Source organism: Roseivirga echinicomitans (genome assembly GCF_001592935.1).
Taxonomy (GTDB): Bacteria; Bacteroidota; Bacteroidia; order Cytophagales; family Cyclobacteriaceae; genus Roseivirga; species Roseivirga echinicomitans.
In genome coordinates this window covers 1-57,671 of sequence record NZ_LRDB01000053.1, presented here as the reverse complement: position 1 = coordinate 57,671, position 57,671 = coordinate 1, and the positions used below count along the sequence as shown (strand labels likewise).

51 protein-coding genes and 1 pseudogene (1 of these 52 running past the window's edge) are annotated in these 57,671 nt (G+C 40.8%); 37 read left to right on the top strand and 15 right to left on the bottom strand.

The window, feature by feature from the left end; genetic code table 11:
- The 5 genes in view from AWN68_RS18680 to AWN68_RS18660 are tightly spaced (at most 57 nt apart) and all read right to left on the bottom strand, a layout consistent with a single transcriptional unit that may run on beyond the window.
- Window positions 1-254 carry the start of a biotin carboxylase gene (locus AWN68_RS18680; protein WP_068419314.1) on the bottom strand. 1,222 nt of this gene lie to the left of the window's left edge, so 254 of the gene's 1,476 nt are visible here — the first part of the coding sequence; its start codon is at window positions 252-254; its stop codon lies off the left edge, out of view.
- A 5-nt stretch (window positions 255-259) separates the two neighbouring features.
- Entirely contained in the window at window positions 260-3,019 is a 2,760-nt protein-coding gene (locus AWN68_RS18675) for an aminotransferase class I/II-fold pyridoxal phosphate-dependent enzyme (RefSeq protein ID WP_068419311.1), read from the bottom strand.
- 2 nt (window positions 3,020-3,021) lie between these two features.
- Window positions 3,022-3,414, bottom strand: a complete 393-nt coding sequence (locus AWN68_RS18670) for a VOC family protein (RefSeq protein ID WP_221405752.1) — start codon at window positions 3,412-3,414, stop codon at window positions 3,022-3,024.
- Between the two features lie 57 nt (window positions 3,415-3,471).
- Window positions 3,472-4,386: a carbon-nitrogen hydrolase family protein gene (locus AWN68_RS18665; protein WP_068419306.1), complete on the bottom strand. Its 915-nt coding sequence runs from the start codon at window positions 4,384-4,386 to the stop codon at window positions 3,472-3,474.
- 6 nt (window positions 4,387-4,392) lie between these two features.
- A complete protein-coding gene (locus tag AWN68_RS18660) occupies window positions 4,393-5,706 on the bottom strand; it encodes an aspartate aminotransferase family protein (RefSeq protein ID WP_068419303.1) in 1,314 nt (437 codons plus the stop codon).
- Between the two features lie 218 nt (window positions 5,707-5,924).
- Between AWN68_RS18660 and AWN68_RS18655 the strand changes: the two genes are divergently transcribed.
- Window positions 5,925-7,301: an MATE family efflux transporter gene (locus tag AWN68_RS18655; RefSeq protein ID WP_068419300.1), complete on the top strand. Its 1,377-nt coding sequence runs from the start codon at window positions 5,925-5,927 to the stop codon at window positions 7,299-7,301.
- Between the two features lie 37 nt (window positions 7,302-7,338).
- Here AWN68_RS18655 and AWN68_RS18885 read toward each other — a convergent pair whose 3' ends face one another.
- A complete protein-coding gene (locus AWN68_RS18885; protein WP_084362940.1) occupies window positions 7,339-7,917 on the bottom strand; it encodes an RNA recognition motif domain-containing protein in 579 nt (192 codons plus the stop codon).
- Between the two features lie 138 nt (window positions 7,918-8,055).
- Between AWN68_RS18885 and AWN68_RS18645 the strand changes: the two genes are divergently transcribed.
- The 7 genes and pseudogenes from AWN68_RS18645 (at window position 8,056) to AWN68_RS18615 (ending at window position 14,735) form a co-directional block, all read left to right on the top strand.
- The gene (locus tag AWN68_RS18645; protein ID WP_068419298.1) at window positions 8,056-8,790 is read left to right on the top strand and encodes a 3-keto-disaccharide hydrolase; all 735 of its coding nucleotides are present in this window, start codon (window positions 8,056-8,058) and stop codon (window positions 8,788-8,790) included.
- Window positions 8,791-8,839: 49 nt separating this feature from the next.
- Window positions 8,840-9,307: pseudogene (gene tnpA, locus AWN68_RS19300) on the top strand (IS200/IS605 family transposase).
- A gap of 424 nt (window positions 9,308-9,731) precedes the next feature.
- Complete coding sequence (locus tag AWN68_RS18635; protein WP_068419296.1) at window positions 9,732-10,517, top strand: tRNA pseudouridine synthase A; 786 nt, start codon at window positions 9,732-9,734, stop codon at window positions 10,515-10,517.
- 128 nt (window positions 10,518-10,645) lie between these two features.
- Entirely contained in the window at window positions 10,646-11,179 is a 534-nt protein-coding gene (locus tag AWN68_RS18630) for a hypothetical protein (protein ID WP_068419293.1), read from the top strand.
- Between the two features lie 94 nt (window positions 11,180-11,273).
- Window positions 11,274-13,679 (top strand): TonB-dependent receptor, encoded by a 2,406-nt coding sequence (locus AWN68_RS18625; protein WP_068419328.1) that lies wholly within the window; start codon window positions 11,274-11,276, stop codon window positions 13,677-13,679.
- 81 nt (window positions 13,680-13,760) lie between these two features.
- Entirely contained in the window at window positions 13,761-14,324 is a 564-nt protein-coding gene (locus tag AWN68_RS18620; protein WP_068419290.1) for a Crp/Fnr family transcriptional regulator, read from the top strand.
- A 78-nt stretch (window positions 14,325-14,402) separates the two neighbouring features.
- Complete coding sequence (locus AWN68_RS18615; protein ID WP_068419287.1) at window positions 14,403-14,735, top strand: DMT family transporter; 333 nt, start codon at window positions 14,403-14,405, stop codon at window positions 14,733-14,735.
- Window positions 14,736-14,868: 133 nt separating this feature from the next.
- Here the strand turns inward: AWN68_RS18615 and AWN68_RS18610 are convergent, their stop codons facing one another.
- A complete protein-coding gene (locus AWN68_RS18610) occupies window positions 14,869-15,738 on the bottom strand; it encodes an SDR family oxidoreductase (protein ID WP_068419283.1) in 870 nt (289 codons plus the stop codon).
- A 131-nt stretch (window positions 15,739-15,869) separates the two neighbouring features.
- Between AWN68_RS18610 and AWN68_RS18605 the strand changes: the two genes are divergently transcribed.
- Together AWN68_RS18605 and AWN68_RS18600 are read left to right on the top strand one after the other, a co-directional pair.
- Entirely contained in the window at window positions 15,870-16,820 is a 951-nt protein-coding gene (locus tag AWN68_RS18605; RefSeq protein WP_068419281.1) for an OmpA/MotB family protein, read from the top strand.
- 31 nt (window positions 16,821-16,851) lie between these two features.
- Window positions 16,852-17,109 (top strand): hypothetical protein, encoded by a 258-nt coding sequence (locus AWN68_RS18600; RefSeq protein WP_068419279.1) that lies wholly within the window; start codon window positions 16,852-16,854, stop codon window positions 17,107-17,109.
- Window positions 17,110-17,149: 40 nt separating this feature from the next.
- Here AWN68_RS18600 and AWN68_RS18595 read toward each other — a convergent pair whose 3' ends face one another.
- Both AWN68_RS18595 and AWN68_RS18590 read right to left on the bottom strand, forming a co-directional pair.
- Window positions 17,150-18,403: a DUF819 family protein gene (locus AWN68_RS18595; RefSeq protein ID WP_068419276.1), complete on the bottom strand. Its 1,254-nt coding sequence runs from the start codon at window positions 18,401-18,403 to the stop codon at window positions 17,150-17,152.
- A gap of 35 nt (window positions 18,404-18,438) precedes the next feature.
- Complete coding sequence (locus AWN68_RS18590) at window positions 18,439-19,002, bottom strand: peroxidase-related enzyme (RefSeq protein ID WP_068419273.1); 564 nt, start codon at window positions 19,000-19,002, stop codon at window positions 18,439-18,441.
- Window positions 19,003-19,132: 130 nt separating this feature from the next.
- On the opposite strand from AWN68_RS18590, the gene AWN68_RS18585 reads away from it, so the two are divergent.
- The 6 genes from AWN68_RS18585 to AWN68_RS18560 all read left to right on the top strand — a co-directional run bounded on the left by AWN68_RS18585 (window position 19,133) and on the right by AWN68_RS18560 (window position 24,689).
- Window positions 19,133-20,524, top strand: a complete 1,392-nt coding sequence (locus AWN68_RS18585) for a sodium-dependent transporter (protein WP_068419272.1) — start codon at window positions 19,133-19,135, stop codon at window positions 20,522-20,524.
- 59 nt (window positions 20,525-20,583) lie between these two features.
- Window positions 20,584-21,675: a carbohydrate-binding family 9-like protein gene (locus AWN68_RS18580; protein ID WP_084362939.1), complete on the top strand. Its 1,092-nt coding sequence runs from the start codon at window positions 20,584-20,586 to the stop codon at window positions 21,673-21,675.
- Window positions 21,672-22,763 (top strand): glycoside hydrolase family 10 protein, encoded by a 1,092-nt coding sequence (locus tag AWN68_RS18575; protein ID WP_068419269.1) that lies wholly within the window; start codon window positions 21,672-21,674, stop codon window positions 22,761-22,763. The genes AWN68_RS18580 and AWN68_RS18575 overlap by 4 nt, the downstream gene beginning before the upstream one ends.
- A 186-nt stretch (window positions 22,764-22,949) precedes the next feature.
- Complete coding sequence (locus AWN68_RS18570) at window positions 22,950-23,285, top strand: n-acetylglutamate synthase (protein WP_068419268.1); 336 nt, start codon at window positions 22,950-22,952, stop codon at window positions 23,283-23,285.
- A complete protein-coding gene (locus AWN68_RS18565; protein ID WP_172796088.1) occupies window positions 23,234-24,301 on the top strand; it encodes a hypothetical protein in 1,068 nt (355 codons plus the stop codon). The genes AWN68_RS18570 and AWN68_RS18565 overlap by 52 nt, the downstream gene beginning before the upstream one ends.
- A gap of 25 nt (window positions 24,302-24,326) precedes the next feature.
- On the top strand, window positions 24,327-24,689 hold the full coding sequence (locus AWN68_RS18560; protein WP_068419264.1) for a glyoxalase/bleomycin resistance/extradiol dioxygenase family protein: 363 nt from the start codon (window positions 24,327-24,329) through the stop codon (window positions 24,687-24,689).
- On the opposite strand, the gene AWN68_RS18555 is transcribed toward AWN68_RS18560, so the two are convergent.
- Complete coding sequence (locus AWN68_RS18555; RefSeq protein ID WP_068419263.1) at window positions 24,686-25,342, bottom strand: porin family protein; 657 nt, start codon at window positions 25,340-25,342, stop codon at window positions 24,686-24,688. The genes AWN68_RS18560 and AWN68_RS18555 overlap by 4 nt on opposite strands.
- Before the next feature lie 61 nt (window positions 25,343-25,403).
- On the opposite strand from AWN68_RS18555, the gene AWN68_RS18550 reads away from it, so the two are divergent.
- The 4 genes from AWN68_RS18550 (at window position 25,404) to AWN68_RS18535 (ending at window position 30,763) form a co-directional block, all read left to right on the top strand.
- Window positions 25,404-25,667, top strand: a complete 264-nt coding sequence (locus tag AWN68_RS18550; protein ID WP_068419262.1) for an acyl-CoA-binding protein — start codon at window positions 25,404-25,406, stop codon at window positions 25,665-25,667.
- 107 nt (window positions 25,668-25,774) lie between these two features.
- Complete coding sequence (locus AWN68_RS18545; protein ID WP_068419261.1) at window positions 25,775-26,239, top strand: hypothetical protein; 465 nt, start codon at window positions 25,775-25,777, stop codon at window positions 26,237-26,239.
- A gap of 352 nt (window positions 26,240-26,591) precedes the next feature.
- Window positions 26,592-29,495 (top strand): PEP/pyruvate-binding domain-containing protein, encoded by a 2,904-nt coding sequence (locus tag AWN68_RS18540; RefSeq protein WP_068419260.1) that lies wholly within the window; start codon window positions 26,592-26,594, stop codon window positions 29,493-29,495.
- Complete coding sequence (locus AWN68_RS18535; protein ID WP_068419258.1) at window positions 29,492-30,763, top strand: serine hydrolase; 1,272 nt, start codon at window positions 29,492-29,494, stop codon at window positions 30,761-30,763. Before AWN68_RS18540 ends, AWN68_RS18535 begins: the two co-directional genes overlap by 4 nt.
- 14 nt (window positions 30,764-30,777) lie before the next feature.
- Here AWN68_RS18535 and AWN68_RS18530 read toward each other — a convergent pair whose 3' ends face one another.
- Together AWN68_RS18530 and AWN68_RS18525 are read right to left on the bottom strand one after the other, a co-directional pair.
- A complete protein-coding gene (locus AWN68_RS18530) occupies window positions 30,778-33,561 on the bottom strand; it encodes an Npt1/Npt2 family nucleotide transporter (protein ID WP_157716346.1) in 2,784 nt (927 codons plus the stop codon).
- A 38-nt stretch (window positions 33,562-33,599) separates the two neighbouring features.
- Window positions 33,600-34,619 carry a serine hydrolase gene (locus AWN68_RS18525; protein WP_221405751.1) on the bottom strand — a complete coding sequence of 340 codons (1,020 nt, stop codon included), beginning with the start codon at window positions 34,617-34,619 and terminating at the stop codon, window positions 33,600-33,602.
- A gap of 483 nt (window positions 34,620-35,102) precedes the next feature.
- Between AWN68_RS18525 and purL the strand changes: the two genes are divergently transcribed.
- The 5 genes from purL to AWN68_RS18500 all read left to right on the top strand — a co-directional run bounded on the left by purL (window position 35,103) and on the right by AWN68_RS18500 (window position 42,249).
- On the top strand, window positions 35,103-38,798 hold the full coding sequence (gene purL / locus AWN68_RS18520; protein ID WP_068419254.1) for a phosphoribosylformylglycinamidine synthase: 3,696 nt from the start codon (window positions 35,103-35,105) through the stop codon (window positions 38,796-38,798).
- Window positions 38,799-38,969: 171 nt separating this feature from the next.
- On the top strand, window positions 38,970-39,464 hold the full coding sequence (locus AWN68_RS18515; protein WP_068419252.1) for a hypothetical protein: 495 nt from the start codon (window positions 38,970-38,972) through the stop codon (window positions 39,462-39,464).
- 712 nt (window positions 39,465-40,176) lie between these two features.
- The gene (locus AWN68_RS18510; protein ID WP_068419249.1) at window positions 40,177-40,590 is read left to right on the top strand and encodes a hypothetical protein; all 414 of its coding nucleotides are present in this window, start codon (window positions 40,177-40,179) and stop codon (window positions 40,588-40,590) included.
- 768 nt (window positions 40,591-41,358) lie between these two features.
- Window positions 41,359-41,790, top strand: coding sequence for a hypothetical protein (locus AWN68_RS18505; protein ID WP_068419247.1), 432 nt, complete (start codon window positions 41,359-41,361; stop codon window positions 41,788-41,790).
- 246 nt (window positions 41,791-42,036) lie between these two features.
- Complete coding sequence (locus AWN68_RS18500) at window positions 42,037-42,249, top strand: hypothetical protein (RefSeq protein ID WP_068419243.1); 213 nt, start codon at window positions 42,037-42,039, stop codon at window positions 42,247-42,249.
- Between the two features lie 159 nt (window positions 42,250-42,408).
- Here AWN68_RS18500 and AWN68_RS18495 read toward each other — a convergent pair whose 3' ends face one another.
- Entirely contained in the window at window positions 42,409-43,413 is a 1,005-nt protein-coding gene (locus AWN68_RS18495; protein WP_068419240.1) for a DHH family phosphoesterase, read from the bottom strand.
- Window positions 43,414-43,632: 219 nt separating this feature from the next.
- Entirely contained in the window at window positions 43,633-44,373 is a 741-nt protein-coding gene (locus AWN68_RS18490; RefSeq protein WP_068419235.1) for a hypothetical protein, read from the bottom strand.
- Window positions 44,374-44,651: 278 nt separating this feature from the next.
- On the opposite strand from AWN68_RS18490, the gene AWN68_RS18485 reads away from it, so the two are divergent.
- From AWN68_RS18485 to AWN68_RS18440, 10 genes are all read left to right on the top strand, one after another.
- Window positions 44,652-45,089, top strand: a complete 438-nt coding sequence (locus AWN68_RS18485; protein ID WP_221405750.1) for a cupin domain-containing protein — start codon at window positions 44,652-44,654, stop codon at window positions 45,087-45,089.
- 253 nt (window positions 45,090-45,342) lie between these two features.
- Window positions 45,343-46,218, top strand: coding sequence for a DUF808 domain-containing protein (locus AWN68_RS18480; protein ID WP_068419229.1), 876 nt, complete (start codon window positions 45,343-45,345; stop codon window positions 46,216-46,218).
- Between the two features lie 435 nt (window positions 46,219-46,653).
- On the top strand, window positions 46,654-48,498 hold the full coding sequence (locus tag AWN68_RS18475; RefSeq protein ID WP_068419320.1) for a PLP-dependent aminotransferase family protein: 1,845 nt from the start codon (window positions 46,654-46,656) through the stop codon (window positions 48,496-48,498).
- Between the two features lie 264 nt (window positions 48,499-48,762).
- A complete protein-coding gene (locus AWN68_RS18470; RefSeq protein WP_068419226.1) occupies window positions 48,763-50,064 on the top strand; it encodes an amidohydrolase family protein in 1,302 nt (433 codons plus the stop codon).
- A gap of 173 nt (window positions 50,065-50,237) precedes the next feature.
- Window positions 50,238-51,089: a 5'/3'-nucleotidase SurE gene (surE, locus tag AWN68_RS18465; protein ID WP_068419223.1), complete on the top strand. Its 852-nt coding sequence runs from the start codon at window positions 50,238-50,240 to the stop codon at window positions 51,087-51,089.
- Between the two features lie 98 nt (window positions 51,090-51,187).
- Window positions 51,188-51,652, top strand: coding sequence for a tRNA (cytidine(34)-2'-O)-methyltransferase (locus AWN68_RS18460; RefSeq protein ID WP_068419220.1), 465 nt, complete (start codon window positions 51,188-51,190; stop codon window positions 51,650-51,652).
- A gap of 105 nt (window positions 51,653-51,757) precedes the next feature.
- The gene (locus tag AWN68_RS18455) at window positions 51,758-52,306 is read left to right on the top strand and encodes a sigma-70 family RNA polymerase sigma factor (protein ID WP_068419219.1); all 549 of its coding nucleotides are present in this window, start codon (window positions 51,758-51,760) and stop codon (window positions 52,304-52,306) included.
- A gap of 61 nt (window positions 52,307-52,367) precedes the next feature.
- Complete coding sequence (locus AWN68_RS18450) at window positions 52,368-53,078, top strand: PIG-L deacetylase family protein (RefSeq protein ID WP_245658037.1); 711 nt, start codon at window positions 52,368-52,370, stop codon at window positions 53,076-53,078.
- Between the two features lie 10 nt (window positions 53,079-53,088).
- A complete protein-coding gene (arsM, locus tag AWN68_RS18445) occupies window positions 53,089-54,027 on the top strand; it encodes an arsenite methyltransferase (protein WP_084362938.1) in 939 nt (312 codons plus the stop codon).
- A gap of 174 nt (window positions 54,028-54,201) precedes the next feature.
- On the top strand, window positions 54,202-54,393 hold the full coding sequence (locus tag AWN68_RS18440; protein ID WP_068419217.1) for a hypothetical protein: 192 nt from the start codon (window positions 54,202-54,204) through the stop codon (window positions 54,391-54,393).
- A gap of 18 nt (window positions 54,394-54,411) precedes the next feature.
- Here the strand turns inward: AWN68_RS18440 and AWN68_RS18435 are convergent, their stop codons facing one another.
- Window positions 54,412-55,197, bottom strand: a complete 786-nt coding sequence (locus AWN68_RS18435) for a hypothetical protein (RefSeq protein ID WP_068419216.1) — start codon at window positions 55,195-55,197, stop codon at window positions 54,412-54,414.
- A gap of 131 nt (window positions 55,198-55,328) precedes the next feature.
- Here AWN68_RS18435 and AWN68_RS18430 point away from each other — a divergent pair, with 131 nt between their 5' ends.
- On the top strand, window positions 55,329-56,168 hold the full coding sequence (locus AWN68_RS18430; RefSeq protein ID WP_245658036.1) for an RluA family pseudouridine synthase: 840 nt from the start codon (window positions 55,329-55,331) through the stop codon (window positions 56,166-56,168).
- Between the two features lie 153 nt (window positions 56,169-56,321).
- On the top strand, window positions 56,322-57,452 hold the full coding sequence (locus AWN68_RS18425) for a hypothetical protein (protein ID WP_068419211.1): 1,131 nt from the start codon (window positions 56,322-56,324) through the stop codon (window positions 57,450-57,452).
- The last annotated feature ends 219 nt before the right edge of the window (window positions 57,453-57,671 follow it).

Sequence of the window (57,671 nt, the reverse complement as noted above, 5' to 3'; positions counted from 1 at the left end):
TAATTATTGATATCTTCAATGCTTTCGAATTCATCGTGTGGGATTTCTTCTTTGGGAGAAAAAACATTAGGATGAAGTCCATCAAAACACTCAATATGACAGATAAACTTGAATCCTTTGATCCATTCGTCTGCCCCAAGTAGGTTGAAGTTGGTCGCACTGATGAAGTAGATCGGTGTCTCATTTTTATAAAAGAAGCGTCTGATATCCGCTACGCCATTCAGTTTTTCGATACTCGTTTTCTTCTTGGTCATCGTGATTATTTTGTGTTTGATAATTTATTTTTCATTGAAATACCCATAGCCCCTAATGCTGTCCCTGTTTTTTGTCGGTCGAGTACTTTTTTATTGAATACCCTTAGACCTAGGTCTGCTCTGTAACCATGAATTTCAGAAACATCAAGTGCTAGTAAAAATTCTATAATTTCAGTACTTACTACTTGACCTGGCACCAATACAGGAAAGCCTGGAGGGTATGGTATTACAAAAGAAGAAGCCACTAACTCTTTCCCTTTCTCCATGGACGGGAGGCATTCTTTTAATGGAACGTATTCATAATTAGTTTCGTCATAAGCGAGGAAGTAAGCCTCTCTTAAGTTACCACCAGGCACACCCGGTACGGCCTGAAATGAACGGTGGAAATGACTAAAATCAGGCAGCGGAGGAACGTCTTCAGTAAGCGACTTTATTCTAGCTTCCCGTATTTCCATTTCACGGCCGTTGAGCGATTTGATCTCATCATCCAATTCCTCAGCAATGGTCAATAATGCATTGGTCAAGTAAGTAACACTCCCCCTTGTAGTACCAATATTGGTCATAAAAAGGACGGTATTTCTCGATGTCTTATTGATCTGAATGTTGAATTTATCCATCAAGTATTTATTCTTGAAAGTATCTCCATCAACGCCAGTTCTACCAATATGCAAAGTCACTTTTGTAGGGTCTAGCACAAATTCATCTTGTTCCCAAGGCAATTCCATTCTATTCCAACCTGCTTCCTTACCGTAATACTCCGTAAGACCTGTTTGCCGATATTTATCAGGAATAAAATCGTGCACAGTCAATACATCAAAGTATTTATTCAACATTGGATTATCATTGACTTTCGCTCTGAGTACCATTGCTAATTCCACACTTTTTTCGACCAGTTCAAAACCCTCGAACTGCACTTGTCTTCTACCCGCATCCAAAGACGCCAGCATCTGGTAATTGGGTGAAGTAGAGGTATGAGTCATATAGGCTTCCAAAAACGTACTTTCGCTCTTCCTTCTAAATTCCTGATCCCAGATATGGATCATTGAGCCTTGTCTGAAGCTACTCAAGGTCTTATGTGTACTTTGTGTTGCATACACCCTTATTTTCACCTTATCGGGGTCTGGCAATAATGGTAACTCTCCTTCTTTAAGGTTCTTTATATGATCCTCATATTCCTTTCTATAACTGCTACTTTGATATTTCCCTGCCAATTTTCTAGCAGAGAACATACCAGTTCTCTGCTTATAGGTATAGGTAAAACCTGCAAAAGCAAACCAAGCCTCGTCCCAGAGAAAAATCATGTCTGGTTTAATGGCCAATACTTCTTCCATTACCCTTTGTACGTTATAAACTAATCCGTCAAAAGAGCAATTGGTGAGCAAAAGCATTTTCGCCTTATCTAATCTCCCAGCAGCCTTTAGTTGTATCAATCTCCTTTTGATTTGTTCCAGTGGTACCGCTCCATACATTGAGTATTTTTGAATGGGGTAAGAATCTAAGTATACTGGAAGCGCACCAGAAAGCACCAAACCATAATGATGTGACTTATGACAATCTCTATCTACCAACACCACATCACCCGGTTGAACGAGTGCCTGCATTACAATTTTATTGGCCGTAGAAGTACCATTGGTTACGAAAAACGTCTGCTTGGACCCATAGGCCGCACTGGCCATTTTCTGGGCCTTTTTCAACGGCCCTGTAGGTTGTAATAGAGAATCCAATCCACCAGTAGTGGCTGACGTTTCTGCCAAAAACATGTTGTTCCCATAAAAATCACCGAAGTCTTGAATCCATCGAGATTTGAAAACTGAGTTCCCTCGAGAAATAGGCATGGCATGAAAAACCCCAGTAGGTTTTTGGCTGTATTCCTTCAGAGCAGTAAAGAATGGCGTTTGATAACGATCTCTAACACCCATCATTATGCTCAAATGTATTTCCAACAAATCCTCTTTTCGATAGAAGATTCTTTTAAAAGTCTTTATGGTACTGTCCTTAAGGTCCCTTAATGCCGTATCTGTAACATAATAGGTATCCAATTCTGGCCTATATTGCCTTGCAAGTTTGCCTAAAATTGGCCCTAACTCTACCTCTTTTCTTCCTGACAGGTCAAGTTTAATGACGTTTTGAACGTAAGGCTTAATAATCGCGGAAATACCCTTTGAATAGTAAGGCGGGGCATATCGTACCACAACCGCCTGAATATTATAGTTAAAAAGTAGTGTTATCAGTGCGTCTTGAAAAGAGCGTTGTACGACAAAACGATAGGTGAAGGTGTCACTCTTTTGAGAGAGCTCCGCTGCTTTTTGATGAAGGGCTATCTCGTCCGCTTCAGACATCTCTTCCACAAAAAGCACTTCAAAATAATTCTGTTGAACATGGTCAGCTTCTTCCCTCTGCTCCACCTCCTTCATGGTTTTCTCATCACCCAGATTGATGAAGTCTGGATTGCTACGGTAACTATCGCTCACCAACCTGCGCGTGGTTTCAGCCACATTATTAGCCAAAGCAGTATGTTCCTTTCTACTCAGTGCCAACTTATATTGCTCTACGAGCTTTTTACCTGGAAAAGCAAAGTAAGCCTCTACCTGACCAAGCTCTTTAAGCAAAATTTTCACACTATCTGTGATGGCGCTTTCATTCTTGGAATCCCTATGGCAACGTGCCAACTCAGAGGTTTGGTTCTTGAGGTAATTCCAATAGGTAACTCTTAACTGACCTATGTTATAAAATGGAGCGGACGTATAGTTCTTCTTTTTTGACACGATTATATGTTAGAATGTAAGGCCAGTTTATTTCCTTCAGAATCGATGAAAAGTGAAAAGTATCCAGAATCATCACTTATTATGGTTTTTCTCATAATAACTCTTCCACCCGCTTGTTCAATTCTTTCAAGCATGACTTCCATGTCATCAACGGCATTTAGATAAATCAACACCCCTGTTTCGCTAGGGATGCAACCTTGCCCCATGACCAAAGCACCGCCCACTCCTGTGTCGGTGGGCAGCATTGCCATGGCATATTCTGTGGTACCAATAATCTCCAGTTGCACATCATAAACATGATTAAAAAAAGCAACTGCTCTCTGTAAATCCAGCACGGGAATCTCGAACCAGTTTAGAATAGGTTGTTTAGGCTTTTTCTTGATTGGTTTTGACATAAGATTTCCCATAGCTTTTGTTTATGTTTTTAAGATTAAAATTAATTCCTAGTAGCCTTATTCTACCAAATTCACTGGCAACTGAATCATGCTTTCCCTCTGTTTCAATTCCGTCAGTTGTTCTGGTTTTTGAGGCTTAATCAATGGTCCTAAAGACTCTAGATATTCGTGTTTCTTATTTGGATTATAGATGTTAAAATCACCCATATGGTCTCTGAAACTCTTCAGCGGTTGACCTAAGCGCATTACCCCTAGTTCTCTGCTTCGCTGAACTCGTTCCATATCAATTTCAATAGGAATGATTTCTTCGGTACTACCTGCTTGATACATTATTCGACCATCAGGGCCGCAAACCGTAGAACGACCTATTCCGCCAGAATCTAAACCGTTGATATCAAAGAAAAAGCATTGATTAACAGCAGCCATGGTTTGGGCAATGGAATGCTCAATATCTCTGTCCATAGTGCCTGTTAAGGTCGGATGAAGAATTACTTCAGCCCCCATTACCGCGAGGGTCCTTATCGTTTCTGGAAACCACATGTCGTAACAAATGGATAATCCAAAACGGCCTACATCAGGGATATCAAAAATACAGAACTCGCTTCCTGGAGTAACCCCTACCTCATAGGGGTAAAACGGGAACATCTTTCTGTAGCGTGAAACCACTTCCCCTTGAGGGTTAATAACCAGAGCAGTATTGTAGATCTTGTCACCCGACTTCTCAAAAATAGAACCTGGAACGAGCCAAATTTTGTGTTTCTTCGCCATGGCCTTCATTTCATCTTCGAAATGACCAGGCAATTCCTGGGCATAATAAGTAAGTGGGCCATAGCCACATAACTCACTAAAGAGAACAAGGTCGACCGCTGGATACACGTTCATCGTGATATCCAACTTCAACTTCATCATTTCCAAATTGGAATGGGTTGCGGATACCTTCATTTGTATCCCCGCAATAGTAAATGGCTTCATGTACTCTTAATTATTGATTTGAATTTTTATTTCTTCTATTAGTATATCGAGACCAGCATTTAGCTGCTCATCGGTAATTACCAATGGCGACAAAATTCGGATTACGTTTTTATATGTGCCCGCACTTAAAAGGATCAAGCCTTTTTTAGCACATCCTTTCACAATGCGTGTACATAAATCACTATCTGGCATATTTGGATCGCCTTGTTCTACAAATTCGATTCCTTGCATTGCACCTACTCCTCTGATATCTCCAATCGCAGGGCATTCCTTCATGAAATCTCCCATCCTTTTATTGATCACTTCAGCAACATGAAGCGCCTTGGCATTCAGGTTGATTTCCTTCATGTATTTGATAGTCGCCAAAGCAGCAGCACAACAGACCGGACTACCAATGTAAGTCCCTCCTATACTCCCAGGAGCCGCGGCATCCATCACTTCGGCACGACCAACAACAGCTGCGATTGGCAAGCCAGAGCCTAAAGATTTAGCATAGGTGCTCAAATCTGGTTGCACGCCATAATGCTGCCATGCCGCCCAATGACCAGTTCTACAAAAGCCGCTTTGCACCTCATCTATGATCAACATTATATTATGTTCGTCACAGTAATCACGAAGACCTTGTAGATAAGCTTTCGGTACTGGGTTAAAACCACCTTCACCTTGAATTGGCTCTAAAATAATTGCCGCTAGGTTATCCGGATCAACTATATTTTTCGCGCTATCATGCAACAATGAGAGATGCTCCTCAACAAACTCTTCCTCAGTTCTTCCATTCCCTAAGTGGTAAAAATTAGGAAAAGGTATTCTGTATACTTCAGGACTGAACGGCCCACAGCCTACTTTATAAGTAATCTTGCTCGTAAGCGTCATCGCCATCATGGTTCTTCCATGATAAGCATCCGTAAAGCAAAGTATGCCTTGCTTACCTGTAGCCTGTCTCGCTATTTTAACTGCGTTTTCCACAGCCTCTGCTCCTGTACTGACCAACATTACCTTCGTATGATCACCATGAGGTAAAATTTCAGCAATCTGCTCACACAATTCTATGTAGGGCTCATAAGTCACCACGTTGAAACTAGTATGCAAATACTTTTCTGCCTGCGCTTTGATTGCCTCAACAACTGGCTCCGGACAATGACCAGCATTAGCTACTCCTATTCCGCCAGCAAAATCGATCAGCTCACGACCTTCTAAGTCTGTTATTATTGCTCCTTTAGCATGGCTTACAGTAGCCGTATTGAATACGCCAACCCCGTTGGCTACAATTTTTTTTCTCCTCTCAAGGAGCTCTTGGGATTTAGTTCTTTCAGCAATCATTGATTTATTTATAGGTATTTCTTTAGACAGGGGATTTATAAAAAGTCACATAGATTGCGTGACTTTATAACCCTATTAATATAAGCAATAAAAGTGGTTTATACGCTATATAGAGCTATCTATTTAAGATATACTTTAGCCAAGCAAACATTACTAACATTAAATGACTAGTAATTTGAAGTAACAACTAAAAACGAATCGTTTAGATTTGCACATTCATGAAGTCCCCACGTAAATCACTCACTGAAGGCCCCATTTTAAAAGCACTTACCATGTTGGCCCTGCCCATCATTGGAGTAAATTTATTGCAAACGGGCTATCAACTGGTAGATGCGTTTTGGGTGGGTAGATTAGGTGCCAATGCCGTTGCGGCCGTCTCCATCAGCTTTCCCATTAACTTCTTATTGATTTCCATCAGTTCTGGTTTTGCCTTTGCAGGTGCCATTCTAGTAGCACAATATGCTGGCGCGAAGAATTTCAAGATGGTAAACCATGTAGCACGGCAAACTTTGCTCATGGCTTTTCTTATTTCCCTTGTAGTTTCGATTATCGCCTACATCTTCTCCCCTCAAATCCTCTATGCGATTGGAGTAGAAGAAATCATTTTTGATGATGCTAACCTCTTTCAACGTACCATATTTATTGGTCTGATTTTCAACTTTGGGTTCATCATGTTCCAGTCTTTATTAAGAGGAATTGGTGAAGTTAAAATACCGCTCTACATCAATGGAGCTACCTTACTTCTTAATTTCTTTCTCGATCCTTTATTCATTTACGGCTGGGGGCCTATTGAAGCTTATGGAGTAACAGGAGCCGCTGTTTCTACATTGGTTACGCAGTTCATATCTATTGCCTTGGGGATGTACATATTGTTCAAAGGCACAACAGAAATCAAACTGAGCATTAAGGCCTTTTCGTTCGATTGGCCGTTACTTAATAAAGCTTTCAAACTAGGCTTCCCTTCTTCCATCGAAATTTCAGCCAGAGCTTTAGGGCTTACAATAATGACCGTTTTGGTGGCTCGTTTTGGTACCGAAGTATTGGCTGCCTATGGAGTAGGTTCTCGACTCATAAGCTTTGTGGTAATTCTTAGCTTAGGCCTCTCAAAAGCTTGCACCACATTGGTGGGGCAAAATATGGGCGCTCAGCGGATTGATAGAGCAGAGAAAACTTCCTATTACTCTTCAGTAATCGGCTTCATTTCCCTGTCCGTTGTGGGTTTAATCTTTTTCATTTTTGCAGAACCACTTACTCGTGCGTTCTTGGCTGGTGATGATAATGTTGTGGGCATGGGCGTTGATTTCCTTAAAATCACCTCACTCAGCTTTGGTTTTATGGGATTACAAATGTCGATTATAGGCACTTTAAGGGGATCTGGAAATACCGTCTCATCAATGGTGCTGACGATTATAGGCATTTGGGTCATCCAATTCCCTGTGGCCTGGTATTTATCCTCACACACAAGCTTGGGCTACGATGGTCTTTGGTGGTCCTTCCCAATTTCCAATGTTATTCCTGCATTAATTACCTTAGGCTGGTATAAAACAGGTAGGTGGAAAAAGAAAAACTTGGTGCATTCTAACGCTGAAGGCTAAACACACCAAGTAATACTATTATTATAAACAGAGGGCTTTAGAACTTAAAATCTCCGAAAATATCATCGTCATCGTCTTCTTCTCCCCAACCGCGGTTCTTTTTAGACTTCGGTGGTTTAGGTGGCATTTTCTTTTTCCTGAAACCTTCATCATCACCACCTCTGCCTGTTGGGGCTTCCTTTTTCTTTTTATTCGGAGAGTTTTTTCGTGGTGCTCCTTTCGATGGGGCATCAGACCATTCAGAACTTCGACTGCTCTTTTCAGGCTTACCTCCGCTTTCAGAGTCTTCTTCGTCTCGACTTTCTTCTCGTCTAGGTTTAAAATCTGATCTCTGACCTTGGCCTGGACCAGCAGTCGGTTTTCTTTCGTTCGACTTTCTATCCTCAGCTTCAGAAACAGAAATATTTCTTCCATCTAAAGCTGTTCCGTCTAACTGAGTGACCGCCTTTTGGCCATCTTCATGGCTCGCCATTGTTACAAAAGCAAATCCTTTGGATTTACCGGTTTCTCGATCAGTGATGATCTTTAAGCTTTTCACCTGTCCAATTTGTTCAAACAACGCGCGCAGGTTACTTTCTTGGGTTTCGTAGCTCAACCGGCCTACAAAAATGTTCATGTTCCTTAATTAATTCTATTTGATTTCGCCCCTAAGTTATTAGTATTTTGGGATTTGTGTTCAATATCGACAAGAACAAAGCATTTCAAAATTTATTTCATAATTTATTTAACTTGAAGTCCGAAAAAAAAACAACCTATGAAACCTCAATACATCCTTAACTTTCTTCTTGCCACTTTTTTAATTGTTAGCTGCGGAAGCTCAAAAAGCAACGAAGAAAAATCTATTGATAATGCTGCCCAAACCGAAGAGTGGATTTCACTCTTCAACGGAAAAGACTTTAGCGGTTGGGAAATGTATGGTGAAGAGCCAATTATGCCTCAATGGGAAATTGTGGATGGCACAATTGCCTGTAATGTGGGTTTAGGTGAAGAAAACGCGGGCTTCAACCGCTCCATCATGACCACTACCGATTACGGCAACTTTGAGCTTGAGTTAGAATACAAAATTGCAAAAGGTGGCAATAGCGGAGTTTTTTATCATGTCGTGCAATTGGAAGGCAATGGACACGATTACTTAACCGGCCCTGAATTTCAATTGCTTGACGATGAATTTTCTAGATCAGAAAGCGAAGCTAATAAAATGGTTGGGGCCAATTACGCTATGCAAGCAGCAGCGGAAACCAAAAAACCTAATCCATTTATGCAGTGGAATAAAATCAAAATCGTTTATAACAACGGACATGTTGAGCATTGGCTGAATGGTGAAAAGGTTTTGGAGTTTGAGGAAGGCAGCGAAGACTGGTTAGCACAAAGAGCAGCTGGAAAATGGGCTAATTATGAATTTTACGCTAAATCAAAAACGGGTCGCGTCAGCCTTCAAAACCATGGAGACGAAGTGTATTTCAAGAATATCCGAATTAAGGAGTTATAGAAGGATCTGTTTTACATAGGCCCTGACGTAAAACTAAAATTGGTTTCAAATGTCAACGGGAACATATAGCCAAATATATATTCAGGTGGTTTTCGCTGTTAGTGGTCGCCAAAGCTTAATTCTGAGGGCTTGGGAGGATGATTTGTATAAATACATCACCGGAATTGTTCAGAATAAGGAGCAGAAGATGGTTGCCATTAATGGAATGCCTGACCACATTCATTTTTTGATAGGAATGACACCTTCATGTTGTTTGTCTGATTTGGTGAGAGAAGTCAAAAAAGCCTCCAACAAATAGATCAACGAACAGGGCCTAGTTAAAAACAAGTTTAAATGGCAAAGCGGATTTGGGGCCTTTTCCTATAGTCATTCAGCTCTTGATAATGTGATCGCCTATATCATGAACCAAAAAGATCATCATCGAAAAAAGACCTTCAGAGAAGAATACATTGAATTTTTGAATAAATATAAAATCGAATTCAAAGATGAATACCTATTCGACTGGCTGGACGAATAGAAAATGCACAACCCCTTCAGGGTTGACGTTGATATAAACATTCGTTGCTATAAATGTGGCATCCCGATGGGATGCTTAGCAAGATTTATTTGTAATAACCGACCCCAGCGGGGTCATACATTTATCGAATACAACATCCTTCCCGACCCCAGAGGGGTCGCACCATGCACCAAACGACATTAATCTCACCAATTCAATTCATCATAACGCACAAAAAATATTCAACCCCTTCAGGGTTGCTGATACATCAAACATTTCGTTGCTACAAATGTGGCATCCTGATGGGATGCCAAGCAGGATTTATTTGTAATAACCGACCCCAGCGGGGTCATATCTATATAGAGAAACCACAATGCAATATGATCTCCCGACCCCAGCGGGGTCGTACCCAATACCATCCACGAAATTATCCTAATTTCGCGGTATGAAGGCGCAACACTTTTACCTCATTCATATTCAATATTTAGGGTTTAGGTTCCATGGATGGGCCAAGCAGCCCCAGGTAAAAACAATTCACTACATGGTGGATCGCACTTTGGCTTTTGTACTCGGGCACCATGATTTTAAAACCATGGGTACCAGCCGTACCGATGCCAAAGTTTCGGCTTTAGACTATGCTTTCGAGCTTTTCCTTCATGAGCCCATTCAAGATGAGACCGAGTTTTTAATTCAACTCAACATCAATTTACCGCCAGATATCAAAGCACTCGATCTTAAAAAAGCAAACGAAGACTTTAATATCATCCAATCACCAAGGACCAAAGAATACATTTACCTCTTTGCCTGCGGAGAAAAACCACATCCTTTCTGCGCACCTTTTATCACTACGGTTCCCGAGCAATTGGACATTGACCTTATGAAAGAAGGTGCCAAACTTTTTGAAGGTTTCCATGAGTTCAAGGCCTATTGTAAAAGACCCAAAGAAGATACCATTACCCAAAGGGAAGTGACATCTTCAAGGATTGAACCCAATGAACAATTCGCTGCCAATTTTTTTCCCAAGCAAAGCTACATCTACAGAGTAAAGGCCAATGGCTTTTTAAGGCACCAAATCAGAATGATGGTGGGGCAATTATTACTCTTGGGTAAAGGAGAAACCACTTTAGAGGAAATTGGCCTTTCATTAAAAGGACTTCATACCAAAGAAATATTCCAAGTCGCCCCGGGGTCTAGCTTAATTCTCTATAAAATTGACTTCGAGGAAGATTAGCACATCATGTTTTTGATAGGTTTCCCAGTTATCCATATTTTGAACCAAGCCTATAACAAGCACGCATTTCATACAAAACTTTCCAAAAATGAATCTGAGAAGGTTACATTTATGAATCTGTTAATCCGTTGAAAGCTACTATTGCCATCATATTGCTCGCTTTGCTTACCCTCCCTTTCGGAGGCACTTATCTATTTCTGGAAATGGAGAAAGCGAAAGCAAAACAACATGCGGCCCTAGCGATTGCCAATGAAGAAAACCCTGTAGAAATGGTTCATTTGGCTTTTACAGCAGCTCAAATGAAGACTGATTTACGCTGGGAACATGAAGGTGAGTTTGAGTACAAGGATCAGATGTACGATATTATTTCCCGAGAAGTAAAGGGTGACACCACCTACTTTTATGCTTATTGGGATAAATTAGAATCGCTTGTTAATCACAAGTTCAATGAACTTATAACACTTCACTTTAGCGGAAAATCCGACCAACAAGATGATAGTCAATTGGTTGTCTCATTGGTTAAAGCGCTCTATGTTCAGCCAAGTTCACAATCCACAACATTTTTTCACCCCTTAGCCCCCACTCAATTTCTTGAGATTGAAATGATCTACGACCCTAGGTCGCAAGGAATAGACGGTCCTCCCCCACGCATAAGTGTATAAACGCTGCTTTATCTAAAGCATCATGGAAATCCTTTTCCATGTATATGAGCCCTATAGGCTCAAAAACAGTTTATACATCATTTTATATTTTCATATGAAAAAACATTTATTCATATGGTGCTTTGTGCTATGTGCCTTTCAGGGCATGGCGCAAACCGTTACCATTATTGATAAAAATACGGGTGAACCGCTGGAGTTGGCTACTTTGGCCAGCAATTCACCAAGAGCCTTTGCGGTTACAAACGTTAAAGGCCAAGCCGACATTACCGCCTTTGAAGGTGCTGAGATTATCGAAGTAAGAATGTTGGGGTATGAAAAAGCAATGGTGAGTTATGCCATTCTTACCCAAACAAATTATATCGTGGAACTGATCGTTTCCAAGTTATCAATGGATGACGTGGTGGTTTCGGCCAACCGTTGGCACCAAGATCGCCAAGACGTTCCTAATAAGATCACGACAATTACGCCTTCAGACATACAGTTACAAAACTCTCAAACTGCAGCCGATTTACTGGGCAGCACTGGAGATGTTTTTATCCAAAAAAGTCAGTTGGGTGGTGGTAGTCCAATGATTCGAGGATTTTCTACCAACAGGCTACTCATTACGGTAGATGGTGTTAGAATGAACACGGCTATTTTCAGAAGTGGAAATTTACAAAACGTTATTTCCCTCGATGCATTTGCGACAGAAAGCGCTGAAATTCTATTTGGCCCTGGCTCTGTGATGTATGGCAGCGATGCCATTGGCGGGGTAATGAGTTTTAGAACTTTAAACCCACAACTCTCTCACTCAGACGAGGCTTTAGTAAAAGGTTCAGCCGTGGCAAGGTATTCTTCTGCCAATGGAGAAAAGACGACTCACTTAGACATCAATGTGGGTTGGAACAAATGGGCTTCTGTAACCAGTTTTTCAAACCTCAACTTTGGTGATTTGAGAATGGGCAGCAATGGGCCAGACGATTATTTGAGACCATTTTATGTAGAACGCCAAAACGGTGTAGATGTAGTGGTCACTAATGATGATCCTTTGGTACAAAGACCTACTGGTTATGAGCAGACGAATTTGATGCAAAAAATCAGGTTCAAGCCTAATGCCAACTGGGACTTCATTTATGGACTACATTACTCTACTACTTCAAACTACTCTCGTTATGACCGATTGATCAGAACCCGAGGTGGTTTACCAAGAAGCGCGGAATGGCAATACGGACCACAGGTTTGGTTAATGAATAACTTGACGGCCACCCATCAAGGAAACAGCAGGTTATACGACCAAATGAATGTTCGTTTAGCACATCAGTACTTTGAGGAAAGCAGAATTGATAGAGACTTTAATGGTACCACCAGAGCTTCTAGGGTTGAAAAGGTAAATGCTTATTCCTTCAACCTAGATTTCGACAAAGCCCTAAAAACAGGCACAGAATTGTTTTATGGTTTTGAAGCGGTTTATGATGACGTAAATTCAACTGGAACAGATGAAGATATCACCACTGGAGATGTTGTAGAAGGGCCAGCACGCTACCCTCTATCCTCTTGGGCATCTTATGCGCTGTACGCTTCGTTGCAACACCGCATTTCCCCGAAACTCTTATTGCAAGCTGGAACGCGCTACAACTACTTCAAGTTAGACGCTACATTCGATACGCGTTTTTATCCTTTCCCTTTTGAAACGGCTGAAATTTCGAATGGTGCTGTTACAGGCAGTTTTGGTTTGGTGTTCAACCCAGAAACAGATATGACTATCTCTACCAATCTATCTACTGGCTTTAGGTCACCAAATGTGGATGACGCAGGGAAAGTGTTTGACTCTGAACCAGGTTCAGTAGTAGTTCCAAATCCAGAATTAGGCCCTGAATATGCTTACAATGCTGAGGTTGGAATTGCCAAAGTCTTTAATTCATCCATAAGAGTTGATGTGACAGGCTTTTATACGCAGTTAGAAAACGCTTTAGTGAGAAGAGATTTCACCCTAAATGGGCAAGATCAAATCATGTACAATGGTGAGTTAAGCCAAGTTCAGGCCGTTCAGAATGCTGCTTATACGAAAGTATACGGCATTCAGGCAGGTATTGAATTTAAGTTCGATTCTGGCTTTGGTTTCTCTACCCGCTACAATTTTCAGCACGGAGAAGAAGAGCTGGATGACAGCTCCGTGAGCCCTTCCAGACATGCGGCTCCTTCCTTTGGCGTAACCCGAATCACTTACAGCCAACAAAACCTAAAAATGGATTTGTACGCCATGTATAGTGGTGAAGTAAGTTTCGATAAAATGCCTGCAGAAGAACAAGGAAAGGGCTATATGTACGCGGCAGACAGCAATGGAGATCCTTATTCACCAAGCTGGTACACCCTTAACTTCAAAGCGCTTTATAAACTATCCAACGGCATGACCATTAGCGGTGGGGTAGAAAACATTACCGACCAGCGTTATCGCCCGTACAGTTCGGGAATTACCGCTGCCGGAAGAAACATCATCCTTTCTTTAAAGGTTGATCTTTAGTGGTTGTTTTGTTCATGGTGCGCTCTGTGTATTCAGAGCGCACCTCTTTTTTTGCGGTTATTCCCTACTTTTGAATGACAAATGCACATTGAACAAATCATTGATAACATCTACCCTATCCATCCTGTTTCTAAGGCTAAACTTCTCGACCTCTTTACAGAAGTAAGATTACCCAAGCAATCCATTGTATTAAAAGCCAATCGGGTTGAATCGAAATTATTATTCATCAAAAAGGGAATTGTAAGGGCCTTTGTGGCACAGCCCGAAGGTGAGGTTACATTCTGGTTTGGGAAAGAGGGAGACGTTGTGCTTTCCATGAAAAGCTATGTAAAAGGATTGCCCGCCTATGAAAGCATTGAGCTACTGGAAGATTCTCAATTGTATGAAATTCAATCAGAGCGCCTGCAAAAGCTCTTCGATCAAGATGTCCATATTGCCAATTGGGGAAGAAAATTGGCAGAGCAAGAATTAATAAAAACGGAGGAAAGGTTAATCTCCAGGCAGTTCAAAACCGCTTCGGAAAGGTATATGGAACTCCTTAACCAAAACCCAGACCTTCTTCAACGAGTACTGTTAAAACACATCGCATCCTATCTGGGTATTACACAAGTGAGCCTCAGTAGAATTAGGTCAAGCATTCGGTAACTCCCTTCTCTTTTTATCATTTGTATAATCGTCAGCGCCTCGATTTACTGAAATTTGCCTCCATAAAATTTCAGAAGTATGAATTGGATTCTATTGATTATCGCAGGACTGTTTGAAGTAGCCTTCGCTTCGTGTTTGGGTAAAGCCAAAGAGGCTACAGGGAATGATGTATACTGGTGGTATGCAGGGTTTTTCATAGCCTTAACCATAAGCATGACGCTACTCATAAAAGCGACTCAAACGCTTCCAATTGGAACTGCCTACGCAGTGTGGACAGGGATTGGCGCAGTAGGTACAGCCCTGGTGGGGATTCTATTCTTTAAAGACCCTGCCAGTTTTTGGCGTGTCTTTTTCTTGATCACTCTTATTGGATCAATAATCGGATTGAAAGCGGTTTCACAAGCGGCTTAGCAATAAAAAGAGCGGCCAAAACATTTTGGTCGCTCTTGATATATCCTACTGAGCCATAAAAAAGACATCAGCTACAACTCAATATCTTTAATTTTACGCTTGGCTTTCCAGTAGCCCCAAAGTAGCTTAGGGCTTATTGCTTTTTTCCGCGTTGGGCTTCAAGCATGTCCCACATTTCTTGTGGTATTTTCTCCAAATGGCTGAATTCTCCTGCACCTTGTAGCCACTCACCGCCATCAATGGTTACCACTTCTCCATTTACATAAGCTGAAAAATCGGACATTAAATAAGCCGCCAAATTGGCCAATTCTTGGTGTTCTCCTACCCTGCCTACTGGCACCAGTTTAGCGGGATCGAATTTCTTCACCAAGTCACCTGGCAACAAACGGCTCCATGCACCTTCCGTAGGGAATGGCCCTGGAGCAATTGCGTTCATTCTAATTTTATATTTGGCCCATTCTACGGCCAATGAGCGAGTCATAGCCAATACGCCAGCTTTAGCGCAAGCGGAAGGCACAACATAACCCGAGCCTGTCCAAGCATAGGTGGTTACAATGTTCAGTACAGTCCCCGGTTGCTTATTGGCAATCCATTTTTTACCCAAAGCCAAAGTGAAATTGGTGGTACCCTTTAATACGATATCAATTACAGTGTCGAAAGCGCGGTTAGATAAGCGCTCGGTAGGGCTGATAAAGTTTCCAGCAGCATTATTCAAAAGTGCATGGATCTGACCAAAACGCTCTTCGGTTACTTTCAGCACGTTTTCTACTTGTTCGTAATCACGAACATCACATTGAACAGCCAATACCTTTCCACCCGTTTGGGCTTCCATTTCCTTAGCGGTTTGCTCCAATACTTCAATCTTACGACTGGTGATTACCAAATTGGCACCCAATTCTAAGAAATAAGTACCCATGGCACGGCCAAGGCCTGTACCTCCACCCGTTACAATTATAGTCTGATCTTTTAGCGCTCCTTCTTTGAGCATTCCGTCTGTTCTCATAGTCTCTTTTGCTTCGAATACCAAGATATAAATTATTATGCATGCAGCACAATTTTTTTAAGGCCGTCTATCGTTAATGTCTGTGATTTTCTGATTCATATTATTCATATTTGTTCCATAAACCCTGCGCTATGAAACAACTCCTTTCCTACCTTTCAATCGTTATAGTTCTTTCTTTATCCTCTTGCGTGGCAAAAAAAGACTTTGATGCACTGATGTCCGAGAAAAACGGGCTAACAACAGAGAAGGCGCAATTAGAAAGTGAGCTTGCGGTAGCCAATGAAAAAATCAACCGGTTAGAAGTTCAGCTTAACGATCTAACCACTGAGAAAAATGCATTACAAAACGACTTCGATATCATCGATAAGGAATTAAAAGCCCTGCGTTCTGAACACGAAAGAATTAAAGGGTTGTATGAAAATCTGTTGACCAACAGCGGTCAATTGAACCAAGATTTGTCACGTCAGCAAAAGCGATTGTTGGCCATGGAAGAAGACCTTGGCATTCAGAAAAAGAGAAATGAAGAATTGGCAGAAGACTTAAGCAAACGCGAAGCCCGCGTTGCTGAACTAGAAAAGCTAATTACCGATAAGGAAGCTGCTGTGCAAGCCCTTAAAAATAAGGTGACCAATGCCCTACTCAACTTTAATGAAGATGATTTAAAAGTAGAAGTAAGAAACGGTAAGGTCTATGTTTCTTTGGCCGAGCAGCTATTATTCGGAACGGGAAGTATAGCTGTTGACAAAAAAGGCGTAAGTGCGCTACAACAATTGGCCAATGCCATTAAGACTAACCCAGACATCAATATTATGGTGGAAGGCCATACAGACAATGTCCAGTTTTCAAGAAAAACCCAATACATGAACGACAACTGGGATTTGAGCGTACTCCGTGCTACTTCCATTGTGAGGATTTTGGTGGAAGGTGGTGTAATGCCTATGTCCATCACCGCTTCTGGCCGAGGTGAAAGCACTCCTGTTGCAGCAAACGATAGCCCAGAAAACAAAGCCAAAAACCGAAGAACAGAAATTATCCTGACACCAAAACTGGACGAACTCTTTAAGATTCTAGAGAACTATTAAACCCTTTTCATCAGCATTTGATTTCACTGATATGTCAACACAAAACGAGTTTTCGAAATACACTATAGTAGAACTGGAGAAAAAGAAAAGGCACTTTAAAAGGCTGCAGGTAATGATGTTTGTACTGACTGCCATCTCAGCCATTTTGCTTACAATTGCTGCCCTTGTAAAGCATAACAACCAAGCCTATCAGCTGATCCCCTTCTTGGTGATTGCAGGAGTAGTATTCCCACTATTGGTCTTTATGCCCATCCGCAAGAAGATACAAGCAGAGATTGAGAGTAGGTAGTCTATTTTAAGCTGGAAACGAATTAACTTTAAACTTCCTCTCAAGGCGAAACCCATTCCATAAGCTGAGCGCAAAGAATAGCACCATAGGTACCGAGCGCATAGCCCAAAACAGCTAAGAGCACTCCTACTGGCGCTAAAGCTGGACTAAAAGCCGAAGCAACTACTGGGGCCGAAGCAGCTCCGCCTACATTGGCTTGGCTACCTACTGCCACAAAGAAGAAAGGTGCTTTGATAATCTTCGCCACGATAATCATAATGATCACATGAACGAGCATCCAACTGATACCAATGGCAAACAACCCTGGGTTATCGAATACTTCACGAATGTTCATTTGCATGCCGATAGTCGCCACTAGAATAAAGATAAAAACAGACCCTAACCGACTAGCGCCTGCGCCTTCTAGTTTTCTGGCTTTGGTAAACGAAAGCCCTACGCCTATGGTCGTGGCAATCACGACCAGCCAAAAGAAATCTGAATTGAGCGAAGTGAGATTATACTTATCAAGGAAATCGATATTTCGTTCCATCACCGGTTGAATAGAATCCGCTCCCCAACGGGCCAAGGCAGTTGCACCAAAAGCCACCGCCAGAATGGTCATCACTTCGTTAAGGGTGGGCACCTTTGCTATACTCTCTTGATAGTCTTCTACCCTCTTTTTAAGGTCGTCTATGGCCGTTGTATCCGATTTCAACCAACGGTCCACTCGTTTGGCTTGATTGGCGCCATAGAGCAAAAAGCCTGTCCATATATTGGCGCAGATCACATCAATTACAATCATTTGAGAAAAAAGCTCATCGCTCACTTCATAAATTTCTTTCATGGACGCTTGGTTGGCTCCCCCGCCAATCCAACTCCCCGCTACAGTGGTTAAACCTCTCCACACCTCTTCCGCACCCCCAACATCCAAAACACTTGGGGCAACAGCCGAAATGAATAAAATGGCTATCGGCCCACCGATGACAATACCGATAGTGGCGGCAAAAAACATGATTAGCGCCTTTGGCCCTAGGTTAATAATTCCCTTTAAATCGATGCTCAAACAAAGCAAAACCAAACTGGCTGGCAATAAATAGCGCGAAGCCACGAAGTAGAGATTTGACTCTTCACCCGAAATTAAGCCCAAAGGCCAATTGAGTAAAGCAGGCAAAAAGTAACAGAGTAGAATACTGGGTACAATGGTGTAAAACTTCTTCCATAAAGGCTTTGGCGAATGCGAAGTGTGAAACACTGCGGCAATAACAATCAGAAGTAAACCGAGAACTACGGCATCATTAGTAAAAAATGGCTCCATGCTTATTTGAATTTCGAACCCTAAAAAAGGGAATTTTAATCGTATTTATAACCTTCTCCTTTATCTTCTTCCAATTGAACACCCAAACCTAACACTAAACGGTTCACGAAATTGAAGTAAGCAATCACCAAGGCAGCATCTAAAACAGCCCTTTCCACCAATCCAGCTTCTTTTAAAGGCGTTATATGCTCAGCTTCATTTACCTTGCTTGGTGCACTAGTTAAGGCTGCAGCATATCGACAGAGTAATAAGTCCACTTCTTTGAGTTCTACTTTCTCGTAATCGTTCCAAAGGGCCTGCACTTTGGCTTCATCTTTCCAAAAATGATTAAGCGCAGCACCATGGTGCGTTTGGCAGTATTCACAGTCATTGACGGCAGACACCACCACAGCAATCATTTCGCGCTGGTACCTTTTTAATGGTGACTGGCCAAACATAATTGTCATGTATAAATCCATGTGGTTCATGATGGACTCCGGGTTTAGGCTCTGAATTTTATGGATTTCGGCCAACTTTCCGCGGGTTTCCAATAAATGATCGTAAACCTCTTTCAGCTTTCCTTCCGCTTGGGCATGTTCAATTACTTCTATATAGGGCATAGTGTCGTTTTTAAATCCGCTACAATTTAGCAGATGACTTACCAGTAAGGGAATTTCTGAAAGATTTTATGACCAATGGGAGGCATGGCTTAATTTAAACACATATATTCGGGTTTTAAACTATTCAGATATGGCTAATAGAGGAGGTTTTTCAAGTCGGTTGGGTTTCATCATGGCGGCAGCCGGATCGGCAGTAGGACTAGGTAACATTTGGGGATTCCCTTATGAGGTAGGACAAGGCGGAGGAGCCGCTTTTGTGGTGATGTACCTTATTTTTTGTTTTGTATTGTGTTACCCTGTAATGGTTACGGAAATCGCTATTGGTCGAAAAACTCAAAAAAACCCTGTTGGAGCTTTCAACGCTTTGGGTTATAAAAAATGGAATTTTGTAGGGAAAATGGGAATCTTCAGTGGCTTCCTGATCCTTTCTTTCTATAACGTAATTGCAGGTTGGGCTTTCGGTTATGTCTATGAAATGGCGATAGGCAACTTTGATATTGCTACACATTTCAGTGAGTTTACGCAAGATGTATTTAAAGTGGGCGCTTACGGAATGGTATTTATGGCAACTACGGCTTACGTGGTATCCAAAGGTATTTCGGGCGGAATCGAAAAGGCGGCTAAGTTTTTAATGCCATCGCTTTTGATCATGATTCTCCTTATTGTGGGTTACGCTTTAACCTTACCCAACGCTATGGACGGTTTGAGATTCTACCTAGTTCCTGATTTTTCTGAAATCAATACCCAAGTAGTAATCAACGCTTTAGGCCAAGCTTTCTTCTCCCTTTCTTTGGGTATGGGTGCTTTAATTACTTATGGTTCATATGTAAATAAAAAGGAGAACATAGTTTCTGCTGCGGCCTTTATTACGCTTGCCGATGTGGGTATTGCTGTTTTGGCTGGTATGATGATCTTCCCTCTAATTGGCTTTATGAGTGGTGGCGCAATGGACAATGTAGGCAGTGGCCCTGGATTAATCTTCGAAACCTTGCCTGAAATTTTCGGAACCATTGGAGGAACTTTTGGAGCTGTGGCTGGAACATTATTTTTCGTGTTGCTTTGTTTCGCAGCCCTTACATCAACAGTATCTCTACTTGAAGTGCCTGTAGCTTATGTAGTGGACGAAAAAAATGTTAGAAGAAGCAGAGCTGTTTGGTTGGTAGCAGGTGCTATCTTCTTAATCGGTATTCCTTCTTTATTAGGAAACGGATATTCTGAATTCTTCTCGAAATTCATTACTTACCCTGGTTCTGAAACTGCAACAGATTTCTTGAGTTTTATCGCCAATGTAGCCAATGATACACTTCTGCCTTTAGGTGGATGTTTAATTGTTTTCTTTGCTGCCCATGTATGGAAAAAGCACAATTTGGATGAAGAGCTTTCTCATGGCGCACCTAACTACAAAGGGTCATTCTTACAAAAGTATTTGAACTTCGCAGTAGGATATTTAGCGCCTGCCGTACTAGGATTTATTTTCGTAATTACTGTGTTGAAGACCTACTTTGGTATCAGCATTTTTTAATTACTGATCAGAATTTATGATATTGAACCTCTTCCCGAAACGGAAGAGGTTTTTTTTTTATGAAGTTGAAACATCTCCTATTCTTTGTTGTCTTTTTAAGCCATTGTATTGCGGCCCAAGCCCAATTTCAGTTTATTCAAGGGCGTTCTTACATAAGTCAAAAGACAAGCACTCCACTTCAAATTGATGGTTTAGAAAATGAAGCTGCGTGGCAGTCAGCGCCATGGACGGATGCTTTTATAGATATTGAAGGCGATAAAAAACCCAAGCCCTATTTCGACACCAGAATGAAAATGCTCTGGGACAATGACTACTTCTATTTTTATGCTGAAATAGAAGAACCGCATGTTTGGGCAACTCTCACCGAACGTGATGCCGTGATCTTCTACGACAACGACTTCGAAATTTTCATTGACCCAGACGGTGACACCCATAACTACTATGAATTTGAAGTAAACGCCCTCAATACGGTATGGGATTTACTGCTCACCCGCCCCTACCGCAATGGTGGGCACGCCATAGACCATTGGGATATTCATGGTTTAAAATCTGCTGTGCATGTCAACGGAACCCTAAACGACCCTAGTGATCAAGATAAAGGTTGGTCTGTTGAAGTAGCCATTCCATGGGATGCCCTGAGTGAAGCCAATACTATGAAAACCCCTCCCGTAAATGGTGACCAATGGCGGTTGAATTTCTCTCGGGTGCAATGGAAAACCGAAGTGGTGGATGGAAAATATGTAAAGCAGAAAGACCCTAAAACAGGCAATAATTTACCAGAACACAATTGGGTATGGTCGCCACAAAGGGCCATTGCCATGCACGAGCCTGAGTTTTGGGGTATTGTTCAGTTTTCAGACAAAAATGCACTTGATGAAGGTTTTAGTACTCTAAAAGTCAATCAAACCGATGAAGAGATCAGGCAAGTACTCTACTACTTTCATCGGGCTCAAATTGATTTCAAAAGAGACCAAAAAGTATTCGATCAATCACTCCAGAATTTCAACCTACCTAAGAAAGTGGGGCGATCCAACACAGTAGCTTATAGTTTCCACAGTACGAATCAAACCTACTTATTAAAAGCAAAAACCTCTGATACCACTTGGTTCATTAACGAAACAGGTAGCATCTGGAAAGAAATACAACCATGAAAAAACGAGAATTTATAAAAAACATTAGCCTTGGTTCAGCAGCCTTTATGCTGGCGCCTTCCCTACTTACTTCTTGTGGAACAACCGGTTCTACTGATGTGGATTTTAAATACTGGGTATGGGTAGATGGCAATAATGAAAAAACCATAGCCGACTGGAAAACAGAATTAACTGGGCTTCGCGAAGCGGGAATTACCGGGCTAATCATTGGTGGTGGACGTGGAATGCTTGAAAAGCTGATTCCGATTGCACAAACGCTTGGGCAAGAAGTACATGCATGGCTATGGACCATGAACCGTCCGGGCGACACCGAAGCACAGGCGCATCCAGAATGGTATGCCGTGAGCCGAAATGGAGAGTCTAGTCTTGATGTGAACCCCTATGTTGGCTATTACCAATGGCTTTGCCCCTCTAAACCAGAAGTGCAGGAATATGTGAAGAATTTCATGGTATCACATTGCGATATCGAAGGACTTTCGGCCATTCATTTGGATTATGTGCGCTATTGCGATGTCATTCTGCCCAACGGACTTTGGGCCAAATACGACTTAGTACAAGACCACGAAATGCCCGAGTACGACTTCTGCTATTGTGAAACGTGCCAAGGCAATTTCGAGGCAGAGCATGGCTACAGACCCGACAGCGTGGAAGATCCGAGCCAAGATGGAAAGTGGAGAAAATATCGTTGGGACAGCATTACTAAACTGGTAAACCAAGTTTCGGCAGCAGTACATGCTGAAGGCAAAAAAATGTCGGCTGCGGTATTCCCTTATCCAGAGTTAGCCCGAAAGTTGGTGCGTCAGTCTTGGAACGAATGGGATTTAGACATTGTGTTTCCAATGATCTACCACAACTTCTATGAAGAAGATATTCCGTGGATTGAATACGCAACGCAACAAGGCGTAAACGACTTGGATGGTAAATTCCCACTGCACACTGGTGTGTATTTACCAGAAATGAAACCAGAAGAAATTGCTCAGGCCATAGCGGCTGCCAAAGCTGGTGGAGCCAAAGGAATGTCTTTCTTTTCGAATGGCGCTTTAAAGGATGAAAGACTGAAAGCCTTTGCAGCCGTGAAAAAATCTTGATGCATAACGTCTTTTCAGAATCAAAAGGAGCAAATCAATCAGGTTTGCTCCTTTTTCATGCCTTTAAGCATCAACTACCGTAACCAAATTCTAGGTTAACTTTCTTTTACCATTATGTAATACAACGTTATCTATTAAAATATTTTCATTAATTGTACTCCAAACAAAGCAGCATTGCGCCTTCTCATGAACTACCATAACCGAAAATTCAGATCCGTAAGCAATACAGAGAATGGTGAGACCTCAGCTGACACCATCTTTGAATACGTACAAGAAGGAAATATTCTTACTGCTCTATATCAAGGTGGGCAAATCGTTAAGGGACATTTAATCGGTTCTGTAGATGACCAAGGCTATATCGACATGCGATACCATCAAGTAAATCGGAAAGGCGAACTGATGACGGGTAAGTGTCACTCTAGGCCTGAGGTGTTATCGAATGGAAAAATTAGGCTCCATGAAATATGGGAATGGACCTCAGGAGATTTCTCCAAGGGAAATTCTATCTTGGAGGAAATTTAGGTAGCGTAAACTCAATACACAACATGCGTCATACTTTCCTTTTACTTGGCCTCGTATGGCTGGTTTCTTCTTGTGCCACTGTAATCAATGGTAGTTATTCTCAAGTGAGAATAAAATCGGACGAAGCAGTTAGTTATATCTATAAAGGAGACACCGTTGTAAATAAGCTTGACGAACCCGTCACTTTTGTAGCCAAAAACAGCAGAGAGCCTGTCATCGTGTCAATTTTCAACGAAGAGAAATCGAAACGAGTTTATATTCTCCCAAAAAAAGCACCAGTCTATTGGTTAAACACCTTTAGCCCTTATTTATCTGGCTATGTGGTTGATGAAATCACAGGCAAGAAATGGAAGTACCCTAAAAAAGTACACATCAACATGGACCTGCCCGGCAATTCTTATACGCCTTACTTCCCCATGGATAGCACGCTGCTGCTGAGGAGAAACAAGATCGGATTCAATCCATTTTCATTTGGGTTGGCCTATCATCCAGGTGTGGAAATAAGTTATGAAAGACTGCACAACGATAAGTTTGGCACCCAACTTAGTTACACGCACTTTCTAGCCAGGGACAATGAATATGCACGAAATGCCAAAGGTTTCAGGCTCAATATAGAAGAGAAGTATTTTTTTAGGAGTTACGAGCAAACTAGGTTGTATATAAGTCTTGCCGCAGAATTTTTACATAAAACGCATGATGCTGACCTTGACTTCTATACACAAACAGCATCTGATGAACGCTTCTATTTTTCGGAGAGAAAGAAAATTGAAAAGACATTTTACTCTATTACTCCACATATTGGAATTCAACATTACCTCTCGAAAAAATTAGTCGTTGAAACCTATTTTGGAATGGGGTTAAGATATAGGAAAACTACTCATTCACAGGTGCCGAACAATTACCACTATTATATAAGCGATTGGGAATGGCTCGACATCGAGTACTATTCTAACAAACAAGAGGCACGAATCTCAGGAAATATGGATCTGAGTTTTAAATTAAGCTGGGCTTTTTAGAAAATTATCGACAAAACCTTACCTCATGAAAACTGAAATACTTCAAATAGCACCAGTTTTACCTTCGGCCAACATCGAAAGAGATGTGAAATGGTATGGTGAAAAAGCTGGATTTAAATTACTTTCAGGCGACACAATGTACGCGGTGCTCAAGCGAGAAAATATTTATGTGCATTTACAATGGCATGCCGATACGGATGACGATCCTTTGAACGGGGGTTCGGTTATGAAAATTTTCGTGAAAAACATTCAGGCCATATTTGAAGAATTTATAACCAGAGGCACCGTTACCAAAGAAAAACTCAGACTGAACACGTCTTGGGGAACTAATGAATTTGGTTTCTACGATTTGAACAACAATGCAGTATTTATTGTAGAAGATATTTAATCCCTAACAACGGAATAGGCAAGGCTAAAGACTAGCTGACTTTTGCCAAGTATGCGCTCACGACCTACTACTCTAAAAATACTCTCTTCTGTTTTACTTAATCCAGACTCAAACTTGAAATCGAATAGAAGTCGATTTATATCTACCCCAAGACCAAACCTAAAAAACATAGAAGTTTGATGATAGTCTTGGGTTACATTATATTTCTCATTCAAAAAGTATTCATTACCTGTAACTATAAAGCTAAAACTTGGGCCTGCATCTAACCTTAGGTTACCAATATTTAACCCAATAACGAAAGGAACTTCAAGGGTGGTAAATTCAAAATCTGCTATAGGATTAAACCCATTCTCTCCATTATAATTTAATAGTTCAATTTTATTCTGAGTATTTGCGATTAGAAATTCGGGTTGAAAGTACACATTGTTCACCCTGAATTTTGTAAAGAAACCAAACTGATACCCGATTTCATTTCCATTGTCAGGAATTCGTGCAAAGTCGCTATCCATCTTAACTCTAGAGCTAACAACTTTAAAAACAGGCCCCGCCTTATAACTTATTGCATAAATATCTTGCCCAAAGCAAGATGAAAATGAAACAAATAGAATGAAAATAACCAACCAACCCCTAAAAATCATTTTGTTTATTTTCATCAATTGTATATCTCTCAATATTCAATAATTTTAAATTCAAATTTAGATAAAATATATAGAAATGGAATCAAGCGAAGCGTTTCAAAACGCATTAAAAACAGTCGATACGCTAACCCAGCGTCCATCCAATGAACAACTTTTAAACTTATACGCACTTTACAAGCAAGCCACCCACGGAGACAATGACACCGACAGACCAGGAGGTTTTGATTTTAAGGCTGCCGCCAAATACAACGCTTGGGAAAAGATTAAAGGACAAAGTAAGGAGGAAGCAATGAAAGCCTATATCGACCTTGTAAGCGAATTAAAATCCGCTGAAAATTAATTTCACAATAGCCTTTATTGAAAGTCGTTTAGCCTAAGCGACAACAATTAATAATATTTTTCTTCGCATATTGCGGACGGTTAAATCAAAATTCAAAATAAACAACAATGGGATTATTTAGTTTCGGAAAGAAAAAGAAGAAACCTGCTAGGTCATGTGATTTAGAGGGCTCACTATTAGAATTTGGTGAAGGTTATCTTCTAACATCCGCACAGATTATCAAATCAAAACGCTTCTGGGATAACAAAATGATTGAGCCTGAAACACTGGCTTATTCAAAAGCTCATTTTCAAAGAAATGATGATATGGGCACCAAAATGCGCACTATGATTTTTCAAAAGTACAGCAGCCAAGAAAAGCCTTGGTTATTGGGTGACGGTCAGGTCAATCAATTTGAAATCGATAAAGAACAAGCCAAAGAATATGCCCGCCAATGGTGGGAGTCGAGCTTTAGCTTCACTCCTCCTTCGGTAGGCGCTGCAGAAAAAAACATGGATGCTGAAGAATACGAAAAATGGCGTGATTATGCCATTAACAAAGCGGGAGAAGAACAACTCAGCAAAATGAAATAAGTACCCTTAAGGTATACAAATACTTAATTATCCGTCAGTTCATGATCTAAAAGATTCTGAACTGACGGATTTTTTTGTCCCCATTCCTCTACCCTCACAAAGCCCCATATGTCCTTCTGATCAAAGGACAGAAAATAAAACTTTCCAAGGCCAATCATGTTTGCTATATACTACTTCAACTTCTTTGGTCGGCTTATTGTATCGTCAGTTTCCGAAATCAGATTCTTTAATTTTTCCGTCATTAACTAATAATGTGTATTTTGATTTTAGCATATATAAATTCCATACATTCGCCCCGAAAATCCTAAACTCAATATCTAATTGAGCCTGAGATTGTAACAAGCTATAAACAATGAGAAAGCTCCTTTCTGTTTTACTGAACTGTCTGATCTTAGGTGTTTTAATATCAAGTCAGGCTTATGCTCAAAAAGCTTCGAATGAAGCGATTATAAAAATGATCGAGGCCTTCAAAAAGGACAATCGAGGCCCTTATCGCGATATTCGCTGGTTTTGCATCGATGGCTCTGTTGTACTACCACAAGAGCGTTGCGCAGAATTGGGCGGACTACAGCGCGCTCGTTATAAAACGGAAGTTGAAGCATTGGCCAAAACGAACCACATTTTTCTTGGTCAAATTCTGGCCAAGACCAAAAACGAAGATCTCTGGGATGAAAGCTTTCAACAATCTCGCCTTAAACAATACCAACTAGAGCAATTCTTAAGGGCCAACGACAATGGCTGGGTAAATGAAAAGGCACAGTTTTATAGAGGTGCTTATCAAACCGAAGATGAAGACAATTGGGGTATTGAGTTTTACACTTGGCTATTGGAAGGTGACGTAAGAATCGATGGACACTTCTTTCTGATCAGACAAAGTGCTAAAGACATCCCACATGCGACTGAAAACAATACATCCTTAAGTGTAAGAGCTATCTCTAAAGAGATTGCAGATGAGTATGCGCCTTTCATGAATTTGAGAATCAAAATCCATGGCCAACCAGAAGCCAGCGACATTGCAAAAGTAGAGGACTTCTTTGCCAAAAATGAATCGAAGTTAAACGAGGAGTTAAAGGGTAAATTCAAAAAACTGACTGCCGATATGAAGCTATTATTCGCTCCAGTAAATTTGAGTGAGTTTCAAGTCTACATAAAAAAAGTAGCCAACAGTTCCAGCATCAAAGCATCACTGAATGCTTTCATTACTAACTATGCGAACACCAATTCTGTGCAAGAACGCAGTGTAAGCATCGCTAACCTTTCTTTAGAAATAAGGAATGCCGTAGAAGCTAAGTTGGATGCAAAATCACGTTTGGCACTGATCGATATTTCAAATAAGCTGGAAACGCTACTGAATCAAGAAGCAGCGAATTGGCAGCCAGAAAAGCTGAGAAGCCAAATACAAAAAGTACTGACCTTAACCAAGGCAGCCACGGGTTTTGGCTATTTAGAAAAATGGGAAGGCGAGCAACTCTACAAAGATTTAAATTGGGAAGGCTCACAAATTCGACTTAAGGAATTGGGCAACTACGCTGATGTTGCTCGAAGGGCTGTAGAATGGGGAACTGGCATGATTAGAACAACCTACTTCCCTATTATGAATGAATACGCTGGTTTCGAGCCCTTGGCCAATGGCTTTATTGATGAAAAGGTTCGGGCTTCTATCCTCTTGCAATTGGGTAGTAGCGCATCCGTTTTAGGCGACTTCTTTTCTATGCAAGCTGGTTTTTCCAATTCGGTATTTAAAATTGAAAACCAAAGTGCCATGCGTGGTTTGAACCCAGGCTATGCCATGGGCGAATTGGTGGTCACCAATGAATCGCCAGAGACCATTGAAGTGGTCAGTAATAAAATCTACATCTTCAATCGTGCCCCAGCCGACCTAAAACCTGTGGCCGGAATTGCCACCGTTTCCGAAGGAAACTTAGTATCGCATGTTCAATTACTCGCCAGAAATTTAGGGATTCCTAACGCTGTTTTATCGGGTGAAAACCTCAACTCACTTCTACCCTATAATGGCAAGCAAGTGTTTTATGCGGTATCCAATAAAGGCACCGTCATTTTAAAACTGGCTACGGAAATGAATGCTACGGAAAAAGCATTGTTTACTAAGACAGCGCGTAGTGAAGAGAAAATCAGAGTTCCAATCGAAGAAATGGAGCTTTCAAACCCCAAAATATTGAACTTAAGAGATGTAGACGCTACTTTCTCTGGCAAAATCAGTGGCCCAAAAGCCGCAAACCTAGGTCAGCTAAAGAAGCTATTTCCCGATAATGTGGTGGAAGGCTTAGTGATTCCTTTCTCAATATTCAGACAACACTTTGACCTACCAATGCCGCAGAAAGGCATGAGTTTTTGGCAATTTTTGAGTGGTACGTTCAAGTCTACCGAGCAAATGACCAAGGAAGGAAAGTCTGAGAACGAAGTAGAAAAGTTTGTTTTAGGTGAACTCGAGACATTGCAGGTGGCCATTAAGCAAATGCCACTAATACCTGCTTTTGAGGCGGAGTTAAAGCAAATGTTTAAAACGGTCTTCGGTACCGAAATGGGTACTATCCCTGTCTTCATTCGTAGCGATACCAATATGGAAGACCTTAAAGATTTTACTGGTGCAGGCTTAAACCTGACACTTTTCAATGTGCTAGATGCCAGCAAAATCCTGCAAGGCATTAAAGACGTTTGGGCCTCCCCTTATACCGAGCGCAGCTATAAATGGAGACAAAAGTATTTACTGAACCCTGAGAATGTCTTCCCTTCTATATTGATTATCCCCAGCGTAAATGCGGACGCTTCTGGCGTAATGATTACGAAAGGTGTAGGCACCAGCAGCTTAACTGATGTCACTGTCGCCTTTAACCGTGGAGTTGGAGGAGCAGTAGAAGGCCAAGCCAGCGAAACTTGGGTGATAAGGCCCAACAACTCCTATCAACTCTTATCTCCTTCGCGTGAGCACGAGTTTACTTACATTCCTAAAACAGGAGGTACGGAAAAAAGATTTACGGATTATAAAGACCAAATTCTGGATCAGGACAAACTTGCATCGCTACGTTCCATGTCGAAATCATTGCTTCAAAAATTACCTGAAGTGGGTATAAAAGGTCCCTACGATGTGGAATTGGGTTTTCACAATGACAAAATATATTTGTTCCAGGTAAGGCCTTTCGTTGAGAACAAAAAGGCCACTACCTCTGAATTTTTGCGTTCCATTACCCCTACACTGTCTGATACAATCGTTGTTTCCTTAGATTCAAAACTATGATGACTTACTTGAAAAGTACCGTGATGTTGATGACAATAGGATTGTTAATGACTCCTATTCCATCGAATGACTATCCTATTGATGGTTATGAAACGACTAAAATAAGAAGGCTAAAAAGGTTGACCCTTGTCATGAGTGGCGAAATCAAAGACACAAAACCTCCATTGGGTGGCCAACTTTCCATCAATGACATTCGACTCAACCTTTTGGGTGAGCGTGGCGATAGTTTGGTTGCTTTACCTAAAGCCGACCCAGTATTTCAAAAGTCAATCAACGCATTGTTCCCCAACCTAGATGAAAGCTACTCAATTGCTGTACTCGATATTTCTCCGGGTAAGCCCATAAGATATGCGGGGCGTAAAGAAATGGGCAGATACCAACCAGGCAGCGTAGGCAAACTGGCCGTGCTAGCAGGCTTCTTTGCTGAACTCGAAAAAATATACCCTAACTCTTTCGAGAAAAGGCAAGAGCTCATGAGAACCAAGATTGTTCAAGGAGGAAAATGGGCGATGGTAGACGAACACACCGTTCCCCTATTCGACACCTTAACCAACAAACTGGTCAAGAGAACGGTGATTGAGAGCGATGAATTTACGCTCTACGAATGGCTCGATCACATGATGTCGGTGAGTAACAATGGTGCGGCAAGTGTTTGCTGGCGCGAAGCGATATTAATGCGCGTATTTGGTAAAACCTACCCTACCCTTACCGATGCTATGGCAGATCAATTCTTTGCCGTCACATCAAAACCTGAACTTTCTACTTTGGCCATTTCCGTTGTCAACGACCCTTTGCGCGACTTGGGCATCACCGAAGAGGAATGGAGACTGGGAAGTTTATTTACACGTGGCGCTGGCACGTTTATTCCTCCTAAAGGCGGAAGTATTGGAACCCCCTCTGGCCTAATGAAATTCTTAGTCGCGATGGAAAGAGGCAAGGTAATCGACCAAGAGAGCAGCCTAGAGATGAAGAGAATGATGTACATGACGGACAGGCGCATCAGGTATGCCTCTGCCGGGGTGCTCTCAAAAGCGGCAGTCTATTTCAAGTCTGGTAGTTTATACAAATGCAAGCCAGAAGAAGGTTATTCATGCGCCAAATACCAAGGTAATGTCGATAATTTTATGAATTCAGTGGCCATCGTAGAACACCCCGATGGTAGAGATTATATAGTCGTAATGATGAGTAATGTATTAAAGAAGAACTCTGCCAGCGATCATTCCGCTTTGGCTGTAAACATTGATCAAGTGGTGAAGAATTTGAAATAATGATGGTTATAGGTTTACGCTAATAACGCAGCGTAAACCTTCTCCGCTTCTTTCCTTACTTTCTCGTTTTTGCTTTGTATTAAGGGCTTCACCAATGAAGCATAAGACTTATTCCCAAGCGCCTCAATCAGCCTGAAAACAGCCATTTTAAGTTTTGGGTCACGGCCCTCTAAAAGCATAGAGAAATACACCCTTTCATCAGGTATTTTCACTTGAAGTCCTTGGATCGTTTCGCTGGAAATACTTTCGAAAAGAGCACCTTCCGCAATAGGAATAAGGGTTTTCTTCAATGCAGGCTCCAGTAAGTTATCCAAAAATTCAACTGAGTTTAAACGTACATGCTCGTTCACACTTCTAATACCATTGTAGGCTGTAATCACATCTTCAGGCGGGTACCTCAATCCAATCAATCTAAAGATTCGTTCCAACGTTCCATCTAACCTCCGTTCCAAAATATTAACCAAGTTAGTTCTAGCGGCCTGAATTTCTTCGGAAATTTCATTGGGCAGTAACTGTCTTTCCTGATACAAAGCACCCAGCATATTTTTGTAAAGGTTCGACTCCTCCATTACGCGCTCTACTATGTCTTCCTTCTTTATTTTCAAGTGTGGAAAGTCACGTTGAATTGCGTTAATCGACCTTAAGGCTTCCAGCCTCAATGCAACATCAGGAGTGTCTAAGAAGCCAAAAAGTGCTTTTACAGCATTAGCTGAGTCTATTTTCTCAAGCACTTCTGGCAAACGCCAAATCAGTTCTAACCTACTCGTCTCTTCTTGCGCGTAGGTTTGTAATTCCTTGATAATCCCTTCCCCATAAAAAAGCAAGGCCTCTTGAGCCACTGGCCTGGTGTCTTTAAATTCTAAGAAAGCAATGATTTTCGGAACAAAGTAAGGGCTCATGGTAAGCCCAGCTGCCTTAATGGCCTCTTTTGTAATGCGCTTATTTTCGTGGTACAAGGCCGTTTCTATCTCGTTGTACAGTGCCAAAATATTGGCATTCCCAATCGCCCTTAACACCATCACTTGATACAAAAATCTATCTTCTTCGGTTTCTGCTAATTTCAAAAAGCTAAGCTTATCCTGAATCCGTCCTTCTATCTTTAAGAGCTTTTGAAGCTCGGGGTTATTCCTCGCATCTTCCGACAAGCCCACCAATGCTGCACCGCTTACCTTTGGGTCTGAATGCTGTAGGTATTCATTTATGATGGTCAGACGCTGTTGCTTGGTTTGCCTTAATAGCTGCGCAAAGGCCTTGTACCTCACTTCCATGTCTACATCGTGAAGCAATTGCTCTAGCTGTGGCTGCTCAACAGTTTGTTCGAGAAAATACAAGCAAGCGAGTGCTTTCTCACGGATTCGAGCAGAAGAGTGACCCAACAGTTCCACTACATTATCAAACATTCGTTTATCAGGAATCTCGCGCACCTTGTCAAGCACATAAAGAATTTGATTCTCCGAACCAGAAGCCAAAGCCCTTTTCAATCCTTCTAAAACAGACACATTATTAAAATCAGGCAATGCTTTTTTAGCCTCCTTATCGGCTTGGGTAAGCTTCAGTTTAAAAGAGTTGACGTATTCATGCCTCACTTTAATAGCTACCCAAACCCAAATGGCTACAATAACGATGGTCAACACACTTACCCATCGTACTGATAAATCAAGTCCGTTGACCAAAAACATTAAAAAAAGACCTGCAATACCAGTGGCCGCCAAGTCGACAAAAACATCGATAAAACTCTTGGTTTGGCTTTTTATGGCCGCAGGAATGGGCAATGAAAGTAATTCGGTTGCCGATTTATTGATCGATTGCTTGACAGACACCTCCCACAGTTTGGTGAAAATTGCGGCCCAAAGCATTGGACTAAACAACAGAATTAATGAACCTAAAAGCACCCCCCCTGGCAGTGCAAACAAGGAAGTCCCTACACCATAAGTCCCTACAATTTTTCTGGTTAAAAACAATTGTATCAGTAGGGAAACCACATTGAAAGTTGAAAACCAAAACCCGAAAAACGAGGTCAACTCATCAGGATCTGTAAATTGAGCAGAAGCGATACTGCTGAACTGAAATTCAACCAATTTAGAAATCAATACACTTAAGCCTATCACCAAAGCGAGATAAGTAAGGTGTTTTGATTTACGGATCAACCAAAGGGGATGGTCACCGAAATCTGAAAATCGTTTTTTACTTTGAATAGGTGTAAGCTGTTGAATGTGTTTTTTCCAGATCACTCGATTGAGCGGAATACAAAAGCACAATAAAAATGCCCCCAAAAACAACAGGTTGGTACCTTCTATATAAGAGGCCACTACCGATGCCACATAACCACCAGCTACGCCACCAACAATCGGCCCTGCACCTATAAAACTGAATAATCTTTTGGCCTCTCTTGCATCAAAAACAAGGTTGGCCATTATCCAAAACTGAGAAGTAGCCAATACTCCAAAAATGGCCACTCCGATATAAAGCGCGTAGAGGGTAATGTTTGTGGCTATACCAAAATGTAAAAGCAAACCGAAGCCCAGCAAGCAGAATACGGAAACGTAGAGCGTAGCAGAAGTAACCTTACGAAGTGAGTTCGTACTTAAAGCCTTTGAGTAAATGGTAGAGACCACCATGGCAAAAACAGCCACAAGAACAAAAACAAGGGGAAGTTGATCAATACCAATGACGGAAACGAACTGAGCGTTTACCACTGGTTTGATGATCAACAAAGTGAAGATAATCAGGAAGATATTAAGCTGCATTAAGAACACCCGATGGTATTCGCCTTCGCGCACATCGAATGTTCTCTGCAAAAAACTCTTAAAGTACAGACTCAGTATCAAGACAAATTTTATTGGGTTTTAAGTGCGCCATCCACTTCCTTAATTAGATCGCGCATTAATTTTTCTCCATCGGCATCTTCGGCCAAAGCGACTATGATATACCTGCGCCAGTTGGGTCCCCAAATCAAAGCTGAGTCTGAATGGAAATCTCTCCAGGAACCCGATTTGCGGTACACCTGAGCCTTAGGCGCCAATTGGTCCATCGTGTTCACGAATTTATGGTGCAATTCAGGATCGCCCAAATAACCAAGCATTTCTTTAGACCTCTCAAAATTAACCAACTGACCAAAGGCCAATAGATAATAGAATCTGCTTACTTGAGTTGCTGTAGCACCATGGCTGATGTTTTTAAGCGGATCGCCTTTTCTAGGGCCAGTCTTCGCATAGCGTTTCCCTACCCAAAGTCCTCCTCCATGAGTTCTATCATAGAAATCATACTCAGGATCTTGCATCACTTCCGCAATCTTATCCAACCCAATTCTATCGATCATTCTTGTGGTGGCCGCATTATTACTTTTAGCAATCATTAACCGCATGTCAGCCTTAATTTCATCTGTCTCTACCAATTCACCCTTTTCGATAGCATCAGTAGCGGCAAGTAAAACCGCTATTTTTGGTAAACTGGCAGCATACATCATATTGTCACCATTGATATTGGCGTATTTAACATTGGCCGGATCACGTAAGTCCACCAGTCCAATACTCAACTTTTTAGATTTGGCCAGTGCAGCCCATTTTTTATTGTTGGCTACAATTTCACTAAGTTTTTGTTGAAGGTCAGCATCGGCTAAACTTACTAAAGGGGCCACCTTAAAGCCGTCCAACTTGATCGGTAATCCAGGAGGTTGTTCATCGCTGATACTTTTTTCTTCCTTACTGAAAAACGCAAGGCTAGAAAAATTATAGTTGTTATTGAGCATAAGAAATCCAGCTCCCAAAACGGTAACAATACCTATTTTAAACATCAAGCTAGTCATGGCAGGTGTAAAACGATAGGTAAATGGAAAAACAACTCTATTGATTCTCATTTGCGAACTTAGTTTTGTTGACCAAAGCGGATGCACATACCTTATGATTGTGCAAAATTGAAAGCATTAAATACTTCATTTAATAAATCTGTTAATTGGTGATAAAGTGTTGAGGTTCTGAAGACATCAGTAATTCAAATCAGTCCAAAATCACTCTTCCAATTGTAATACAATGTTAGAAATAATAATGACGTGAAGTACTGAAATCCAGCGATTTAATTCAACAATCCTGCGCCATTAACGCAGGCCGTTTATTAAAGTTATTCTAATTGAAAACTATTTCTAACAACAGGAAATACAATACCCAAACCCATCCCCCTTCCGTAAGATATTGTAAGTTTTCTCACACCATTTTTCACTAGTACATTTAAAAATTCGGTGAGGGTAATTTCCTTTGACTCAATCTCCATGTTTTAATTCCCAATGCCGAATCTTTTACTAATTTTGCTCACCTAAATCTACACTCCTTAAAACCTCGTTCTAATGATTCAGTTTTTCGATGCAGGAAACGACAAAATCTACGCTTTAGACCTTACGCAACCCCTTCAAGATCAAGACATACCAAAGCTTTCATGGCTTTTTGGTGATGCTACTTTGATTGCGAGCGATACCTTGGATGGCAATTTTGTGGGCCCCAGAAAAGAAATGATTACGCCTTGGAGCACCAATGCTGTTGAGATTACGCAAAACATGGGCGTTGTCGGAATCGAGCGTATCGAAGAATTTGACAAAGTAGATTTAAACAACACCGCTTTCGATCCTATGTTGCAAGCGGCTTACCAAGGCTTAGGTCAGGAAATTTATAGCATTGATGTAAAGCCAGAACCCGTGCTTTATATCGAAGACATTGCAGCCTATAACCAAAAAGAAGGTTTGGCGCTGAACCAAGAAGAAATTGATTACTTAAATGGAGTTAGCGATCAGCTAGGCAGAAAATTAACCGATGGCGAAGTATTCGGTTTTTCTCAGGTAAACTCAGAGCATTGCCGACACAAAATCTTTAATGGCGTGTTCATTATCGATGGCCAAGAAATGCCTTCTTCCCTCTTCAAGCTCATTCGTAAAACTTCGGAAGCGCACCCTGCAAGGTTGGTGTCTGCTTATAAGGATAACGTAGCTTTTGTGGAAGGGCCTCGTGTAGAGCAGTTCGCACAGAAAACCCAAGACAAAGCCGACTGGTTCGAAACCAAAGATTTTGATTCGGTGATTTCATTAAAAGCCGAAACGCACAACTTCCCTACGACAGTTGAGCCTTTCAACGGTGCGGCCACGGGCGCAGGTGGAGAAATTAGAGATAGAATGGCAGGTGGAAAAGGTTCTATGCCTTTGGCGGGAACTGCCGTATACATGACCTCTTACTCTCGTTTAGAAAACGACAGAAACTGGGAAGCCAACATGCCCGAAAGGAAATGGCTTTACCAAACTCCAATGGATATTCTGATCAAAGCTTCCAACGGAGCTTCTGATTTCGGAAATAAATTCGGTCAACCGCTGATTGCTGGTTCGGTACTTACTTTTGAACACCAAGAAGCCGGTAAAAACTACGGCTTCGATAAGGTGATTATGCTGGCCGGTGGCGTAGGTTACGGAAAGAAAAAAGACGCTTTGAAAGAATCTCCTGCCAAAGGCGATAAAATCATCGTAATGGGTGGCGACAACTACCGCATTGGTATGGGCGGAAGTGCCGTATCTTCTGTAGATACTGGTGTTTTCTCTAGCGGCATCGAGTTAAACGCCATTCAGCGTTCGAACCCAGAAATGCAGAAGCGTGTGTACAACGCGGTGCGTGCCATGGCCGAAATGGATGAAAACCCAATCGTTTCAATTCACGATCACGGAGCAGGCGGCCATTTGAACTGCCTTTCGGAACTGGTAGAAGAAACGGGCGGCACGATTGACGTGAAGAAACTGCCTGTAGGCGATCCTACCCTTTCCGACAAAGAGATTATCGGTAACGAATCTCAGGAGCGAATGGGCTTGATTATGAAGCCAAAAGACATTGAATTGATGGAGCGTGTGGCCAAAAGAGAAAGGGCTCCTTTCTATGTGGTGGGTGAAACCACTGGCGACCAGCACTTCAAATTTGAGAATAAAGTATCGGGTGAAAACCCAATCGATTGGAACCTCTCTCATATGTTTGGTTCTTCTCCAAAAACCATTTTGGAAGACAAAACCATCGCCAACAATTTTGCGGACTTGACTTATGACAACGCTAAAATTGAAGACTATTTAAAAGCGGTGCTTCAGTTAGAGGCAGTGGCTTGTAAAGATTGGCTCACCAACAAAGTAGACCGTTGCGTTACGGGCCGTGTAGCCAAGCAACAAACGGCAGGGCCAATTCAGTTGCCTTTGAACAATGTGGGCGTAATGGCCATGGATTACCGAGGTATTAAAGGAATTGCTACTTCTATCGGTCATGCGCCAGTGTCGGCTTTGGTCGATCCGGTGGCAGGTTCTCAGCTTTCGATTGCCGAGGCTTTAACCAACCTGATTTGGGCACCAATTGAAGGCGGACTCAAAAACGTATCGTTGAGCGCCAACTGGATGTGGCCAGCGAAAAACGAAGGCGAAAACGCTCGTTTATACAAAGCAGTGGAAGGCGTAAGCCAGTTTGCCATCGAATTGGGCATCAATATCCCTACGGGGAAAGATTCCATGTCGATGACCCAGAAGTACGAGAACGATGTGGTGTACTCACCGGGTACTGTGATTATTTCTGCCGTAGGCGAAGTAACCGACCTGAAGAAAGTAGTGGAGCCTGTGCTTCAACCGATTGTTAACTCTTCTTTATTGTACATCGACCTTTCTGAAGATGACTTTAAATTGGGCGGAAGTTCTTTTGCTCAGGTCATTGGCAAAGTGGGGGTTTCGGCACCCATGGTGAAGAACAGCGCTAAATTCGCCAAAACCTTCGATTTGATTCAAACCCTAATTGAAGAAGAACACATTTTGGCCGGACATGATATTTCTGCTGGAGGGATGGTAACCGCCTTATTGGAAATGTGTTTTGCACAAGAAGAATTTGGTTTGGAAGTAGACCTTTCTGGCATCAAGGCCGGAGACGATACGCAATTGCTCTTCTCTGAAAAGCCAGGTTTACTCATTCAAATTGCCAACGAAAATAATGTTTCGGTCAAAGACAGACTGAAAGCATTGGGTGTTACTTACCATGAAATTGCAGTTCCAAAAGCAGAAGACGAATTATCGATTAAAACAGCCAACGCTGATTACAACTTCGATATTCTGGAAATGAGAGACCTGTGGTACAAAACTTCTTTCTTATTAGACCAAAAACAAAGCGGTGCCGAACTGGCCAAAACCCGTTTTGAGAACTATAAAAAACAACCTTTAGAATTCACTTTCCCTCAAGGTTTTGAAGGCCAATATGCTGCTTTAGGCTTAAACCCCGACCGCAAAGAGAAGACTGGAATCAAAGGAGCGATTATCCGTGAAAAAGGTGTGAATGGCGACAGAGAAATGGCTTATGCCATGCACTTGGCTGGTTTCGATGTGAAGGACATTCACATGACTGACCTTATTTCTGGTGCCGAAGACCTGAGCGATGTCAACTTCATTGCCTTTGTTGGTGGCTTCTCCAATTCCGATGTATTGGGTTCTGCCAAAGGCTGGGCGGGTGCTTTCTTGTACAACGAAAAAGCAAAAGCTGCCCTCGACAATTTCTATGCCCGTGAGGACACCATTTCATTGGGGATTTGTAACGGTTGCCAGTTGATGGGCGAACTTGGTTTGCTTTACCCAGAACACGAAACGCATCCTAAATTAAAGCACAACATTGCTGGTAAATTTGAGTCGGGTTTTGTGAATGTGACCATTCCAGAAAATGACTCGGTAATGCTAGGCTCACTTTCGGGTGCAAGGCTTGGTATTTGGGTGGCGCACGGTGAAGGCCGTTTTGCTTTACCAGAGAAAGAATCGGCTTACAATGTAATTGCTAAATACTCTTACGAGGCCTATCCTGCTTCGCCAAACGGTTCTGACTACCATGTAGCAGGTTTGGCCAGTAAAGACGGCAGACACTTGGCCATTATGCCGCACTTCGAGCGCTCCATCTTCCCTTGGAACTGGGCGCACTACCCAATAGAGCAACGCAAAGACATCCTCAGCCCATGGATCAAAGCCTTTATAAATGCTAAGGAATGGGTGGCTGCGAGAAGTTAGATGATAGACGTTAGACAAAAAAGATAGAATACTAAAAAACCCGCTTCTTCAGACACTTCGGAGGGAGCGGTTTTTTTTGTTGGGAGTGATAAGAATTAAAAAGTCACGTATATTCATGGCTATACGTCACTTTTGTGACTGATGCATAACGTTAGAGCACATTCAATAACAATGAAGAAACTAATCATTATTACTTTTTTAATTACCTCAATATCAGGCTGTAAATCTTCTAACCTTAAAAAGATGTTTGACGAGTTAGAAAACATGAAGTCACCAGATTATAGTCAAATTGATGAATTGCAACTTTCAGAATCTAAAGCACAAATCGAAAACACACTCATGGAACTGTATGATGCTGATACAACAGTTATGACTGCCACAGGTTTGTTTAAATATGGAGTAGACTCCACTGTGCTAACAAGCCAATGGTTCAAAATCACATTCCTAAACTCAAAGAAAATCACAGATATTAAAAATAAAGCTCTTACAGATAGTCTAGCGATACAAATAGGAAATTATCTAAAACCAAGAGTTCTGAATTTAAAGAGTTATGATAGAATGGATGTGATATTTATCAATGAAGCATCTACAAGTATTGAAGGCGCGACTGGATCTATAAAACAGACCATTCAATTATCAATACCTGAACTAGACTTGATCTATTAAAAACGAGCCCCAACGCTACTCAGCGCTCTTTGCGGTAAAATAAGTAAAGCAACTCTCCCCCACAACTGGCCTTACCTCTCACTAAGACCTACATCCTGATTAAAATGGTTAAAACCATTCTCTAAAGTTATGCATTCAAATAGCCCACGGTTTAAACCGTGGGCTATAAAGTAAAAGGTTTCCATCAACCGTTTCAACGGTTTGACACAACTCATCTTCGATACAATCTAGGATGTAAAGCAAGAAGATTAGCTAACCTTGTTCCCCCTTTTCAGATTAGTTAGAATATGAGTAAATTGACAACCCAACTCATCCTCGATTGCATCGAGGATGTAAGATAAGTCGGTTTTTAACCGATGGATAAGACAAAAGCTTCTATTAGAATTACCTCTAACATTGAGGTTTTAGACCCTTCGTTCCTCAGGGAAAGAAAAGAGACATCATCGAACAATTAGCATTTCACTGGTCAGAGGCTCTAGATCATTGAAGCCCAGCTTAATTTACACTTTGCGCGACTCAGCGCTCTTTGCGGTAAAATAAGCAGCCAATTCACCAACTAACCATCGCGTCTCACCATCTCCCTATTTGTGTTAGGTCACAGAGCTAATGGTATCTCAACTTTGGACGTATAAATAGATGGTGATAAATTACAGAGCATAAAGACACCGGAACCTTAGTGGACATGCAACTTTGACCAACATTAAATTGAACAATGAAAACGAAAAAGGATATTGAAAATGAAAGAACAAAACTCATCTCTGGTATTACAAATCAGTTGACCTTATTGATAGATGATGTGCAAAAACAAAAGCCCGAAAAAGCATTCACTATCCGTGTTTATGAAGAAAACATGTATTGGTGTGTGAATTGGGAAAGCACTAAACTTTGGAAAACCGATCAGTTTCTGAAAGAATATTTTCAAGTGCAAATATGGAAAATCGGTGAAAAGTACTCCTTGGAGGGTGAACATAGAGTTGAAGATATTTTTGAGCATTTAAGTGACCAATACTTTCTATATGAAGGAATGACAATGCAAGATTTAATATTAATGACCGATGAGATTGTTGAAAAAACTCGGGCAGGAGTTTTAGAAGCTGTGGACAAAGAAATAGATTCTAGTTATTAGAACTAAAAACCAACTTTACCACATATTTCAACTCACCCTTGATTACATAAAGGATACAAAACGAATCGGTTTCAAACCGATGGATATACTAATAGAAACCTTGTAATCACAGGATAAAGCAAACGGACCCTGAAACTTCCGAGACTTCGGAATCAGGATGACGGTTCAATGAGGCCCATTCGGAGCGTCATACCATCTATATTTCTGAAAAAGACCCTTACAGGGTGACTGTAAAGCAGGCTTATCCGATATATCATATTATTAGCACAAACATCAAATCTAAGTCATGCTGTAAGCATCTTTTCACGTTGATAAAGCATTGTATCTCCCAACCCACTCATCCTCGATTGTGTCGAGGATGTAAGACAAGTCGGTTTCAAACCGATGGATAAGACAAAAGTTTCTATTAGAATTACTTCCAACATTGATGTTTTAGACCCTTCGTTCCTCAGGGAAAGAAAAGAGACATCATCGAACAATTAGCATTTCACAGGTCAGCAGGCGCTAGATCATTGTCGTTTAACTAATATACCCTTTGCACTACTCAGCGCCCCGAACTGGTCTTAGCGTCTCGCTGAGACCAACAACCTGATCTAAACGATTAAAACCATTCCCTAAAGTTATGCATTCAATTCGCCAGGGTTTAAACCGTGGGTCATAAAACAAAAACAACTTACAACTTTGTTAAAAAAACATGATTATAATTACTATAATTATACCTATATTATAAACGAAATAACCAACCCATATTAAAACCACTGGATAAACATGAACAACTCCATCAAAATTGCTAGCCTATTTTTACTCTCTTTGATTCTTTCATGTAACAATGATGATACTGAGATTAAAGATGAATTAGAGGGCGCTACTACCTGTGTTCTTACTAATGGGACTGGGGTATGTCTTGACGGGCCTAAAAGTATAGTTCCTGGCAAAAAGTACACCTACGCATTTAAAGTAAATAAAGAGAGGTCTGGCAATAAAGTGCATGAGGTAATTAATTGGGATGTAAAATCAGGAAAATTGGCAATCATAGATATAAAAACTACTATATCTGGAGATTTCACGACCTCAGTTGCAACCATGAAGTTTGAAAGCGATTTTGCCGGAGGCGTCATTAAAGCAAGCACCGTCCCTGATGATCAAGCCTCCCCTCTGGCTGTAAGTTCCATTCAGGTGCCTATTGGTGTTGAAAAGTAAACATTGCCTAAAAAGAGCTTTTTAATCTTTTTTTTTTTGGGAGCCTCGACTCCTCCTCGATTGTATTGAGGATATAAAACAAAACATAAAATCTCTATTTAACCTATGCCTTTCCTCCACTTCCTCAGGCTTTAGTCGCTAGCTTAATTTATCTGCACACTGCTTTTTCTCATAAAAGAGAAGGAAAAAGCGACCTATTTTGGATAAATTAGAATGCTCAATTAAAATGCGGAAAGAGCAATCATTATGAAACAAGAAGAGCTAACAGGTTCAACTGACGGGAAATTGCTTCAAGAGCAAAAAAAGAAAAAATCGAATAAGATAAGTACATTTATTATCGGCATGCTCATAGGCGTTTCTGTGTACAGCGCGATAGAAAACGGCTTCGAATTTTTCACGTTCTTCCCATTGATCATTGCCTACTTTTTTTTCCGTCAACAGAAAAAAGACCAAGCCTGAGTATAAAAGTTAAAATTCTGACCCTAACTTCCCAACTGATCCCGAACTGGTCTTAGCGTCTCGCTGAGACCGAAAATTAAATGGGTTAAACCGTGGACTATTAATCTCAAAGCTCGCATCAACTGTTTCAACGGTTTGATTTCATTCTTTTTGCAAGTATTACTGAATCGAAAAGTACGATGGCACTAAGCCCTTAATCTTCTCTACTGTTTCTGTGACGGATAATTCGCTCATCCCTCCTGAAGCATTGGCATGCCCGCCACCATTAAAGTGTTCTGCTGCCAATACATTCACAGGATTCTCTACGCCTTTCGAGCGGAAAGACATTTTCATGATGCCATCTCTTTCTGTAAACACAATGGCGGCCTTCATTCCTTTAATCGATAAGGCTTGGTTGGCCAAGTTATCGGTATCTCCTTTTTGATAATTGTATTTCGCTAGCTCTTCTTTCGACAATGAAATAATAGCCACCATGTAGTCTTCCATGATCTCCAGTTTTTCGCACATGGCATAACCTTGCAAACGCAAACGACTTGCGGTATTGTTATCGCTTAATGCCTCGTGTACTAAGTGATGCTCCACGCCTGCGCCCAATAGCTTAGCCAATATTTCGTGCGTACGTGGCTTGGTAGAAGGAAACCTGAAACTGCCAGTATCGGTCAATATACCGAGGTACAAAGGCGTGCCTATTTCGGAATCGAGTAAGGCGCCATTTCCAGATTGTTCGATCAATTCAACAATCAACTCTGAGGTAGAAGAAGCCGTGGTTTCAGAGACCGTTAAGGTGGGGAATGCCTCCGGGTTTAAATGATGGTCAATCATTACGGTCTTACAGGTCACCGCTTCTAACAAGGCTTGCATATCAGGCCCAATACGGTTGGTCGCATTGTAATCCAAACAGAAAACCAAGTCGGCTGTCTCAAAAGCGGCAGCGACTTCCTCTGGTTGTTCTGTCATTAACAGAAAGCCCGAAGTATCTAACCAATACAAAAAATTAGGGGCTGGATCTGGATGACAAACCCTAGCTGTTTTGCCTAGCTTTTGGATAAAACGTAAAAGGCCTAATGAGCTGCCTATTGAATCGCCATCAGCAGATTTGTGTGAGGTGATTACAATGTTTGAAGCCGCTTTAATTTCAGCTTCTATTTGTTGGTATATATTCATTTATGGGTTGTTGATTTTTACTCTTCTCGGTTAGACTGATATGCTTCACCTACAGAAGCCACTTTAAACTGAAAGGCATTTAGCCATTATAGGTTTACTATTCAGCCTGCCCTCAGATTAGAAGGGCGACAAAGAACGCGGTTTAGATAAATCTATCCTAGGTACTGGAAAGAGCATTCCCACGTTGACTGGAGTTTTTTCCAGCAGGTCACATAAAATCTACAGGGCCTTTGAGAGTATTAGACCAGCAATGGTCAATGTTTTATTTTCATTTGAAAGTACTGCATCAAGCGTAATCGATGCTCCAGCATCACCAACACCCGAATCCTCATCAGGAGCGTTATCATCGTACTCAATATCGAATATTAATTCTTCTTTACTCGGATCATATGCAAAGGTCCCCACTTCTAAACCATTCTCTGCGCTAGAGGTTACGGTTAAGTCATTTTCAGCAAACAGAAACGTATTGTCTGATAAAAGCGTCAAGTAATAAAATTCATCTCCATTTTCCATTCCCCAAATGCCAATCACTGGTGAGGTAGCGATTAACTCTATTTTATCTAAGATTAAATCACCATCAGCAAGGCTTAATCTAGTACTCCCCACCAGAACTGACGCATTAAACGTCACCGGAGTTCCAATATCACCAATACCCGAATCATCGCCAGGTGCATTATCATCGTAGGCAATATTGAATGTTATTTCTCCTTTACTGGAATCAAATGTATAAGAGCCCAGTTCCAAACCATTCTCTTGGCTAGAGCTAACAGACAAGTCATTTTCTGCATACATGAATGTATTGTTCGACAATAGTGTCAAATAAGAAAACTCCTCCCCACTCTGAGTCCCCCACATTCCTACTACTGAAACTACTTCATTATTGTCAGTATCTTCATCTTTCCCACAAGCGGATACTAAAAAAAGTAGTGCACAAATAATTCCAAAAATCTTGCTCTTCATAATTTCATTTTTGTAGTGAGAAGTAAAAATCACAGCTTAACAAAGGTAGTTAATAAATTATTACCCGTTTTATCTGCCTTTCCCAGCCCTATTAACGCTCTTTACCCACCTAACCCTTGCTGGAGTTTCTTACCAACGAGTCTTGTAAATTCTTCTACCTCAAAAAGTACTTTCACATTTCGTCCGGTAATTCTTTTGTCCTTGAAGGCGTATGAATATATTCATGCGCTTAAGTTACCTATGTAACGCATAGATAAGGTTATACACAATCCGATTAGATGATGACATCAAAAGAAATTATCAGAAAAGGAGAAGGCGAAAACTACAATTACTCCCAGGATCACTGCTTTATTAAGTTGTCGTCACGACAGACGAATGGAGAGTTATGTATAGTCGAGGACACCATAAAACCAGGCTTCCATTTAAAACGGCATCATCATAAAATAATGACAGAGGTTTTCTACATGTTAGTTGGAGATCTTGAACTCATTTTTGATGACGAAACAATCATTCTTAGAGAAGGTGATACAATAACGGTTCCTCCAAATGTATGGCATGAAGCTAAATCTGTGGATGGAGGGAAAATGCTTACCATATTTAAAAATGGTGAGTTTGATATCTTTTTAGAGCAACTCTCAACCATGACCGAAGATGATTTTTCTAATCAAGAATTAATGAAATCTTTCTCTACTAAATTTGATATCTACGAAGAATAGGTTCGTGTATAACAAAGCGTGAAATGCAGTTTTGCCTAACCTTTCAAGTAATTCGAAAAGAATTTAATCATGCAAATGATATAACAAAAGTCAAATAATCATGGTTGAACTTTAACGAAATTGAAGGTTGTAGCCGTTGTGCAGTTTCACTAGTTTTATACCACCTTATTAAGGTCCGGTTAAAGTCTAATCATTTGAAATACCGTATTACCAAAACCCCAATACTCTTCACTCAAAACAGATAATATACAGTATGGCTTCAGGATTTTTTGCTCTATTAGATGACATTGCAGTGCTCATGGATGATGTAGCGGTCATGACTAAAGTCGCCTCCAAGAAGACAGCAGGTCTTCTAGCCGATGATTTGGCTGTGAATGCTGAAAGAGCTTCGGGCTTTGTTTCATCAAGAGAATTACCCGTTTTATGGAAAATAACCAAGGGGTCTTTCCTGAATAAGCTTATTATTCTGCCAGTTGCCTTTCTATTGAGTGCTTACCTCCCCGCAGCCATTGTCCCTATCCTTTTAGTGGGCGGTATGTATTTGGCTTTCGAAGGTGCCGAAAAAATATACCATTACCTTTTTCATAGAGAGCATACCAAACAAGTTGTGGACCTAACAAAACTATCAAAGGCCGAAGTAATTAAGCGTGAGGGAAAAAAGATCAAATCTGCCATTATTGTAGACTTCATCTTATCAGTAGAAATCGTCATTATAGCACTGGGTTCAGTGATCGATGAGCCTATTAAGATCCAAATCATAGTGGTAACAGTTATAGCTATATTGGCCACCATTGGCGTTTACGGGCTAGTAGCGTTGTTAGTGAGAATGGATGACTTAGGTTATAAACTTATTGCAGTAAGCGACAATAAAGCTAGTGCTTCAAAAAGTATAGGTACGGCCTTAGTGAAGTCATTACCCGTCTTAATAAGAATTTTAGCGGTTGTGGGAACCATTGCAATGATTTTAGTGGCAGGTGGGATTTATGTCCACAATATTCACATTGTACATGATCTTGTTCATTCTTTACCTGGAATCTTGGGTGAGTTTATCGTTGGTTTAGTAGTTGGGATTGTATGTTTACTCATTTTTAAAACGGTTAAAAAAATATTTAACAGTAAAAAAGAATAATTTTCATTCCAACGTGATTATAATACAATAAAATTATTATTACACAATAATAAACTTATATCATGTCTATAGTATTATTAATTCTCTTAACATCAAGTCTGGTAATGTTAATTATCGGACTCATAAGAAAAAACAAAATACTAACCGTAATATCTATTTTAGTAGTCATTTCTATAATTGCTTTATTCTTTCTTATAAATAGGGCTGTGAAATACACTATGTAGCATTCCGTCCTTCTCCACCCTTGTTGGTGTTCCTCACCAACAAGCCTTCCAAGGCTGAAAAAACCATTACCATAAGCTCCACTCCTCCTCTACTGCATCGAAGAGGAAAGACAAGTCCTTTTCTAACCGATCGTTAAGACAAAACTTCCTCTAACACTTACATAATAAAGCGAATTGATGTATTATAGCGGCCTATCGAATGGCAACAATTATGGGAGCGAATAAAATGCGAAATTATATTAAAGATGTATTGGGTAATATGCCCGCTGGTTGGCTAAACCTTACCACTCATCGGCTAGATATTTATGATGAATCACAGGCTAAAACTCAATTCTTAAATCAGTTTGAGGCCTTATTTAATGCTACTAATAGCGAAGCATCCACCCTCAACGAGTTGCCCACTGCTTATGACTATATTCGATTAGGTCATCCATTATCTTGTGTGCTAGAATGGGCAATCGCTCACCTGCATCAGCTTAAACCGGAAAATGTAATCAGTTTTTCATCCAAAACGACTCCTGTTTTGGCCATTCTGAGAAAGAATTTATTGGCCAATAGAAACACTCAAATCAATTACACAGGTGAGTTACCTGCTTACTTTGATGTTGAAGAACTACAGCGTGTGTATGGCTATAATTTTGAGTTGAAGAAAGTAGAAGAAGCATCAGAAGTTTCCTCTTTTGATGGCAGTACCGTTTTCATTTCAGAACAACATGAAATTTCTACGATTGATCTTGACCCAAACATTGACTTTTATATCAACCTTCATGCACAGCTCGGAAGTATTTTACTTGTCAATGGTAAGGCGAATGAAACCTACATCTCAGAAATTCAACATGTAAGAAGAAGAGAAACCATCGCCATGACGCCAGCCAATTGCCTTGTCGCTTTAAAGGCGCTAGTGGAGCAATCTTCTTTCGACATTCAGAAAAGCGATGTAGAAACGGACAAAAGAACAGTTTTAAATTTACTTAAGAACATTACCGGCACAACCCTAAAACCACTTGTTGCCTCTAGTGGACTTTCTATGCAATATGCCATTATGATGGGGCTCATTCATGACGCGCTCGAAAATCATAAAGGCAAAGCCATCAAATTTGTGGTTCCTCCCAACTGCTATGGTGGTACAAACGACCAAGCAAGACGCGTTGCGGCTTGTCTAGACAATGTCGAAGTAGTGGATTTACTCGTAGATGGTGATAATGATATGGTGCGAAGTATCGATTCCGTATTGGACAAAATCGCTCAGGAAGATGCCATCCCTTATATCATCGCTGAAATCCCAACCAACCCAAGGGTTGAAGTGCCCAACCTTCAGCAATTAAAAGCTGTTTTAAGCAAAGTCCGTAAGACTAGCAATGGAGCAGTCGCTATCGATTCAGTTTTCGTTTTAGATCAAACCTTTTGCCCTAATTTCCACTTTTTAGGCGAAGGCGAAATACTCTCTACAATGAAGGCCATTTCCTATGCCAGTGGATCTAAGTTTCCAAGTGGTGGAAAATGTACCGCAGGTTACGTGGTAGGAAATAACAAAACAGCGGCTTTGATGGTCCACATAGAAAAGCACCTAATACTTTGCGATAACGAGGCTACAGACCTTCAATATGAAATCTTAGCAAAGCAATTGCCTTCTATGAATCAAAGAATCATTGATGCTTACAAGAATACGCGTGAGTTTGTAAACTTCATTCACGAAACGCTACCAGCTGCCAAAATCAACTTTGTTTCGGAAGAACTGGCTGACCAAGGATTCATGCCGTCTGTATTTTCATTAGACCTTCCGACCAAAGGACATACTGCCGAAGAAAAGGAAACCTACAAAAGGGCCTTGAATCATAAGCTAATTGACTTAATGATTACTGAAATCCCGAATGAAAGTAAGTACTGCGTGAGTTATGGCCAACTAAAAGGTTGTTACTGGACAATCCCCGCAACCTCTACTCAAGGAACAACCAAAGAAGGCGACAAGGATTATATTGCCCGTGTAGCGCTTTCTGCTGACATGGACCTTGAACTCCATAAAAAGGTGTTTAAAGAGTTTGTAGATAGCATCTAAAAAATTGGGAGGTAATAAAAGCCTCCCAAATAATTCTATTCTGCCCGAATTGATGTTCTTCTCTAGAAGCCTCCTATGTTGCTGAAAAATACGGCAAAGAGATAACCTTACATCAACTATTCATTCAATACTCAGAAAATATTTTTACCTTCTCACGCCTGAAGTTTCAAATCATTTTTGATATACTCAGGCCTTGTGCTTTACTACATCATTAAAGTTATTTAGTAGTCACTTTGACTAACTAATTAAAAAATAATTATACGAATGAATTCAAGACGACTTATATCAAGCCTACTCCTATTCGTTTTAGCTTTTACAACCCTAAGTGCGCAATTCAGCTTTGGCACCTATGCTTTGGAGCATGTAAATATTATTGATGTAAACACCAGCGATATACTTTATGATTACACCATCATTATTAGCGATGATAAAATCTCTGATGTCATGCCCTCCAAAAAGTACATAGCTAATGACACTGTTCAATCCATTGTATTAAAAGGAAAGTTCGTAATGCCCGGTTTAATTGATGCACATGTACATTTTGCTACGGATCCAACGATAGAAAGAAGAGACAATGCAGAAAAAGTGCTTCAAGAAATGCTCTTATCAGGAATTACTTCGGTGAGAGATATGGCAGGTGATGCAAGGGCACTCTCAAGTTTGTCAAGAAATGCATTAGTGGGGGATATAGTGGCTCCAAACATCTATTATTCGTCACTCATGGCAGGCTCAAAGTTTTTTTCCGACCCCAGAACCATTGCAACGGCTCAAGGAGGAGTAAGTGGTGAAATGCCCTATATGAAAGCAATCGATGATAATTCTAATATAGAGTTGGAAGTCGCTCAAGCAAAGGGAACTGGTGCTCATGGAATAAAGCTCTATGCAAGCTTGACCAAAGAGCAGGTTAGAAATATTCTAGCAGAGGCAAAAAAACAAGCATTTCCTGTTTGGTCACATGGCTCCTTAACTCCGGCCTCACCCTCAGATGTCATTTCTTCAGGAGTAATTTCTATCTCTCATGCATTGATGCTGATTGATGAAAAATATCCAAAAAGAGAAGATTACCCTGCGAGTTGGAATGCCGCTGGTGCAAAAGATTTGTCAGCCGAATTTTGGGACAAAGAATATGCTAAACTTGAGCTGGATAAACTTTTTACACTCATGAAGCAATACGATGTGGTGCTTGACGCGACACTCTCCGTTTATGAGAACAATAAGAATGTAGATCGTGCACATTGGCGCTATGAGATTGTTAGCAGAATTACCAGAGAAGCCAATAAGGTAGGTGTTAAGGTTGCCGCAGGTAGTGACACAGACCAGGCTACATTTGTGCAACATGAAATGAAGTTATTGGTCAATGAATCTGACTTCACTCCTTTTGGAGTAATTATTTCTGCCACAAAAAATGCTGCTCAAGCCACTGGAATTCTTGAAACAGAAGGAACGATTGAAGTGGGTAAAAAAGCCAATTTGCTTTTCCTTAATTCAAACCCCACAAACAATATTGACAATATAGATGACGTCTTTTTGGTCGTTAAAAACGGGAAGCTCTACAATAAAAACTAACAGAGACAGGACAATAACTGTGGGCCTTCACGAGAATTATTGAAGTCATATTAAGTAATAAAATTTAGGCAAACAGCTCCATTTGCAGCTGTCACAATCTCCCCCACCACTTAAACACTAGTGGAAAGAATAACCACTCCATAACGCTTATTTAATTTATCTTTAAGGAAACAATGCTCTATCAAAAAATGAAGTGCTTTAAAAACATTACAATCACACTGATTCTACTCCTCTGTTTAACTAAAGTTGGTATCGCTCAAACTTACCGGATCCTTATTTCTAATGACGATGGAATTCAATCACCGCTGATCAGCACATTGAAAACCGAGATTGAGAAACTCCCAAATGTTGAAGTCATTATTTCCGCTCCTGCCGAAAACCAGTCTGGAAGTAGCCAATCCACCAACAGTGGTCCCTTAGAAGTTGAAAAAGTATTTAAAGACCAGCAGTTTTTTGGCTATGCCGTCAACGGAAAACCAGCCGATGCTGTCAGGTTTGGCATTCGGGTACTGGGAAAAGACAAACCATTCGACCTTGTGATCTCTGGGATTAACCGAGGCTCCAATGTGGGAGATGTCTCTCACCTATCTGGCACTATAGGCGCAGCTATGGAAGGACTTTATCATGGTATTCCTGCCATTGCCGTATCACAGGAAAGCCGCGGAGTAAATACAGAAGCCACCTCTCGCTTTATTGCACAACTGGTGGCCAAATACCAAAAAGAAGGTGCACCAAAAGGTGTAGTACTTTCTGTCAATATTCCTGCTGGTGAACTCAAAGGCATTATGGTGAAGGCCATGGGAGACGCTTATTTGGACATGGGAAATTATGAATTGAAAAGTGAAACCGATAACAAAATGGTGTACAACCAGAAAATAGGATTTGTGCGATCACAGAACAAGCAAACGGACACCTTTGCCTATCAAAACGGTTACGTCACCATCACTCCACTTAAATTCGATTGGACGGCCTATGAGTTGATGGAATCCATTTCCAATTGGGGACTGAAACTGGAAAATAAATAAGGCCTAGGGCACTTTTTTCCGCCCTCGTTGATGTTCTTTATCAACAAGCCATCTAAAGGTTAAATACAACGAGGAGTTGAAAAGTAAAACCACAAATAATGGGATTTAATATTGTATTGATTGAACCAGAGATTCCTATGAATACGGGAAATATTGGACGCCTAAGTTTAGCCTCTGGTTCCAAATTACACCTGGTAAAACCCTTTGGGTTCGAACTGGATGACAAGAGGGTAAAGAGAGCAGGGCTGGATTACTGGAAGCATGTATCTCTCTTTATTTATGAGAGTATTGATGATTTTTACGCTAAAAATGAAGGTGGAAATTTCGCGTACTTTTCAAGTCATGGAACTTATGATTACTGCGCCATTGACTACAAAGACGATATGTTCCTAATTTTTGGAAAAGAATCAAGTGGTTTGCCTGAAAGTATTGTAACAGAGAATGCTGATTTAGTCTATAATATACCTATTTACAGTCCTCATATTCGAAGCTTAAACTTGGCCAATGCGGTTAGCATAGTAGTATATGAAGGTATCCGAAATTTAAAAACGAATATCAGGTGATAATTCTCATTTAATCTCTGAAAGAATTTTACCCATTAAGATAAATGCGTCTTTTTCAAGCCTTGCGCGTCAAACGGTAAGTTTGAATCAATATTAAAAAGCTGAATGAATAATATTACCGAAAACATTTGGAACGACTTCTATAAAGAGCTGAAGAACTTCACCCTCAAAAAAGTAAAGGACGAGGATATTGCCAACGATATTTTACAGGACGTATTCCTTAAGATCATTGCCAATTCAGATAAAATAGCAAATGCCACCAATCTGCGCCAGTACATCTATGGTATCACTAGAAACGCCACAGTTGACAACTTTAGAAAAGCGGGCAAAGTAACGCACATCGAAAACGAATACTCCCTTATTTCAGAAGAAGAAACAGAATCGCTTAATACCACGATTGCAGATTGCTGCATGAAATCTTTCATTGCCCAACTTCCGGAGAAATACCGACAAGCCCTGATTAGAACGGAATTCGAAGAGGTTTCTCAGAAGGATTTGGCGATAGAACTGAATATCTCCTATTCTGGAGCAAAATCAAGGGTTCAGAGAGGAAAAGAGAAGTTGAAAGAACTCATTTTAGCCTGCTGCGACTTCCCTAGCGACAGCTATGGTAACCTCCAATCTGCGGAATCAAAAAACTGTAACTGCGACTGATTTTTCTTGCGTCTTTTTCTGACAACCAGCGTGTTAGGGGAAAAAGACAGAAATGAAAATCATGTACATCTTTCCCCATCCAGATGACGAATCATTTGGGCCAGCGGGGGCAATCGACAAGCAAATTCAAGAAGGTAACGAGGTCATTCTTCTTACACTTACCAAAGGTGGCGCAACCAAGGTGCGCCATCAACTTGGACTCACTGTCCAAGAAATGGGCAAAGTGAGAGAAAAAGAAATGCAAAAAGTACAGAGAACTTTAGGCATTTCAGAAATGACCATCCTTGATTATGAAGATGGTGGACTTGCGAAGATCAACCCCTCCTATCTTGAAAGTGAAATTCTAAAATGGATCCAATATTACCGTCCCAATGTGGTGGTTACTTACCCAGTTCACGGAGGTAGCGGACATCACGATCATATTACGTTGCACCACATCATCAAGCGTCTATTTTTCAACAAGAATGAAGGCTTAAACTTCTGGAAGCGACTGGCCTACTTCACGGTTATCGACACCGGGCTCCCTATGTTCTTTGAAGGAGGAATACCGAGAGTCACCTGGACCAAAAAAGAAGATATTTTGGTGACCGAACAACTGAGCCAGGCTAATATCACAAAAATGAAAGAAGCACTGCTTTGCTACGACACTTATCAAGAAATGGTAAAGACGACCAACGTAATCGACAGAATCGGAAATAAAACTCACTTCGAACTCGAAGCTGAAACGCCCCCAAATATGCTGTCATCTCTAACGGAATCAATTAACCCTTAAACTCAAAAATATGGAAACTCAATTGATCAAAGAAGAAATCAAAAAATCCTACGGAGCAATTGCCAAAAACGATATTCAAGTGGCCTGTTGCTCAACTGATTCAGGCTGTTGCGGCACTGAAGAACTCGGTAATTCAATGGCGGAAAACTATGAAAATATCGAGGGTTATGAAAAAGCCTCTGATTTGTCTTTAGGCTGTGGGCTGCCAACCGAAATTGCCAATATAAAAGAGGGAGATACTGTGGTCGACCTCGGTTCTGGTGCAGGAAACGATGCATTTATCGCCAGAAAAATTGTAGGCGAAACAGGACAGGTAATTGGAGTTGATATGACACCCGAAATGGTCATTCGTGCTTTGCAGAACAACCAAAAATTGGGTTACAAAAACGTGCAGTTTATGTTGGGTGAAATTGAAAACATAAATGGAATAGCCACAAATACGGCCGATGTGGTAATCAGTAACTGCGTATTGAACCTTGTGCCTGACAAGGAAAAGGCATTTAGTGAAGTCCACAGGGTATTAAAAGTGGGTGGACATTTCAGTATTTCAGACATCGTATCTATCGGGACACTTCCAGGTGCCATCTTAGAAGCCGCAGAAATGCATTCTGGCTGCGTAGCTGGTGCAAGTGAGAAGGGTACTTATCTAGGCATTATAAAATCCGTTGGATTCAAGAACATCCAAATCAAAAAGGAAAGACGGATTGAATTACCTGATGAACTTCTTTTAAAATATGTCAGTCCTGAAGAACTATCAGCATTCAGGGAAACAGATTCGGGAATTTATAGCATTACACTCTATGCCGACAAACTGGAAGAAGGCGCTTGTTGCAACAGCACAGGTAGCGGTTGTTGTGGAGGCGAAGAAGTCGCTACACCAAGTAAAGTAGATGAAGTATCCTGTTGTGGAACTACGTCAAGCAGTGGTAAATCAAGCTGTTGCAGTTAGCACAACCACAACATTATATTAAAGTGAATAGCGGCTTTGGTGCTCAATCAAAGTCGCTTTTGCCATTCAGAACCGGTTTCTAATTACAATTGGATATTCCCGAAGTTTTAATCAACTTCATAATACAGAGACATTGTGTTTCATTAGAAGCATTATTAACCAGGACTAAGTAAAATGAAAACGATTCAAAAAACGAATTTAATAGCAATGATCATCGGACTTGTTGGTGTTGTATTTGGAGTATATAGTTTAGCAACAGAAGGTGCCTTTGAAGATTATTCTTTGAGCCTGTTTGCTGGGGTAGTTCTTTTTGGAACTGCGTACATAAATAATCTGGAATGGAAAAAGAAGAATAAAGACCATTAGAGTTTAACTCTTATACTCCTATTGATTTGCAACTTTTCTAAAAGGATTTGTATTACGGTTTCTATAAGCATGGATAGTTACCCCAATTAAGAGCACTCCCACCCAAAACACAGAAACCCACTGCAAGACCGGGATTTCGTCCCAATGCCTTACTGCTATGGCTGTTAATGCCCAAACACCTACTAAAGCAAACTCGCGCATGTTTCGGGTGTAGATCATGAAAAGATTGAGCAGACCAGCTACACTAATCATTATTATCGTCCATTGTATTTCAGTAAAAACTGCCACCCAACCAATCTTGGCCAAATAAGCCGCAATATTAGCAATTGTAGCTACAGCTATCCAGCCACTATAAGCACATATTGGCCACCAAACGGAAGCAATTACCTTTAATGGAGCATCCCATCGTTCCATATTCAACCTAAGAATAATCTGAACTAATGAAAACAGAATAACCAGCATCACAATTACGCTCATGCCTGTTTGCTCATTGAGCCAGAACCATAACCAAGCAGCATTCCCTAAGTTGGCAATGATTAACCAAGGCCCTATTTGAAGTATGCTTTCACTATGTTCAGATTTAGAGAAAGCCAGTTTGAGTTGATTCACACCTAGTACAATCAAACCAATAAAAATGATTCCCCAAAACGAAAAGGCATAGCCAGCTGGAGTGAATAAGTTAGCGTATTCAGCGCTTAGCCCCCCCACTGTATTTCCGTTTATGCCCGCGGTATTGCTCCAATAATTCCAAAAAATCGCCCCCGCAATTACGAGTGTATTGAGTACTGCATATACCTTTTTCATTCAGTGAGTTTGTCTGTTAGAATCACACAACCATTAAATTCACCATTCTGTTTAAGGTGAATTTGAAAATATTCTTTAACTAGGGCGAAAAGATTAATATCCCCCTCTCCGAAACCCATATTGTCCCTGCATTGCCCAGTCCTATTCGGCTTCAAGAATATGGTGTTGGTATTTTCAGTCTTATCCCCACTAAATCGGCACTAAAGAAAGCTTTAAAGAAACGGTATATTACTGTCAATGATATGACTGCTACTTCTGCCACGTTTATCAATGGAGGAGAAAGCATTAAGCTAACCATGCCAAAAGACCTTGATCAAGATAATAGACTCGTCTACGCCCTTGAAGTACTCTTTGAAGATGAGCACCTAGCTTTAATCCATAAACCTGCTGGTATTTTGGTCAGTGGCAATAGTTTTAAAACCATCGCCAATGCCTTGAATCAAAACCTTAAGCCAAGCAAGCTTCCAGACGCTACCATACCACAGCCTGTCCACAGGTTAGACTATGCCACCACGGGCATTTTATTAGTGGGAAAAACCAGCAGCAGTATTCGTGCTTTAAATAAAATGTTCGCGGACAAAACGGTCGAGAAAACCTACCACACAGTAACCATTGGTACAATGGCCAATGATAGCGGAACCATCTCTTTAGCCATAGATGACAAGGAATCACAATCGGATTATAAGGTAATCGAGTCCGTATCATCTGTAAGGTTCGGTCAACTCAATTGGGTTGAGCTAAAACCCAAAACTGGAAGAAGACATCAATTACGAAAGCATTTGGCAAGCATTGGCCACCCCATTTTAGGCGACAAAGATTATGGGATTGAAGGTCTGCTATTGAATGGGAAAGGGCTTTACCTGCATGCTTTTTCACTTAGGTTTATCCATCCTTTTACGGGCGAGACATTTCTGCTCAATGATAAATTACCCAAGAAGTTCAAGAAAATATTTATTCAAGATCAATGGTAAGTTGTCTCGGTCTTTCAGAACATTTCACCCTACCTGTTAAGCAGGTAAAAATACCGAAAAGATAATACTCTAATTTCTTATACAGATAAGGTAAAAATAAATATGAATTATATATTTTTATTGGAAATCAAATATTAATACTGATCCCTTATTATGAAGAGTAAAGCGTTCACCTTGCTTGTTGCATTCTCAGTAATTGGCTGTACACAAGGCGCAAGGAATAAGGAGAAACTCTCAAGCCCCTCTGAATCCCAAATTATTGCTGACACTGTAATCGCTAAAACCAAAACAACTTTAAATCAACCCATATCAGAAAACTTCTTAGTCGTTTCGAGCTACTACAGTAATGGAGAAGGCGTTTATGGCATAAATATAAAGGAGTTCGAAGTTAGAGATGGAGAAACAGAGGTTAAGAATCGAAACCTTGACTTAGGAGAATATAAGGAGGTATTAATGAACGGTAAATACAACGCCACCGGCTCCTCCTTTCCTGTTCAATTCGATTTAGGTAATAATAAAGCCTACCTCTCTATTTATAGCGATAACGAAATTGAGGACATCTACTACTATGGTAAAATTTTAGAGTATGATTTAAAAACTGACAGTATTAGAGAAATCATTACCTTCTCAGATTACTTCAGGTCATGGCATTATTCACCATATAACAACAAAATTTACGGTTTCGACAACGCGAGTGAATCAATCATTTCTATAGACACCAAGAGTCTGGAAGTTGACACTTTACATACCTTCCATAACTTTCCTGAGAAACTAGAATATGTAGAAACAAGTAAAAACACACTGTCGATATTTGTATATTATAGCCCCGGAAATTTATCGAAATATGATGTAAATCTAACCAACAATGATTTCGCCCTAAAGGATAGTTTTTCATCCACAAAATATTGGAGCTACAGGAAAGGCATGATCACTCAAACTTTCAAAGACTTTGAAACCGGCCATGCTGAATTGCGCATACTTAAAAACTCGGAGACAAAATCTACCCCCTTCGACTTATCAAATTTTAACACCTATTGGATAAGTGATTCGGAATTTATTGGTATTCAAAAAAACAAAATCACCAAATTCAATACGGAGTTACAAAAGGTCAATGAGCTCTCAAAGAACTCAATACATGTTATAGAGGTATTGAAAAACTCTCTTGTTATTTTCTTCCTTGAAGGAAAAGAGAGAAAATTGGCACTAGTCGATTTCAATTTCAATCAATTCATCGAAATAAAAGGTATTGATCAAAATCATCTGGTAACTATTGTAAGCAAATGATATTTTCATGAGCATTTCTGATTCATAATATTGCAAGACTCTCAAAATATTCAGGGTTTTAAGAACATTCGCCCTTAACCGCTTTGGGTCAGGAACAGGTAATTCTATTAGATAAGAGAAACCACTGTCGCAGGTTCTCCGATTTATCGGCCTTTGGCAGGACCTGTGACCATCTATGAATTCGAGGACTCTGTCCGACTTAATCACTAAACAAAAAAG

Coding starts and splice junctions, on each gene's coding strand:
- AWN68_RS18455 (WP_068419219.1), top strand. CDS start 51,758: ATGAATAATATTACCGAAAACATTTGGAACGACTTCTATAAAGAGCTG.
- AWN68_RS18450 (WP_245658037.1), top strand. CDS start 52,368: ATGTACATCTTTCCCCATCCAGATGACGAATCATTTGGGCCAGCGGGG.
- AWN68_RS18655 (WP_068419300.1), top strand. CDS start 5,925: ATGAAGTCCCCACGTAAATCACTCACTGAAGGCCCCATTTTAAAAGCA.
- AWN68_RS18540 (WP_068419260.1), top strand. CDS start 26,592: ATGAGAAAGCTCCTTTCTGTTTTACTGAACTGTCTGATCTTAGGTGTT.
- AWN68_RS18615 (WP_068419287.1), top strand. CDS start 14,403: ATGAATTGGATTCTATTGATTATCGCAGGACTGTTTGAAGTAGCCTTC.
- AWN68_RS18545 (WP_068419261.1), top strand. CDS start 25,775: ATGGGATTATTTAGTTTCGGAAAGAAAAAGAAGAAACCTGCTAGGTCA.
- AWN68_RS18625 (WP_068419328.1), top strand. CDS start 11,274: ATGAAAAAACATTTATTCATATGGTGCTTTGTGCTATGTGCCTTTCAG.
- AWN68_RS18515 (WP_068419252.1), top strand. CDS start 38,970: ATGAAGAAACTAATCATTATTACTTTTTTAATTACCTCAATATCAGGC.
- AWN68_RS18525 (WP_221405751.1), bottom strand. CDS start 34,619: ATGAGAATCAATAGAGTTGTTTTTCCATTTACCTATCGTTTTACACCT.
- AWN68_RS18595 (WP_068419276.1), bottom strand. CDS start 18,403: ATGGAGCCATTTTTTACTAATGATGCCGTAGTTCTCGGTTTACTTCTG.
- AWN68_RS18665 (WP_068419306.1), bottom strand. CDS start 4,386: ATGAAGCCATTTACTATTGCGGGGATACAAATGAAGGTATCCGCAACC.
- AWN68_RS18495 (WP_068419240.1), bottom strand. CDS start 43,413: ATGAATATATACCAACAAATAGAAGCTGAAATTAAAGCGGCTTCAAAC.
- AWN68_RS18635 (WP_068419296.1), top strand. CDS start 9,732: ATGAAGGCGCAACACTTTTACCTCATTCATATTCAATATTTAGGGTTT.
- AWN68_RS18580 (WP_084362939.1), top strand. CDS start 20,584: ATGAAGTTGAAACATCTCCTATTCTTTGTTGTCTTTTTAAGCCATTGT.
- AWN68_RS18435 (WP_068419216.1), bottom strand. CDS start 55,197: ATGAAAAAGGTATATGCAGTACTCAATACACTCGTAATTGCGGGGGCG.
- AWN68_RS18590 (WP_068419273.1), bottom strand. CDS start 19,002: ATGCCCTATATAGAAGTAATTGAACATGCCCAAGCGGAAGGAAAGCTG.
- AWN68_RS18550 (WP_068419262.1), top strand. CDS start 25,404: ATGGAATCAAGCGAAGCGTTTCAAAACGCATTAAAAACAGTCGATACG.
- purL (WP_068419254.1), top strand. CDS start 35,103: ATGATTCAGTTTTTCGATGCAGGAAACGACAAAATCTACGCTTTAGAC.
- AWN68_RS18470 (WP_068419226.1), top strand. CDS start 48,763: ATGAATTCAAGACGACTTATATCAAGCCTACTCCTATTCGTTTTAGCT.
- AWN68_RS18425 (WP_068419211.1), top strand. CDS start 56,322: ATGAAGAGTAAAGCGTTCACCTTGCTTGTTGCATTCTCAGTAATTGGC.
- arsM (WP_084362938.1), top strand. CDS start 53,089: ATGGAAACTCAATTGATCAAAGAAGAAATCAAAAAATCCTACGGAGCA.
- AWN68_RS18505 (WP_068419247.1), top strand. CDS start 41,359: ATGAACAACTCCATCAAAATTGCTAGCCTATTTTTACTCTCTTTGATT.
- AWN68_RS18620 (WP_068419290.1), top strand. CDS start 13,761: ATGCACATTGAACAAATCATTGATAACATCTACCCTATCCATCCTGTT.
- AWN68_RS18555 (WP_068419263.1), bottom strand. CDS start 25,342: ATGAAAATAAACAAAATGATTTTTAGGGGTTGGTTGGTTATTTTCATT.
- AWN68_RS18610 (WP_068419283.1), bottom strand. CDS start 15,738: ATGAGAACAGACGGAATGCTCAAAGAAGGAGCGCTAAAAGATCAGACT.
- AWN68_RS18660 (WP_068419303.1), bottom strand. CDS start 5,706: ATGATTGCTGAAAGAACTAAATCCCAAGAGCTCCTTGAGAGGAGAAAA.
- AWN68_RS18570 (WP_068419268.1), top strand. CDS start 22,950: ATGAACTACCATAACCGAAAATTCAGATCCGTAAGCAATACAGAGAAT.
- AWN68_RS18535 (WP_068419258.1), top strand. CDS start 29,492: ATGATGACTTACTTGAAAAGTACCGTGATGTTGATGACAATAGGATTG.
- AWN68_RS18485 (WP_221405750.1), top strand. CDS start 44,652: ATGATGACATCAAAAGAAATTATCAGAAAAGGAGAAGGCGAAAACTAC.
- AWN68_RS18500 (WP_068419243.1), top strand. CDS start 42,037: ATGAAACAAGAAGAGCTAACAGGTTCAACTGACGGGAAATTGCTTCAA.
- AWN68_RS18605 (WP_068419281.1), top strand. CDS start 15,870: ATGAAACAACTCCTTTCCTACCTTTCAATCGTTATAGTTCTTTCTTTA.
- AWN68_RS18585 (WP_068419272.1), top strand. CDS start 19,133: ATGGCTAATAGAGGAGGTTTTTCAAGTCGGTTGGGTTTCATCATGGCG.
- AWN68_RS18475 (WP_068419320.1), top strand. CDS start 46,654: ATGGGAGCGAATAAAATGCGAAATTATATTAAAGATGTATTGGGTAAT.
- AWN68_RS18490 (WP_068419235.1), bottom strand. CDS start 44,373: ATGAAGAGCAAGATTTTTGGAATTATTTGTGCACTACTTTTTTTAGTA.
- AWN68_RS18565 (WP_172796088.1), top strand. CDS start 23,234: ATGGACCTCAGGAGATTTCTCCAAGGGAAATTCTATCTTGGAGGAAAT.
- AWN68_RS18480 (WP_068419229.1), top strand. CDS start 45,343: ATGGCTTCAGGATTTTTTGCTCTATTAGATGACATTGCAGTGCTCATG.
- AWN68_RS18670 (WP_221405752.1), bottom strand. CDS start 3,414: ATGTCAAAACCAATCAAGAAAAAGCCTAAACAACCTATTCTAAACTGG.
- AWN68_RS18460 (WP_068419220.1), top strand. CDS start 51,188: ATGGGATTTAATATTGTATTGATTGAACCAGAGATTCCTATGAATACG.
- AWN68_RS18440 (WP_068419217.1), top strand. CDS start 54,202: ATGAAAACGATTCAAAAAACGAATTTAATAGCAATGATCATCGGACTT.
- AWN68_RS18510 (WP_068419249.1), top strand. CDS start 40,177: ATGAAAACGAAAAAGGATATTGAAAATGAAAGAACAAAACTCATCTCT.
- AWN68_RS18645 (WP_068419298.1), top strand. CDS start 8,056: ATGAAACCTCAATACATCCTTAACTTTCTTCTTGCCACTTTTTTAATT.
- surE (WP_068419223.1), top strand. CDS start 50,238: ATGCTCTATCAAAAAATGAAGTGCTTTAAAAACATTACAATCACACTG.
- AWN68_RS18885 (WP_084362940.1), bottom strand. CDS start 7,917: ATGAACATTTTTGTAGGCCGGTTGAGCTACGAAACCCAAGAAAGTAAC.
- AWN68_RS18560 (WP_068419264.1), top strand. CDS start 24,327: ATGAAAACTGAAATACTTCAAATAGCACCAGTTTTACCTTCGGCCAAC.
- AWN68_RS18575 (WP_068419269.1), top strand. CDS start 21,672: ATGAAAAAACGAGAATTTATAAAAAACATTAGCCTTGGTTCAGCAGCC.
- AWN68_RS18600 (WP_068419279.1), top strand. CDS start 16,852: ATGTCAACACAAAACGAGTTTTCGAAATACACTATAGTAGAACTGGAG.